General features: G+C 70.5%; 48 protein-coding genes, 1 pseudogene and 1 riboswitch (1 of these 50 cut by a window edge). Of the genes and pseudogenes, 15 read left to right on the top strand and 34 right to left on the bottom strand.

What is annotated here, in order from left to right:
* The 3 genes and pseudogenes from rarD to ACWDRW_RS20840 all read left to right on the top strand — a co-directional run.
* On the top strand, positions 1 to 624 hold the 3' portion of the coding sequence (gene rarD, locus ACWDRW_RS20850; RefSeq protein ID WP_451725281.1) for an EamA family transporter RarD. Its footprint begins 333 nt before the window's first position; 624 of the gene's 957 nt are visible here — the last part of the coding sequence; the start codon falls outside the window, past its left edge; it ends in the stop codon at positions 622 to 624.
* A pseudogene (locus tag ACWDRW_RS20845) lies at positions 543 to 779 on the top strand (winged helix-turn-helix transcriptional regulator); the annotation flags it as partial. The gene rarD and the pseudogene ACWDRW_RS20845, both read left to right, overlap by 82 nt.
* Before the next feature lie 38 nt (positions 780 to 817).
* Entirely contained in the window at positions 818 to 1300 is a 483-nt protein-coding gene (locus tag ACWDRW_RS20840; RefSeq protein WP_451725194.1) for a VOC family protein, read from the top strand.
* Positions 1301 to 1316: 16 nt separating this feature from the next.
* Here ACWDRW_RS20840 and ACWDRW_RS20835 read toward each other — a convergent pair whose 3' ends face one another.
* The gene (locus ACWDRW_RS20835; protein ID WP_451725192.1) at positions 1317 to 2690 is read right to left on the bottom strand and encodes a tetratricopeptide repeat protein; all 1374 of its coding nucleotides are present in this window, start codon (positions 2688 to 2690) and stop codon (positions 1317 to 1319) included.
* Positions 2691 to 2848: 158 nt separating this feature from the next.
* Here ACWDRW_RS20835 and ACWDRW_RS20830 point away from each other — a divergent pair, with 158 nt between their 5' ends.
* Both ACWDRW_RS20830 and ACWDRW_RS20825 read left to right on the top strand, forming a co-directional pair.
* The gene (locus ACWDRW_RS20830; RefSeq protein WP_451725191.1) at positions 2849 to 3349 is read left to right on the top strand and encodes a DUF6668 family protein; all 501 of its coding nucleotides are present in this window, start codon (positions 2849 to 2851) and stop codon (positions 3347 to 3349) included.
* Positions 3350 to 3469: 120 nt separating this feature from the next.
* Positions 3470 to 4075, top strand: coding sequence for a flavodoxin family protein (locus ACWDRW_RS20825; RefSeq protein WP_451725189.1), 606 nt, complete (start codon positions 3470 to 3472; stop codon positions 4073 to 4075).
* 4 nt (positions 4076 to 4079) lie between these two features.
* Here the strand turns inward: ACWDRW_RS20825 and ACWDRW_RS20820 are convergent, their stop codons facing one another.
* From ACWDRW_RS20820 to ACWDRW_RS20800, 5 genes are all read right to left on the bottom strand, one after another.
* Entirely contained in the window at positions 4080 to 4949 is an 870-nt protein-coding gene (locus tag ACWDRW_RS20820; protein ID WP_451725187.1) for an ABC transporter permease, read from the bottom strand.
* Complete coding sequence (locus ACWDRW_RS20815; protein ID WP_451725185.1) at positions 4936 to 5928, bottom strand: ATP-binding cassette domain-containing protein; 993 nt, start codon at positions 5926 to 5928, stop codon at positions 4936 to 4938. The genes ACWDRW_RS20820 and ACWDRW_RS20815 overlap by 14 nt, the downstream gene beginning before the upstream one ends.
* A gap of 10 nt (positions 5929 to 5938) precedes the next feature.
* On the bottom strand, positions 5939 to 7114 hold the full coding sequence (locus ACWDRW_RS20810) for a LolA family protein (RefSeq protein ID WP_451725183.1): 1176 nt from the start codon (positions 7112 to 7114) through the stop codon (positions 5939 to 5941).
* A gap of 266 nt (positions 7115 to 7380) precedes the next feature.
* Complete coding sequence (locus tag ACWDRW_RS20805) at positions 7381 to 8307, bottom strand: CHRD domain-containing protein (RefSeq protein WP_451725181.1); 927 nt, start codon at positions 8305 to 8307, stop codon at positions 7381 to 7383.
* Positions 8308 to 8497: 190 nt separating this feature from the next.
* Positions 8498 to 9508: a polyprenyl synthetase family protein gene (locus ACWDRW_RS20800; protein WP_451725180.1), complete on the bottom strand. Its 1011-nt coding sequence runs from the start codon at positions 9506 to 9508 to the stop codon at positions 8498 to 8500.
* Between the two features lie 272 nt (positions 9509 to 9780).
* Between ACWDRW_RS20800 and ACWDRW_RS20795 the strand changes: the two genes are divergently transcribed.
* Positions 9781 to 11835: a CocE/NonD family hydrolase gene (locus tag ACWDRW_RS20795; protein ID WP_451725178.1), complete on the top strand. Its 2055-nt coding sequence runs from the start codon at positions 9781 to 9783 to the stop codon at positions 11833 to 11835.
* 268 nt (positions 11836 to 12103) lie between these two features.
* A riboswitch (cyclic di-AMP (ydaO/yuaA leader) is annotated at positions 12104 to 12285 on the top strand.
* A gap of 3 nt (positions 12286 to 12288) precedes the next feature.
* Entirely contained in the window at positions 12289 to 12765 is a 477-nt protein-coding gene (locus ACWDRW_RS20790; RefSeq protein WP_451725177.1) for a transglycosylase SLT domain-containing protein, read from the top strand.
* A gap of 11 nt (positions 12766 to 12776) precedes the next feature.
* On the opposite strand, the gene ACWDRW_RS20785 is transcribed toward ACWDRW_RS20790, so the two are convergent.
* A complete protein-coding gene (locus ACWDRW_RS20785; RefSeq protein ID WP_451725175.1) occupies positions 12777 to 13583 on the bottom strand; it encodes an HAD family hydrolase in 807 nt (268 codons plus the stop codon).
* Positions 13584 to 13948: 365 nt separating this feature from the next.
* On the opposite strand from ACWDRW_RS20785, the gene fahA reads away from it, so the two are divergent.
* Positions 13949 to 15163, top strand: coding sequence for a fumarylacetoacetase (gene fahA, locus ACWDRW_RS20780; protein ID WP_451725173.1), 1215 nt, complete (start codon positions 13949 to 13951; stop codon positions 15161 to 15163).
* Positions 15164 to 15401: 238 nt separating this feature from the next.
* The gene (locus ACWDRW_RS20775; RefSeq protein WP_451725171.1) at positions 15402 to 16340 is read left to right on the top strand and encodes a M56 family metallopeptidase; all 939 of its coding nucleotides are present in this window, start codon (positions 15402 to 15404) and stop codon (positions 16338 to 16340) included.
* Positions 16341 to 16427: 87 nt separating this feature from the next.
* Here ACWDRW_RS20775 and recQ read toward each other — a convergent pair whose 3' ends face one another.
* Entirely contained in the window at positions 16428 to 18416 is a 1989-nt protein-coding gene (gene recQ / locus ACWDRW_RS20770) for a DNA helicase RecQ (protein WP_451725279.1), read from the bottom strand.
* Positions 18417 to 18665: 249 nt separating this feature from the next.
* Here recQ and ACWDRW_RS20765 point away from each other — a divergent pair, with 249 nt between their 5' ends.
* A complete protein-coding gene (locus ACWDRW_RS20765; protein ID WP_451725170.1) occupies positions 18666 to 19181 on the top strand; it encodes a hypothetical protein in 516 nt (171 codons plus the stop codon).
* Between the two features lie 61 nt (positions 19182 to 19242).
* Here the strand turns inward: ACWDRW_RS20765 and nuoN are convergent, their stop codons facing one another.
* Genes nuoN through ACWDRW_RS20695 form a run of 14 tightly spaced genes read right to left on the bottom strand, consistent with a single transcriptional unit; the run spans position 19243 to position 35251 of the window.
* Entirely contained in the window at positions 19243 to 20892 is a 1650-nt protein-coding gene (gene nuoN, locus ACWDRW_RS20760; protein WP_451725168.1) for an NADH-quinone oxidoreductase subunit NuoN, read from the bottom strand.
* On the bottom strand, positions 20889 to 22460 hold the full coding sequence (locus ACWDRW_RS20755; protein WP_451725167.1) for an NADH-quinone oxidoreductase subunit M: 1572 nt from the start codon (positions 22458 to 22460) through the stop codon (positions 20889 to 20891). Before ACWDRW_RS20755 ends, nuoN begins: the two co-directional genes overlap by 4 nt.
* Positions 22461 to 22465: 5 nt before the next feature.
* Positions 22466 to 24430, bottom strand: coding sequence for an NADH-quinone oxidoreductase subunit L (gene nuoL / locus ACWDRW_RS20750; RefSeq protein ID WP_451725166.1), 1965 nt, complete (start codon positions 24428 to 24430; stop codon positions 22466 to 22468).
* Positions 24431 to 24444: 14 nt separating this feature from the next.
* A complete protein-coding gene (nuoK, locus tag ACWDRW_RS20745) occupies positions 24445 to 24744 on the bottom strand; it encodes an NADH-quinone oxidoreductase subunit NuoK (RefSeq protein WP_019756142.1) in 300 nt (99 codons plus the stop codon).
* Positions 24741 to 25559 (bottom strand): NADH-quinone oxidoreductase subunit J, encoded by an 819-nt coding sequence (locus ACWDRW_RS20740; protein ID WP_451725164.1) that lies wholly within the window; start codon positions 25557 to 25559, stop codon positions 24741 to 24743. Before ACWDRW_RS20740 ends, nuoK begins: the two co-directional genes overlap by 4 nt.
* Positions 25556 to 26197: an NADH-quinone oxidoreductase subunit NuoI gene (gene nuoI, locus ACWDRW_RS20735; protein ID WP_451725163.1), complete on the bottom strand. Its 642-nt coding sequence runs from the start codon at positions 26195 to 26197 to the stop codon at positions 25556 to 25558. The genes ACWDRW_RS20740 and nuoI overlap by 4 nt, the downstream gene beginning before the upstream one ends.
* Entirely contained in the window at positions 26190 to 27554 is a 1365-nt protein-coding gene (gene nuoH / locus ACWDRW_RS20730) for an NADH-quinone oxidoreductase subunit NuoH (protein ID WP_451725162.1), read from the bottom strand. Before nuoH ends, nuoI begins: the two co-directional genes overlap by 8 nt.
* Positions 27551 to 30055 carry an NADH-quinone oxidoreductase subunit G gene (locus ACWDRW_RS20725; RefSeq protein WP_451725161.1) on the bottom strand — a complete coding sequence of 835 codons (2505 nt, stop codon included), beginning with the start codon at positions 30053 to 30055 and terminating at the stop codon, positions 27551 to 27553. Before ACWDRW_RS20725 ends, nuoH begins: the two co-directional genes overlap by 4 nt.
* Positions 30052 to 31401: an NADH-quinone oxidoreductase subunit NuoF gene (nuoF, locus tag ACWDRW_RS20720; RefSeq protein ID WP_451725160.1), complete on the bottom strand. Its 1350-nt coding sequence runs from the start codon at positions 31399 to 31401 to the stop codon at positions 30052 to 30054. Before nuoF ends, ACWDRW_RS20725 begins: the two co-directional genes overlap by 4 nt.
* The gene (gene nuoE / locus ACWDRW_RS20715; RefSeq protein WP_451725159.1) at positions 31401 to 32273 is read right to left on the bottom strand and encodes an NADH-quinone oxidoreductase subunit NuoE; all 873 of its coding nucleotides are present in this window, start codon (positions 32271 to 32273) and stop codon (positions 31401 to 31403) included. The genes nuoF and nuoE overlap by 1 nt, the downstream gene beginning before the upstream one ends.
* Positions 32270 to 33592 carry an NADH-quinone oxidoreductase subunit D gene (locus ACWDRW_RS20710; protein ID WP_451725157.1) on the bottom strand — a complete coding sequence of 441 codons (1323 nt, stop codon included), beginning with the start codon at positions 33590 to 33592 and terminating at the stop codon, positions 32270 to 32272. The genes nuoE and ACWDRW_RS20710 overlap by 4 nt, the downstream gene beginning before the upstream one ends.
* Entirely contained in the window at positions 33589 to 34326 is a 738-nt protein-coding gene (locus ACWDRW_RS20705; protein ID WP_451725155.1) for an NADH-quinone oxidoreductase subunit C, read from the bottom strand. Before ACWDRW_RS20705 ends, ACWDRW_RS20710 begins: the two co-directional genes overlap by 4 nt.
* On the bottom strand, positions 34323 to 34877 hold the full coding sequence (locus ACWDRW_RS20700) for a NuoB/complex I 20 kDa subunit family protein (protein WP_007383964.1): 555 nt from the start codon (positions 34875 to 34877) through the stop codon (positions 34323 to 34325). The genes ACWDRW_RS20705 and ACWDRW_RS20700 overlap by 4 nt, the downstream gene beginning before the upstream one ends.
* Before the next feature lie 14 nt (positions 34878 to 34891).
* Positions 34892 to 35251: an NADH-quinone oxidoreductase subunit A gene (locus ACWDRW_RS20695; RefSeq protein WP_003974383.1), complete on the bottom strand. Its 360-nt coding sequence runs from the start codon at positions 35249 to 35251 to the stop codon at positions 34892 to 34894.
* 717 nt (positions 35252 to 35968) lie between these two features.
* On the opposite strand from ACWDRW_RS20695, the gene ACWDRW_RS20690 reads away from it, so the two are divergent.
* Complete coding sequence (locus ACWDRW_RS20690) at positions 35969 to 36805, top strand: C40 family peptidase (protein ID WP_451725154.1); 837 nt, start codon at positions 35969 to 35971, stop codon at positions 36803 to 36805.
* Positions 36806 to 37233: 428 nt separating this feature from the next.
* On the top strand, positions 37234 to 37896 hold the full coding sequence (gene def / locus ACWDRW_RS20685) for a peptide deformylase (RefSeq protein ID WP_451725153.1): 663 nt from the start codon (positions 37234 to 37236) through the stop codon (positions 37894 to 37896).
* On the opposite strand, the gene ACWDRW_RS20680 is transcribed toward def, so the two are convergent.
* Complete coding sequence (locus ACWDRW_RS20680) at positions 37862 to 39148, bottom strand: geranylgeranyl reductase family protein (protein WP_451725151.1); 1287 nt, start codon at positions 39146 to 39148, stop codon at positions 37862 to 37864. The two genes, def and ACWDRW_RS20680, sit on opposite strands and share 35 nt — an antisense overlap.
* A 97-nt stretch (positions 39149 to 39245) precedes the next feature.
* On the opposite strand from ACWDRW_RS20680, the gene ACWDRW_RS20675 reads away from it, so the two are divergent.
* Together ACWDRW_RS20675 and ACWDRW_RS20670 are read left to right on the top strand one after the other, a co-directional pair.
* Positions 39246 to 39767, top strand: coding sequence for a GNAT family N-acetyltransferase (locus ACWDRW_RS20675; RefSeq protein ID WP_451725149.1), 522 nt, complete (start codon positions 39246 to 39248; stop codon positions 39765 to 39767).
* 133 nt (positions 39768 to 39900) lie between these two features.
* Complete coding sequence (locus tag ACWDRW_RS20670; protein WP_451725147.1) at positions 39901 to 40224, top strand: PASTA domain-containing protein; 324 nt, start codon at positions 39901 to 39903, stop codon at positions 40222 to 40224.
* A 29-nt stretch (positions 40225 to 40253) separates the two neighbouring features.
* Here the strand turns inward: ACWDRW_RS20670 and ACWDRW_RS20665 are convergent, their stop codons facing one another.
* From ACWDRW_RS20665 to ACWDRW_RS20650, 4 genes are read right to left on the bottom strand one after another with little or no spacing between them, the layout of a single operon-like run.
* Positions 40254 to 40949, bottom strand: a complete 696-nt coding sequence (locus tag ACWDRW_RS20665) for a demethylmenaquinone methyltransferase (RefSeq protein ID WP_451725146.1) — start codon at positions 40947 to 40949, stop codon at positions 40254 to 40256.
* A gap of 23 nt (positions 40950 to 40972) precedes the next feature.
* Complete coding sequence (locus ACWDRW_RS20660) at positions 40973 to 42064, bottom strand: acyltransferase family protein (protein ID WP_451725144.1); 1092 nt, start codon at positions 42062 to 42064, stop codon at positions 40973 to 40975.
* Complete coding sequence (locus tag ACWDRW_RS20655; RefSeq protein WP_451725142.1) at positions 42065 to 44287, bottom strand: bifunctional polysaccharide deacetylase/glycosyltransferase family 2 protein; 2223 nt, start codon at positions 44285 to 44287, stop codon at positions 42065 to 42067. It lies immediately after the preceding gene.
* 21 nt (positions 44288 to 44308) lie between these two features.
* Entirely contained in the window at positions 44309 to 44635 is a 327-nt protein-coding gene (locus ACWDRW_RS20650) for a hypothetical protein (RefSeq protein WP_451725140.1), read from the bottom strand.
* Between the two features lie 236 nt (positions 44636 to 44871).
* Here ACWDRW_RS20650 and ACWDRW_RS20645 point away from each other — a divergent pair, with 236 nt between their 5' ends.
* The gene (locus tag ACWDRW_RS20645; protein WP_451725139.1) at positions 44872 to 45870 is read left to right on the top strand and encodes a chitinase; all 999 of its coding nucleotides are present in this window, start codon (positions 44872 to 44874) and stop codon (positions 45868 to 45870) included.
* A 1-nt stretch (position 45871) separates the two neighbouring features.
* Here the strand turns inward: ACWDRW_RS20645 and ACWDRW_RS20640 are convergent, their stop codons facing one another.
* The 7 genes from ACWDRW_RS20640 to ACWDRW_RS20610 form a co-directional block, all read right to left on the bottom strand.
* On the bottom strand, positions 45872 to 46519 hold the full coding sequence (locus tag ACWDRW_RS20640) for an amidohydrolase family protein (protein WP_451725137.1): 648 nt from the start codon (positions 46517 to 46519) through the stop codon (positions 45872 to 45874).
* Positions 46520 to 47719: a cyclic dehypoxanthinyl futalosine synthase gene (gene mqnC, locus ACWDRW_RS20635; protein WP_451725136.1), complete on the bottom strand. Its 1200-nt coding sequence runs from the start codon at positions 47717 to 47719 to the stop codon at positions 46520 to 46522.
* A 73-nt stretch (positions 47720 to 47792) separates the two neighbouring features.
* Positions 47793 to 48518, bottom strand: a complete 726-nt coding sequence (locus ACWDRW_RS20630; protein WP_451725134.1) for a prepilin peptidase — start codon at positions 48516 to 48518, stop codon at positions 47793 to 47795.
* Entirely contained in the window at positions 48515 to 51481 is a 2967-nt protein-coding gene (locus tag ACWDRW_RS20625; protein WP_451725132.1) for a BTAD domain-containing putative transcriptional regulator, read from the bottom strand. The genes ACWDRW_RS20630 and ACWDRW_RS20625 overlap by 4 nt, the downstream gene beginning before the upstream one ends.
* Positions 51482 to 51749: 268 nt before the next feature.
* Positions 51750 to 52217, bottom strand: coding sequence for a hypothetical protein (locus tag ACWDRW_RS20620; protein WP_451725131.1), 468 nt, complete (start codon positions 52215 to 52217; stop codon positions 51750 to 51752).
* Between the two features lie 13 nt (positions 52218 to 52230).
* Positions 52231 to 52674 (bottom strand): SUKH-3 domain-containing protein, encoded by a 444-nt coding sequence (locus tag ACWDRW_RS20615; protein WP_451725129.1) that lies wholly within the window; start codon positions 52672 to 52674, stop codon positions 52231 to 52233.
* Positions 52675 to 52681: 7 nt separating this feature from the next.
* On the bottom strand, positions 52682 to 57145 hold a 4464-nt coding region (locus ACWDRW_RS20610; protein ID WP_451725127.1), incomplete at its 5' end, for a DUF6531 domain-containing protein.

The raw sequence follows: 57145 nt of genomic DNA, 5'->3' as shown, positions 1-57145 counted from the left end.
TGGGCGGCGGTCGGGGTCGGCTTCGCCGCGGTACTCGTCCTCACCGTCGGCTACGGCCGTCCGCCGTGGATCTCGCTGATCCTCGCCTTCTCCTTCGCCACGTACGGACTGGTGAAGAAGAAGGTGGGCCTCGGCGGTCTGGAGTCGCTGGCCGCGGAGACCGCGATCCAGTTCCTGCCCGCCCTCGCCTTCCTGCTGTGGCTGACGGCCCAGGGCGACTCCACCTTCACCACCGAGGGCCCGGGGCACGCGGCGCTCCTCGCCACCACCGGCCTCGTCACCGCGCTGCCGCTGGTCTGCTTCGGAGCGGCGGCCATCCGCGTGCCGCTGTCCACCCTCGGGCTCCTTCAGTACCTGGCGCCCGTCTTCCAGTTCCTCCTCGGCGTCCTCTACTTCGCGGAGGCCATGCCCGCCGAGCGCTGGGCCGGGTTCGCGCTGGTCTGGCTGGCGCTGACGCTGCTGACGGCCGACGCCTGGCGCTCCGCGCGCCGGAACGCCCGGGCGCTGAGGGCCGACACCATCAGCCCCAGCACCACCATCGCGACCGGCACCACGAGCGCCGTACGGAACGCGGACAGTGTGTCCTCGGCGCCGACATCGACGGGGTCAGCCGGCGCAGGCTGACCGGGACGCTGCGGCCGTTGGAGCGGGGCGGTCTGGTGAAGCGGACCGTGCATCCGGTCGTACCGCCACGGGTGGAGTACGAGCTGACCCCGCTGGGCGGGATCGCGCGGGCGCGGGAGGCGTGCGAACGGGAACAGGCCGCCGTGGTCCATTAGGACAGGTTCTGACCTGGAGGGCCGCTATAAGTGACCCCATGACGCAGACACCTGAATCCGCATCAGCTCCCGCGCCCCTGCACTGGAAGCTCGTCATCGACTGCGCGAGCCCGCAGGCGCAGGCGGACTTCTGGGCCGCCGCGCTGCACTACGAGGTCGAGGACAACGACGCGCTCATCCAGCGGCTGCTGGAACTCGGCGCGCTGCCGCGCGAGGCCACCGTGGAGTTCCACGCGCGGCTCGCCTTCCGGGACCTGGTCGCGGTACGGCATCCCGAGGACCCGTACGACAAGGACAGCGGCACCGGGCTCGGGCGGCGGCTGCTGTTCCAGCGGGTGCCGGAGGAGAAGACCGTCAAGAACCGGCTCCATCTCGACCTGCACGCGGGTGAGGGGCAGCGGGAGGCCGAGGTGGAGCGGTTGCGGGGGCTCGGCGCGCGTGTGCTGCGGGAGGTCGCGGAACCGTCGGGGGCGTGGATCGTGATGGCGGATCCGGAGGGGAACGAGTTCTGCGTGCAGTGAGCGGCCCGGGCCGGTTCTAGGACTGTGCGCTCCGGGCGCGCTCGGTGAGCCGGTTCATGCGTGCGCGGGCCGACTCCAGCCGCTCGGCGTCCTCCGCGGCGGGGCCGCCCTCGGTGACGAGGGTGGCCCACAGGGTGACCAGGTCCTCGCCCAGGCGCAGGCCCGGTTCCGGATCGCGGACGCCGCGCCAGGCGGTCGCCGCGCTCAGGACGTTGCCGTAGGCGGCTTCGGCATCCTGGGCGCGGTGGTGTATCCGGGCCAGGTCGAGGGAGAGGGCGCAGGCCCGTGCCGGGTCGCCGGCCAGGTAGGCGATGTACGCGGCCAGTTCCCGCAGCCGCAGCACCTCGGGGTGTTCGGGGCCCAGGCTCTGGGACGCCTGCGCCACGGTCCGCGCCGCCAGTTCCGCCGCGTCGGGCGTGCGGCCTTCCCGGACGGCCGCGTTGATCCGGGCGACGGGCTCCGCGAGGAGAGCGGTGCCGGTAAGCGGCTCGTCACCGAGCACGGCTTCGGCCACGGCGTCGAAGCCGCGGGGCGGGGTGGGCGGCTTGGGCGCGGCGTCGAGGGCCGGGTCCTCCGGGACGGGGTCCACGTGAGCGGGGACCTTACGGGCGACCAGCGGCCGCGTCCGCGCGTCGAACGGCCTCGGCACCGGCGCGTCCATGACGGGCGGCGGCCCGAACTCCCCCATCGGCGGAGCGACCGTGCCGGGGGCGGGGGCGGGCAGGGGGGCGTCCGGAAGGTGCGCCGAGTCGGATGCGGGGGCCGAGAGGGGTGCGTCCGGGAAGCAGGCCGAGTCGGGCACGGCGTCCCGTACGGGGGCGGGCAGGGGGGCGTCCGGGAAGTGCGCCGAGTCGGGGAAGCGGCCCGGGTCCGGTACGGGGGCGTCCGGGAAGCGGGCCGGGGCGGGCGCGGCGTTCCGTGCGGGGGCGGGCAGGGGGACGTCGGGGAGCGCGGCGGGGGCGGGTACGGCTCGTAGTGGGTGCGTCGGGGCGGAGTCGGGGACGGCCCGGAGCAGGTGGGTCGGCCTGTCCCGGTTAGGCCGGGGTGGCGCTTCCGTCGCGAGGGGCGCGGCGTCCTCGCCGCGCGGAGCCGTGGGGGTCGGGTCTCCCGTCAGTTCGCTCGAACCGTCCGGGTGCACCTGCAGGGGTACGGCGTAGCCGATGCGGTCGTCCTGGATCGTCGCCCGGACCGGGTGACCGGTGGTGAGGGCGATGCCGTGCAGGTGGTTCAGGACGGTCTGCTGGATCTCCTCACCGTCGGCCGCCCTGACCGGGACGCCGCCGACCGAGGCGGTACGCGGGTCGGCGGTCGGGACGTGCACGTCGATCGGGGAGGCCGAAGGCCCGGACTGCTGCTGTTCCCGCCTCTTCGCGCGGCTGAGTCGAGACATCGGTTCCTCACTCGCTGGCTACACCTACCACCGAGTCTCTCCGCAGGTGCCCGGCGCACACGTCACCGCCGCGTCACAGCCTCGTTCCAGGAATCCCGCCCGCTTCGGGCACCCCCACCCACCCAAGATCGTTGGCGTGACGAGGGAGGAACACGGGCATGCGGACTGACGTGCAGCAGGGACCGGAGATCTGGATACGCGGACCGGTGGCCGTACCGCCGGGCGAGGACGCGCGGCCGTCCGCCACACCCCGCCGCTACTCCTGGGTCGCGACCCACGGCGGCGCCGGCGCCACCACGCTGGCCCGCGTCTACGGCGGCCACGACTGCGGACGTGACTGGCCCGGGCCCGCCGATCCGCGGTCCGTCCTCCTGGTCGGCCGTACGCACGCCGCCGGACTGGACGCCGTACTGCGTGCGGTGGAGGCGTTCCGCTACGGGCAGGTGCCCCCCGGCCTCGACCTCGACGGAGTGGTGCTCGTCGCGGACGCGCCCGGACGGCTGCCGCGGCAGCTGGCCCAAGGGGTGAAGGCGATCGAGTCGCTCGTCGACGTGTACCGCGTCCCCTGGGTGCAGGCCTGGCGGCTCGGTGAGACCGACGGGAAGCCGCCCCGGGAGACGGACGCCCTGGCTCACCTCATGGGAGCCGTACGCCGATAGGGACCCTCACGCCGAAGGGAACCGTGCGCCGATAGAACCCCCTCGACAACTACTTGCGTACGCATATACTGCAGATGCAGTTTGTTCGCGCACGCCGACCATTCGCATCCTGGGGGATCCATGACCCGCCGTTTCCTGTTCGTCCTCGGCAGCAGCCGCCCCGACGGCAACACCGAGTTCCTCGCCCGCCGCGCCGCCGAGCAGTTGCCGGAGGCCGTCGAGCAGGAGTGGATCGATCTCGCCGAGTACCCGCTGCCGGACTTCGAGGATCTGCGTCACGACACCGACCACGTCCGCCCGACCGAGGGCCCCGTCGCGCGGCTGCTCGACGCCACGGTCGCCGCGACGGACGTCGTGATCGCCTCCCCGCTGTACTGGTACACCCTGTCCGCCCCGGCAAAGCGCTACCTCGACTACTGGTCCGGCTGGCTGCGCACCCCCGGCCTCGACTTCAAGGCGACCATGGCGGGGCGCACGCTGTGGGGCGTCACCGTGCTCTCCGACCGCGAACCGGTGGTCGCCGACCCGCTGATCGGCGCGCTCAACAACTCGGCCGCCTACATGGGGATGCGCTTCGGCGGGGTGCTGCTCGGCAACGGCAGCAAGCCCGGCGACGTACGCAACGACACCGAGGCGCTGACCCGCGCGAAGTCGTTCTTCCAGAGTTTCCAGGGTGCACGGGACGGGGGCGAGGCACCGCTCGCCCGGTTCCCGTACGAGGACTGACGGCCTACGCCGTGATGTCCTTCGCCGCGAACCTCGCCCACGCCGCCGTGCCGAACACCCCGGCGTACAGGGCCTGCAGGCCGAGGTTCTTCACCAGGTCGTCCCAGTAGACCGGGTCGCGCATCAGGTCTGCGAAGGACAGCCAGTAGTGGGAGAAGAAGTACGGCTGGAACGCGTCGAGCTGGGGGATCTGGTCGAGGATCTGGACGGTGATCAGCAGACCCACCGTCGTCGCCATCGCCGCGATGCCGCTGTTGGTCAGGGTCGAGACGAACAGGCCCAGTGCCGCGACCCCGGTCAGGGACGCGGCGACGACCAGCGCGATCAGCAGGGCCCGGCCGAGCCCTTCGGTGAAGCCGATCCGGGTGCCTGAGATCGTCGTCAGGTCCCCCAGCGGGAAGAGCAGCGCGCCGACCGTCAGCGCCGAGATCGCGACCACGAGCGTGGCCAGCAGACAGAAGGCCATCGTGGTCGCGTACTTGGTGAGCAGCAGCCGGGTGCGGCCCGCCGGGGCGACCAGGAGGTAGCGCAGGGTGCCCGCGTTCGCCTCGCCGGCGATGGCGTCGCCCGCGACGACGCCGATGGCCATCGGCAGGAAGAAGGGGAGCGTCGCGGCGAGGGCGGTGAAGACCAGGAACAGGCCGTTGTTGGTGATCTGCGAGATGAATGCGGGGCCTTCCCCTCCCCCGCCGCCCATGGATCCGCCGTCACCGGTCTCGATCTTCACGGCGACGCCGACGAGGACCGGTACGGCGGCCAGTACGCCCAGCAGGGCGAGCGTGCGCCAGCGTCCGAGCGTCATGCGCAGCTCGTTGCGCAGGAGCCCGAAGGACCACAGCGGGTTCGCCGGGCGCGCGAGTTCAGCCCGCGACATCGAAGCCCTCCCCCGTCAGCGCCACGAACGCGTCCTCCAGGGAGGCCCGCTCGATCGTGAAGCCCCGCACCCGTACCCCCGTCGCGACCAAGGCCTCGTTGATGTCGGCCAGTTCGCCGTCCGGAGGTTCCGCCGTCACCCGGTCGTCGTCGATCACCACGTCGGACAGCCCCTGCTCCTTCAGCACCCGGGCCGCGTCCGCCGCGTCTGGGGTCGTCACGGCCAGGCGACCGCGCGTCCCCGCCGCCAGCTCCGCCACCGCGCCCTGGGTGACCAGCCGGCCCTGCGCCATCACCGCCGCGTGGGTGCACACCTGCTCGATCTCGTCGAGGAGGTGTGAGGAGAGGAAGACGGTCGTGCCGTCGGAGGCCAACTCCCTTATCAGCGCCCGGATCTCGCGCATGCCCTGCGGGTCGAGGCCGTTGGTCGGCTCGTCCAGAACCAGCAGCCGGCGCGGCTGGAGCAGCGCCGCCGCGAGCCCGAGCCGCTGCTTCATGCCGAGCGAGTACGCCTTGGCCTTCTTGCCCGCGGCGGCCGTCAGGCCCACCCGGTCCAGCGCCGCCGCGACGCGGTCGTGCCGGGTGCGCGGGTCGGCGGTCGGGTCCGCGGCGTCGTAGCGCAGGAGGTTGTCGCGGCCGGAGAGGAAGCCGTAGAGCGCCGGGCCCTCGATGAGGGCGCCGACGTGCGGGAGGACCGAGCGGGTCGCCCGGGGCATGGGGCGGCCGAGTACCCGGGCCGTGCCCGAGGTGGGTTCGATGAGCCCCATGAGCATCCGGATGGTGGTGGTCTTGCCGGAGCCGTTGGGGCCGAGGAAGCCGAAGACGCTGCCCGCCGGGACGGTCAGATCGAGGCCGTCCACGGCGAGCTGTCCGCCGCGGTAGCGCTTGGTGAGCGCGCGGGTGACGATCACGCTGTCACCCGCGGGGTGCCGCTCCTGTTCCGCTTCCGATTCCGCTTCCGCGGCGGACGTTTCGGTCATGGGTGCCTTCTTACCCGGCGTTCGCCGCCTTCACCAGGGCATCCTTGGTGACCGCTCCGACGTAGACCTTGCCGTCTTCCGTGATCAAGGCGTTGACCAGGCGGGTCTTGAAGACCGTGCCCTCGCCGAACTCGCCCTTCACCTTGTCGCCGAGGGAGTCCAGGAAGCCGCCGAGGTCACCGCCGACCTCGGAGCCGGAGGGGATGCCCTCGCCGCCACCGTCCAGGACGGCGATGGAGTTCCAGCCCTCGCCGATGACCTCGGGCTCGCCCTCGGGAGCGCCCTCAGGGGCCTTGGAGTGCTCCTCCGGGGCCTGGACCTCGCCCTCCTCGGTGACCTTGGCGCCCTTCGGCGGGGTGAAGTCGAAGGTGGAGGCGTCCGGCTTGGCGAAGCTGACCTGCGTGAAGCCGGCGTCCACCACGGCGGCGCCGCCGCTCGACGGGGTGAGCGTGAACTTCAGCGGCATGCCCGTCTTCGCGTCCACGGCCACGGTGATGGCGCCGACCGTGGTGTCGTCCTGCTTGGGCTTGATCAGCAGCCGGTAGGCGTCCCGGCCCGCGACCTGCGCGGTGCCGTCGACGGTGACGGAGGTGGTGTCGTCGACCGCCTTCAGCGTCTCCTCGGTGAGGTCCTTGGGCGTGGCCGGGGTCTCCTCGTGGATGCTCTCCTCGGTGGTGCCGTGGAAGACCTCGTTGGTGGCGCTGTCGTAGCCCCAGACGTCCTTGCCGTTGTGGATCAGGCTGTACTCGGCGGCGTTCTCCAGCAGGGAGAGCTTCTGCCGGTCGGGCCCGTCGACGGCGACGCGCAGGGTGTGCGTGCCGGACACCAGTTCGGTGAGCTTGGTCGACGGGTCGGCGGACGAGCCGTCCCCGGACTCCATGGCCCCGGAAGCCAGCGAGCTCTCCAGGCCACCGAGGTCGGGCAGCCCCAGATCGGTGCTGATCTTCACGGTTCCGGACAGCCGCTGCACGTCGGACTCGGCGATCTTCTCGATGAGTTGCTGTGCGCTGATCTCCGGCAGGTCGGGGTCGCCCGAGTCGGCGAGGGCGGGGACGAGACCGATGGTCGCCGCCGCCACGCCCACCACCGCGACCGGCACGACGTACCGCGCGGCCTTGCGCCGCCCGGAGCGCAGGTCGTCGGTCTCGTCCCCGGTCGTGCTGTCGTCGGATTCGTACGGTGCCATGTGTGCCTTACCTCCGTCGTCGGCGGCGGCCTGCCAACTCCCGTGCGTCCAGCCCGTAGCCGCCATTCTCACCCGAATCGGTGAGGAGTGGTGTTTTCCGTTGTCACCATCTGACCAAATCGGCGGCCGCCAAGCGTCAGACCGCGGGCTCAACTCCGTGTACACCTGCGGTATGACACGAGAGGGCGGCGTCTCCCCCGACCCGTAGGGGTCGCGGAGGGAGGACGCCGCCCGGGGTGCTCTCGATCAGCGCCGGGTGCTCTCGATCAGCGCTGGATGAACACGTAGTCCGCCTGGTAGGGCACGCCGACGATCGTCCCCGGGGCGCAGGAGCCGGCCGGGGCGACGCCGCCGACGGTGTTGAGCCGGAGGATCTCGGCGGTACGGGCGAGCAGACCCCGGTGCTTGCCGGACTGAGTGGCCTTCAGGTCCAGCTCGGGGATGTTCCCCGACCCGTTCGGGGTCCTGCTGATGACCGATCCGGTGACCGCGCTGCGGTCGGGTGCGATCCACTGCGGCGTACCGGAGTTGGGCGCGACGAAGGAGTGCGCGATGGGCCCGGCCAGTACCGCGCTGACGTCCCGCTGGGCGAAGGCGTGGCCGCCGCCCTCGGCCGGCTTGCACTCGTAGATCTGGCGGCCCTTGATGACGGAGGCCTGGAAGTTGTCGAGCGCGTGGCGGAAGTCGAAGGCGGTGGTGACCTTGTGGAGCTGCCCGCGGACGGCGCCGGCCGGGAACGCGGCGGTGTGCAGGTTGGCGTAGAACGAGCCGGGGTCGGACCGCAGGGAGTCGAGCAGGGCCGCGTCCTGCACCTGGACGCTGCCGGTGAGGGTCTTGCCCTTGCCCTTGCTCTTGCTCTTGCTCTTCGTGAGCAGGCCGGTGAAGTCGACCTTGACCCCGCCGTTGGTGCCCTTGGCTCCCTGGTGGATGTGGAGCGCGGTGGGCCGGTCGACCCCGCGCCACTTGACGGCGACGGACACCTCGTCGCCCTTGACCTCGACGAACTGGAGGGCGGCGCCGTCCGGGTCCCCGACCGACACCTCGTTCGCGCCGCGAAGGCTGGCGGCGAGGACGGTGGCGCCGCTGTCGGCGGTCCCGCCGTCGTGGGCGGTCCGGCCGTCGTGGGCGGTGGCGGATGTGGGGACGAGAGCGGCGGCCACGGCGACGGCGGCGACGATCAGGCTCGTACGCATGAGGTTTTCTCCCCGTATGTCAGCCGACGCCCCCTGCGTCGACTTCTGGGCATGAATACGGGAAGATCCGAGTTTGGACTCAGTCCACCGGTGTGAGGCGGGTCACGAACGCCTGCACGGGGTCGCAGGCCACTAGTGCCGCATCAGGCAACGTTCGCCCCGTCGCGGGCAAACGTTGCCTGACGCGGCACTAGCCCGCCCGGTGCACCACCGCGTCGCACAGCTCCATCAGCGCGGCCTTGGCGTCGCACTCGGGCAGCGGCGCCAGCGAAGCCCGCGCGTCCTGCGCGTACCGCACGGTGTCCCGCCGGGCCTGCTCCAGGGCTGGATGCCCGCGCAGCCCGGCCAGGGCCTCCGCGAGCCGCGTGTCGTCGCTCAGGTCGGAGTCCAGCAGCTCGCACAGCGCGACGTCCTCCGCCAGCCCCAGCCGCTCCGCCCGCTCGCGCAGCCGCAGCACGGGCAGCGTCGGAATGCCCTCGCGCAGATCCGTGCCCGGGGTCTTGCCGGACTCGTGCGAGTCGGAGGCGATGTCCAGCACGTCGTCCGCGAGCTGGAAGGCGACCCCCAGCCGCTCGCCGTACTGGGTGAGCACGTCCACGACCGTCTCGTCGGCCCCCGACATCATCGCGCCGAACCGACACGACACCGCCACCAGCGAGCCCGTCTTGCCGGCCAGCACGTCCAGGTAGTGCTCGATCGGGTCCCGACCGTCCTGCGGCCCCGCGGTCTCCAGGATCTGCCCGGTCACGAGCCGTTCGAACGCCTCGGCCTGCACCCGGACCGCCTCGGGACCGAGGTCGGCGAGGATGTGCGAGGCACGGGCGAACAGGAAGTCACCCGTGAGGACCGCGACCGAGTTGCCCCAGCGGGTGTTCGCGCTGTCCACCCCGCGCCGGACCTCGGCCTCGTCCATCACGTCGTCGTGGTACAGAGTCGCCAGGTGGGTCAGCTCCACCACCACGGCCGACGGCACGATGCCCGGCGCGTACGGGTCCCCGAACTGCGCGGCGAGCATCACGAGCAGCGGCCTGAACCGCTTCCCGCCGGCGCGCACGAGATGCTGGGCCGCCCCCGTGATGAAGGGGACCTCGCTCTTGGTGGCCTCGAGCAATCCCTCCTCGACAGCCGCCAATCCGGCCTGGACATCGGCTTCCAGAGCCTGGTCCCGCACGCTCAGCCCGAACGGCCCGACGACGGTCACGAGGGGTCTCCTGTCTGCTGGTGTCTACTGGCGATTACGCGGTTTGTCGATAGGTCGCTGCCTTCACTCAAGTCAGCGTATCCGGTCACGTTTCGATCACCGTCGCCGCCCACCGGTCCACGACGGGCGGTACCGGATCATGGCGGCTATGTTTTTGATCACCTGATAAGAACGGATATCCATCGACTTACGTGGAAGTAGTGGAGCGTGTCTCGAACCGAAGTCGATGTCTCACCCGGCAGCGGCCCGGCCCCGAGGGCGGGGGCATCGCGATGAGCCCGCACATCCGTACGTCCTTCCCCTACGAGACCACTCACGAGGACCTCCGTATCCCGCTGGCGGACGGAACCCTGCTCTACGCGCGGGTGTGGCGCCCGCTGACCGACGTACCCGTCCCGGCGCTTCTCGAGTACCTCCCGTACCGGCTGACCGACTGGACGGCCCCGCGCGACTTCCAGCGCCACCCCTGGTACGCCGGTCACGGCTACGCCTCCGTCCGGGTGGACGTCCGCGGGCACGGCAACAGCGAGGGGCTGCCGACGGACGAGTACTCGGCGACGGAGCTGGCCGACGGGGTCGAGGTGGTGCACTGGCTGGCGGCCCAGCCCTGGTGCGACGGCAAGGTCGGCATGTTCGGCATCTCCTGGGGCGGCTGCAACGCCCTCCAGATCGCGGCCCTCGCGCCCGAGCCGCTCAAGGCGATCGTCACGGTCTGCTCCTCCGACGATCGTTATGACAACGACGTGCACTACACGGGAGGTTCCGTCCTCGCGGTCGACATGCACGCCTGGGCGGCGACCATGCTCGCCCTCGTCTCCCGCCCACCCGATCCGCGCCACGTCGGCGCGGCCTGGCGGGAGCTGTGGCTCAAGCGCCTGGAGGCCGTCGAACCGCTCCTGCACACCTGGCTGGCCCACCAGACCCGGGACGACTACTGGCGCCACGGCAGCGTCTGCGAGGACTACGGCGCCATCGACGCCGCCGTCCTCGCGGTGGGCGGCTGGCACGACCCGTACCGCGACACCGTGCTCCGGCTCCTCGAGCACCTGCCCGCCGACCGCGTCCGCGGCCTGATCGGGCCCTGGTCCCACCAGTACCCCGACCGAGGACTGCCGCCGGGACCGGCGATCGGGTTCCTCCAGGAGACCCTGCGCTGGTGGGACCACTGGCTGAAAGACCGGGGGCCCCTCCCGGAACCCCTCCTGCGGGCCTACGTCAGCGGCTCCCACCCGCCCGCCACGGTGTACGACACCCTGCCCGGCCGCTGGGTCGGCGAGCCGGCCTGGCCCTCCCCGAACGTCACGGACGTGACGTACGCCTTCCAGGGTGCCCCCGTGCTCGTACGGTCGCCCATGCAGACCGGGGTGGACGCCGGCCGCTTCGTGCCGTTCGGGAACGACGCCGACCTGCCGCCGGACCAGCGGGAGGAGGACGCGCGCTCGGCCTGCTTCGAGTTCGCGGTGGGCGAGGAGACCTGGGTGCTGGGGCGGCCGAGGGTGCGGCTGCGGCTGACCTCTGAGGTGCCGCGCGGGCAGGTCGTCGCCCGGGTCTGCGATGTCGCCCCCGACGGCTCCTCGACGCTCGTCACACGGGGCGTGCTGAACCTCTCCGCGCGGCACGGCCGCGACCGGGCGGTGCCATGGGAGCCGGGCGCCACCCAGGACGTCGCGTTCGAGCTGAACGCCGTCGGACACGCCTTCCCGGCCGGCCATCGCATCCGGCTCGCGGTGTCGTCGGCGTACTGGCCCTGGGTCTGGCCCCAGCCGGAGTCGGCGGCGGGCTTCTCGCTCGATCCGGCGGGGAGCTTCCTGGAACTGCCGGTACGCGCGCGTGCCGTCTCCTCCGACAGCGCCGGCGGGGACGGCTTCGAGACCGACCCCGAGATCACCTCCGTGATCCCCTCCGAGATCACCTTCGACGAACCGGAGCACGCCGAGCCGCTGGGCGTGAGCTGCCCGGTCACCCTGGACGAGCCGCCCCCCGAGCGGCTCGTCGTCCGTGACGTGGCCAAGGGCGAGTGGCGCCTGGAGGTCGAGCCTCGCCACGGCGGCACGCGCGTGTACCCGGACGGTCTGGAGTTCACCGAGGACGCGCTGGAGACGTACACGATCCAGGAGGCGGACCCGCTCTCCGCCCGTGCCGGCTCGGAGTGGTCGATCCGGCTGCACCGCCCGGAACTGGCGTGGGACACCTCCGTACAGACCCGTTCGGAGATCGCCTGCGACGCGGAGGACTTCGTCGCCACGAACGAGGTGATCTGCCGGGAGGGCGGCGAGGTGGTGTTCCACCGGACGTGGGAGAAGCGGATTCCGCGAACGGCCGGTTGATAAGGCCCTATTGGATTGATTGCCCGATTTGGTAGGTCTTGCGCTGGGCGTGAATTGACTCACGCGAGGGTGCGCACAGTCGTCCCACAGACTTCCCCCGACACCCCCTCGTCGCTTGCGAGTTGAACCTTGGCACCCGCAAAGGCTCAACAGCCGCACACCCCTTGGGTAAAGATCAAATCCCTTGATATGTGAATCCGCCACTTGTTTCGGACATGTGCTCTCGCATACGTTCCCGGCCTGTCGGGCGGACGCCTCATCCTGCCGCCGTCCGACTCCACCGAGATCTTCGTACGGCAGGAGCGGGGGACCCAGGTACGTCGCCGGGCCGGACGTCTTCGGACATACCGGTACGGCTCGGGGTGAAGTCGTGCGCTCTTCGTGGTGCGCGGCCGGGCAGCTCCCGCCCGAACCCGACAGCTCACCTCGCAGGCGCCGGAGAGGAACCTCGTCATGTCTGCTGCCGCTCAGCCCCGCCGCCCCCGCCGCGTCGCCCGCAAGCTCGCCGTCCTCGGCACCGGAGCCGCCGTACTCGCGCTCCCCCTCATCGGCGCGACCAACGCCTCGGCGGCCACCTCGACCGTCACCACCGCCACCTCGCTCGGGTACGCCAACAACCTCGACGGCTGGATCCGCGCGTCCCTCCAGGTCATGGCGCAGAACGGGATCCCCGGCAGCTACGACGGCATCTACCGCAACATCATTCGGGAGTCCTCGGGCAACCAGTACGCGATCAACAACTGGGACTCCAACGCCGCCGCCGGCACCCCGTCCAAGGGCCTGCTCCAGGTGATCGACCCGACCTTCCAGGCGTACCACGTGGCGGGCACCTCCTACGACCCCTACGACCCGGTCGCGAACATCACCGCCGCCTGCAACTACGCTGCCCAGCGGTACGGCTCGATCGACAACGTCTTCGGCGCGTACTGAGCCTTCTCCCGCTACCGGAAGAGTCTTTCGAGGACGACGGCGATGCCGTCGTCCTCGTTCGACAGGGTGATCTCGTCGGCAACCGCCTTGAGTTCGGGGTGGGCGTTGGCCATCGCGACGCCGTGCGCCGCCCAGTCGAACATCGGGATGTCGTTGGGCATGTCCCCGAAGGCGATCGTCCGCTCCGGGCCGAGGCCGAGGTGGTCCGCGGCCAGCGCGAGGCCGGTCGCCTTGGTGATGCCGCATGGCTGAAGTTCGACCGTCCCCGGGCCCGACATGGTGACCGTCGCCAGCGAACCGACCACCGAGCGGGCCGTCGCCGCCAACTGGTCGTCGGACAGGTCGGGATGGCGCAGCAGCACCTTGCTGATCGGCTCGCACCACAGGTCGTCGCGCCGCCCGACCCGCACCGCGGGCAGGGTGGGGTGCGGCATCAGATAGCCGGGCTCGATCAGCGTGAGCCCGTCGACGCCGTCCTGGTCGACCGCGGCGTAGACCTGCCCCACCTCGGCCTCGATCTTGCCGAGCGCGGTCTCGGCCAACTCCCGGTCCAGGGTGACCGACCACAGGAGACGGTTCGCGCCGGCGTCGTACACCTGCGCGCCCTGCCCGCACACCGCGAGCCCCTCGCTTCCGAGGAGGTCGAGGAGCGGCCGCACCCTGGGCGCCGGCCGGCCGGTCACCACCAGGTGCCGGGCGCCGGACTCCGCCACCCGCGCGAGCGCGGCGAGCGACCGGTCGGACAGCGTGTCGTCGCCTCGGAGCAGCGTTCCGTCCAGATCGGTGGCGATGAGTGAATATGCGATGGGTGCGGCCATGATCAGAGAATACGGACAGGACGCCCCGGCGACTCAGCGCGAACCGGACGACCCCGGCGTCCACCACGGCCCCGCGCGCCCCCTCCAACTCCCTTGATATCAGCCGCATATGGTGCAATGAGGGCAAGCTGTGACGAACGGGGGCGATTGGTGCGGTCGGCCAGGACCGGGACTCCGTGTGGTAGCCGATGGCGACGTCCGGGCGCCGATCGTCGGCGGGCGGGAGCGGTGCCCGGAGCGGGCGCGGGGCGTCTTCGACGACTGATCATCTCGCTCCTTCGGCACTGCCCAAGAGGGGTGCCCCACACGTAACGTGTCCGGCGACGACACGGACCCGTGGCACGCACGAGAGTGAGGCAGCACCCATGCCCCCCTTCGATCTCCCCGAGGGCGACCCCTTCGGCCCGCACAACCTTCCGTACGGTGTCTTCTCCGTCCCCGGTGAGGACGGAGACCGCCGGGTCGGTGTACGGCTCGGCGACCACGTCCTGGACGCGGGGGCGGCGGCGCGGGTGCTGGGTTCCCCGTACGCCTCCCTGCTCGACCGGCCCACGCTCAACCCGCTGCTGGCCGCCGGCCGCACCGCCTGGTCGGACGTGCGCCGCGCGCTGACGGCCTGGGTCACGGTGCCGTCGCACCGGGAGACCATCGAGCCGCTGTTCCACCCGCTGTCCTCGGTGACCCTGCACCTCCCCTTCGAGGTCGCGGACTACGTCGACTTCTACGCCTCCGAGAACCACGCCCGGAACGTCGGCCAGATGTTCCGCCCCGACGCGGCGGACTCCCTCACCCCGAACTGGAAGCACCTCCCGATCGGCTACCACGGCCGCTCCGGCACGGTCGTCGTCTCCGGCACGGATGTCGTACGGCCCTCCGGCCAGCGCAAGGCCCCGACCGACGCGGCCCCCGTCTTCGGCCCGTCCGTCCGACTGGACATCGAGGCGGAGGTCGGCTTCGTGGTGGGCGTGCCCTCGGCGATGGGCAGCCCGGTCGGCCTCGGTGACTTCCGGGAGCACGTGTTCGGGCTCTGCCTGCTCAACGACTGGTCCGCGCGTGACGTCCAGGCCTGGGAGTACGTCCCGCTCGGCCCGTTCCTCGGCAAGTCCTTCGCCACCTCGGTGTCGGCGTGGATCACCCCGCTGGACGCCCTGGACGCGGCCCGTGTGACGCCGCCGGAGCGCACCCACGAACTGCTGCCCTACCTGGACGACGCGGCCGAGGAGCCCGGTGGCTACGACCTGCGGATCTCGGTGTCCCTCAACGGCCATGTGATCGCCGAGCCCCCTTTCTCCACGATGTACTGGACGGCCGCCCAGCAGCTCGCCCACATGACGGTCAACGGCGCCTCCCTGCGCACCGGCGACCTCTACGGCTCCGGCACGGTCAGCGGCCCGACGGAACGCGAACGCGGCTCCCTGCTGGAGCTGACCTGGAACGGCCGCGACGCCCTCGAACTCCCCGACGGCAAGCGCACCTTCCTGGAGGACGGCGACGTGGTGACCCTGTCGGCATGGGCACCAGGTGCGGACGGCGCCCGGGTGGGGCTGGGCGAGGTGACGGGACGGGTGGTGGCGGGGTGAGGCGTACGCCTTCCCCCGGTTTCAATAGCCCGCGTCCGTAGGGGGGTTGACGCTCCTTCCCGACGGTTGCCCGCCTTTCGTCCCGGCCGGGAGTTCACCGGCCGCAGACGTCTGCCGCGTGCCCTCCGTCGCCGTCATACTGGGCGGCGGACGGTGCGCGCGGCACCCGCTCCGCACCGCCCGCGCACGGACCGCACCGCAGCCGCCCTTGTCCCGACCAGGATCCGGAGCCCGTGGCATGACCGTCTGCCTGCTCCTGCTGAGCGCCGTCGCGCTGACGGCCGCCGTGCCGGTGCCGCGTTCCCTGACCCGGGCCGCCTGGCCCGAGCGGGAGCCGGTGGTCGGGCTGTGGGTGTGGCAGTGCCTGGTCGCCACCGTCCTGCTGTGCTGTCTGACGGCCCTGGTCCTGGGTGCCGCAGCCGTCTTCCACACGGTCCGCGACCATGTCTTCGCGCCCGCGCCGCCGGCCGTGACCGCGGCGTACGACCTCTCCGCGGCGCCGGTCTGGGCGACCGCGCTCACCCTGCTGCTGGCCTGCGGCGCCGCCTGGACCACGGCGATGCTGGCCCGCGAGCTGGTCGAGGCCCGCCGCAGTCGCGGCCAGGCCAGGGCCCACCTGCGCGAACGCGCTCCGGACCTGCCGGCGGGGCTGCCTGCCGCGCGCGGCCCCTTGCTGGTGCTGGAGGACGAGTACCCGGACGCCTGGTGGATGCCGGGCAACCCGCCCCAGCTGATCGTCACGACGGGCGCCCTGCACCGGCTGACCGACCACCAGTTGGACGCGGTCCTCACCCACGAACGCGGCCACGCGCGCGCCCGCCACGACTGGCTGCTGCACCTCTCCACGGCCCTTGCCACCGGCTTCCCCCGCGTCCCGTTGTTCTCCCACTTCTGCGACCAGACGCACCGGCTGGTCGAACTGGCCGCGGACGACACGGCGTCCCGCCGGTGCGGTCACCTCACGACGGCTCTGGCGCTGATCGAGCTGAACCAGCACCGAGGCGTCCTGTCCTGCGCCTCCAGCAACCGCCTCCTGGGCGAGCGAGTGGACCGCCTCCTGGAACCCCGCCCCCGCCTGGGCCGCCGCCACCGAGTCCTCACGGCGGCAACCGCGGCGCTGGTCCCCCTGCTCCCCCTCCTGATCGTCTTCGGCCCGGGCTTGACGGCGCTGGCGTAGACCGGGGCGTCTCCGGGAGAAGCACTCCGCCCGAGAGGGGGAGCGAAACCCGCCCCCACGCCGACTACGGCGCCAGGTGCACCGCCCTCACGCCCAGTCGTCCGGCTCCGGCTCCAGGTCGGGCTCAGCCTCAGGCCACGCGTCGTCCTCCGCCCGCTCGGGCGCCGTCGCGGACACCGCCTCGGCGCCCGTGTCACCCAGCCCGGCCAGCACCCCGATCACGCCCTCGCCGTACGTCGCCAGCTTCTTCTCCCCCACTCCGCCGACGCTCGCCAACTCCCGCACCGACGAGGGCCACGCCGTCACGATCTCCCGCAACGTCGCGTCATGGAAGATCACATACGCCGGAACCCCCTGCTCCCGAGCCTGCTCGGCCCGCCAGGCCCGCAGCGCCTCGAACGCGGGCACCAGATGCGACGGCAACTCCGCCACCGCGGCCTTCGCCTTCCGCTCGCCCCTCCCCGACGCCCCCGACGCCGAGCGCGAGGCCACCGGCTTCTTCGGCTCCTTGCGCAGCGGCACCTCCCGCTCCCGCCGCAGCACACCCCCACTGCCCTCGGTCAGCACCAAGGTCCCGTACTCACCCTCGACGGCGAGCAGCCCCTGCGCCAGCAACTGCCGGATGACACCCCGCCATTCGCCCTCGCTCAGCTCCTCCCCGATGCCGAACACCGAGAGCCGGTCGTGGTCGAACTGGATGACCTTGCCCGTCCGCTTCCCCAGCAGGATGTCGATGATCTGCACGGCCCCGAACTTCTGCCCCCGCTCCCGCTGCAGCCGCACCACCGTCGACAGCACCTTCTGCGCCGCGACGGTGCCGTCCCAGGTCTCCGGCGGGGTCAGGCACGTGTCGCAGTTCCCGCATCCGGACGGATCCGGCTCCTGCCCGAAGTAGGCCAGCAGTTGCCCTCGCCGGCACCGGGCCGTCTCGCACAGCGCCAGCATCGCGTCCAGATGGGCCGCCGCCCGCCGCCGGAAGGCCTCGTCACCCTCGCCGGACTGGATCAGCTTGCGCTGCTGTATGACGTCGTTGAGGCCGTACGCCATCCACGCCGTGGAGGGCAGCCCGTCGCGACCGGCGCGGCCCGTCTCCTGGTAGTAGCCCTCCACCGACTTCGGCAGGTCCAGGTGGGCCACGAACCGCACGTCCGGCTTGTCGATGCCCATGCCGAAGGCGATCGTCGCCACCACGACCAGACCCTCCTCCCGCAGGAACCGGGACTGGTGCGCCGCGCGGGTCCCCGCGTCGAGCCCGGCGTGGTACGGCACCGCCTCGACGCCGTTGCGGCACAGGAACTCCGCCGTCTTCTCCACGGAGTTGCGCGAGAGGCAGTAGACGATGCCCGCGTCCCCGGCGTGCTCCTCGCGCAGGAAGCCCAGCAGCTGCTTCTTCGGGTCGGCCTTCGGCACGATCCGGTACTGGATGTTGGGCCGGTCGAAGCTCGCCACGAAGTGCCGGGCCGTCGGCATGTTCAGCCGCTGGGTGATCTCCTGGTGCGTCGCGCGGGTGGCGGTCGCCGTGAGCGCGATCCGCGGCACGTCCGGCCAGCGCTCGCCGAGCAGGGACAGTGTCAGATAGTCGGGGCGGAAGTCATGGCCCCACTGGGACACACAGTGCGCCTCGTCGATCGCGAACACGGAGATCTTGCCGCGCGAGAGCAGCTCCAGCGTGGATTCCAGGCGCAGCCGCTCCGGGGCCAGATACAGCAGGTCCAGCTCCCCCGCCAGGAACTCGGCCTCCACCACCCGGCGCTCGTCGAAGTCCTGCGTGGAGTTGACGAACCCGGCCCGTACGCCGAGCGCCCGCAGCGCGTCCACCTGGTCCTGCATCAGCGCGATCAGGGGCGAGACGACGATGCCCGTACCGGGTCTGACCAGGGACGGAATCTGGTAGCACAGCGACTTGCCGCCGCCGGTCGGCATGAGGACCACGGCGTCGCCACCGGCCACCACATGCTCGATGACCGCTTCCTGCTCGCCCCGGAAGGCCTCGTACCCGAAGACCCTGTGGAGCGTGGCCAGCGCCTCGCTCGCGGTTGCCGCCGTCATCGCACCGATCCCGCCCGTCCCGCCCATCGTCGTGCCCCCCGTACGTCGCTCCTCGACCACTGCGTCCACGATAGGCGTCCGCACCGACAGTGCCGGAGTTATCCACAGGCTGCTCACGTGACGTTCGGTAGTCAGTCAAATGGCCCCTGTCACCTGGCAGGGCCCGACCTGCCGGAACATGCTCGTCGGGCGGGACGGGGGAGGCCCGCCCACCTTCTCGACCTCGGCGGACGGTGTGCCGTAAGGGCGCGCCCGAGCCTCTCAAGGAGTCGCACCATGTCCCCTCGGCCCCTCACAGCCGCCGTCGGCCTGGCGATGGCCGGAGCCTTCGCCCTGGCCGCCGCTCCCGCGCACGCCGCCCCGGCCCCGGACCCCCTCATCTGGGGCGAACTGGCCGGCACCTACAGGGCGACGGGCGCCTACCACTACGAGCCCCTCGCCGTCGCCGACGGGTTCAAGTCCACCCCGTGCGCCGAACAGCCCCCGGACGGCGGTATGGGCTACCACTACTTCAACACGGACAACGTCGACAAACTGACGCCCGAGACGCCGGCGGCCCTCCTCTACGAGGACACGCCCGAGGGCGGACGCAGACTCGTCGGCGTGGAGTGGATCGCGAACGCCGCCACGCACAAGAGCGCACCGACGATGTTCGGTCAGACCTTCAAGGGCCCGCGCGCCTACACCGAGCCGCTCAACGGCAACTTCTACACACTGCACGCGTGGATCTACAAGGAGAACCCGAACGGCCTGTTCGGCCTGTGGAACCCCAAGGTCAAGTGCCACCACTGAGCGCGCGAAAGGCCCCGGTTCCCCTCTCGGGATCCGGGGCCCTCCGTGTGGAAGCAGCAGGTCAGCGCACGAACACCCCGGCATCGCTCGCGAGGTCCAGGAAGTACTGCGGCGCCACGCCGAGCACCAGCGTGACCGCCACGCCGACCCCGATCGCCGTCATCGTCAGCGGCGACGGCACGGCGACCGTCGGGCCCTCCGGCCGCGGCTCGCTGAAGAACATCAGCACGATGACCCGGATGTAGAAGAAGGCCGCGATGGCCGACGAGATCACACCGACCACGACCAGCGGTGCCGCCCCGCCCTCCGCCGCGGCCTTGAAGACCGCGAACTTGCCCGCGAACCCGGAGGTCAGCGGGATGCCCGCGAAGGCCAGCAGGAACACCGCGAACACGGCCGCCACCAGCGGCGAACGCCGGCCGAGCCCAGCCCACTTGGACAGGTGCGTCGCCTCGCCGCCCGCGTCCCGCACCAGCGTGACGACCGCGAAGGCGCCGATCGTCACGAACGAGTACGCGGCCAGATAGAAGAGGACCGACGACACACCGTCCGGCGAGGTCGCGATGACACCGGCGAGGATGAAGCCGGCGTGCGCGATCGACGAGTACGCCAGCAGCCGCTTGATGTCGGTCTGCGTGATCGCGACGATGGCGCCGCCCAGCATGGTGATGATCGCGACGGCCCACATCACCGGCCGCCAGTCCCAGCGCAGACCGGGCAGCACGACGTACAGGACCCGCAGCAGCGCGCCGAAGGCCGCCACCTTGGTCGCCGCCGCCATGAAGCCGGTCACCGGGGTCGGCGCGCCCTGGTACACGTCCGGCGTCCACATGTGGAAGGGGACGGCGCCGACCTTGAACAGCAGGCCCATGACGAGCATCGCCATGCCGATGAGCAGCAGGGCGTCATTGCCCATGGTGTCCGCGAGGGCCGGGTCGACGGTGGTGAGGGTGCCGTCGACGACCTGCGCGATCGTCGCGTACGACACCGAGCCCGCGTAGCCGTACAGCAGCGCGATGCCGAACAGGGTGAACGCGGAGGCGAAGGCGCCGAGCAGGAAGTACTTCACCGCCGCTTCCTGCGACATCAGCCGCTTGCGGCGGGCGAGGGCGCACATCAGGTACAGCGGGAGGGAGAAGACCTCCAGCGCGATGAACAGCGTCAGCAGGTCGTTGGCCGCCGGGAAGACCAGCATGCCCGCGACGGCGAAGAGCAGCAGCGGGAACACCTCGGTGGTGGTGAACCCGGCCTTCACCGCGGCCTTCTCGCTGTCACTGCCCGGCACGGACGCGGCCTGCGCGGCGAAGGAGTCGACGCGGTTGCCGTGCGCCGCCGGATCGAGCCGCCGTTCCGCGAAGGTGAACAGGCCGACCAGGCCGGCCAGCAGGATCGTGCCCTGGAGGAAGAGGGCGGGGCCGTCGACGGCGATGGCGCCCATCGCCGCGATGCCCGCCTTCGTGGTGCCGTAGCCGTCGGCCGCGAGCGCGACCACCGCGGCGAAAGCGGCGGTGAGCGCGACGGCGGAGACGAACACCTGGGCGTAGTAGCGGGACTTGCGCGGAACGGCCGCCTCGATCAGCACGCCCACGATCGCCGCGCCGACGACGATCAGCGTGGGCGACAATTGTCCGTATTCGATCTTCGGCGCGTCGATCTTCGAGATCGGATCGGCCGCGGTTGTCCACAGGCTGTGGACGGCTGATGCGCTCACTTGGCCGCCTCCACCTCGGGCTGGGGGTCCTTCTTCTGTACGTCGGACATGGTCTGCTCGACCGCCGGGTTGACGATGTCCGTGACGGGCTTCGGGTAGACGCCCAGGAAGATCAGCAGTACGACGAGCGGGGCGACGACGGCCAGTTCCCGCACCCTCAGATCGGGCATCGTGGAGACCTCGGGCTTCACCGGGCCCGTCATCGTCCGCTGGTACAGCACGAGGGTGTAGAGCGCGGCGAGCACGATGCCGAAGGTCGCGATGATGCCGACCACCGGATACCTCGCGTACGTGCCGACCAGGACCAGGAACTCACTGACGAACGGGGCGAGTCCGGGCAGCGACAGTGTCGCGAGGCCGCCGATCAGGAAGGTGCCGGCGAGCACCGGGGCGACCTTCTGCACTCCGCCGTAGTCCGCGATGAGCCGCGAGCCGCGCCGCGAGATCAGGAAGCCGGCCACCAGCATCAACGCGGCCGTGGACAGGCCATGGTTGACCATGTACAGCGTCGCGCCGGACTGGCCCTGGCTGGTCATCGCGAAGATGCCCATGATGATGAAGCCGAAGTGCGAGATCGACGCGTAGGCCACCAGGCGCTTGATGTCCCGCTGGCCGACGGCGAGCAGGGCGCCGTAGACGATGCTGATCAGCGCGAGGACCAGGATCGCGGGCGTCGCCCACTTCGAGGCCTCCGGGAAGAGCCCGAGGCAGAAGCGGAGCATCGCGAAGGTGCCGACCTTGTCGACCACGGCGGTGATCAGGACGGCGACCGGGGCGGTGGCCTCACCCATGGCGTTGGGCAGCCAGGTGTGCAGCGGCCACAGGGGCGCCTTCACCGCGAACGCGAAGAAGAAGCCGAGGAACAGCCAGCGTTCGGTATTGGTCGCCATGTCCAGCGAGCCGTTGGCGCGGGCCTCGGCGATCTCGGGGAGCGAGAAGTTCCCGGCGACCACGTACAGGCCGATCACCGCGGCCAGCATGATCAGACCGCCGACCAGGTTGTAGAGGAGGAACTTCACCGCGGCGTACGAGCGTTGTGTCGACGCCACCTCCTCGCCGTGCTCGTGGGCACGGTCCCCGAAGCCGCCGATGAGGAAGTACATCGGGATGAGCATGGCCTCGAAGAAGATGTAGAAGAGGAAGACGTCGGTGGCCTCGAAGGAGAGGATCACCATCGCCTCGACGGCCAGGATCAGGGCGAAGAAGCCCTGCGTCGGCCGCCACCGCTTGCTGCCGGTCTCCAGCGGGTCGGCGTCGTGCCAGCCCGCGAGGACGATGAACGGGATCAGCAGGGCGGTCAGCGCGATCAGGGCCACCGCGATGCCGTCCACGCCCAGGTCGTACCGGACCCCGAACTCCTTGATCCAGGAGTGGGACTCGGTGAGCTGGTAGCGGTCGCCGTCCGGGTCGAAGCGGACCAGGATCGCGACGGCGAGCGCGAGCGTGCCGAGCGAGAAGAGCAGCGCCAGCCACTTGGCGGCGGTGCGCCGCGCGGCCGGTACGGCCGCCGTGGCGATCGCCCCGATCGCGGGGAGCGCCGCCGTCGCTGTCAGCAGGGGAAAGGACATCGGTATCAGACCGCCCTCATCAGCAGGGTCGCGGCGACGAGGAGTGCCGCACCGCCGAACATCGAGACCGCGTACGACCGCGCGAAGCCGTTCTGGAGCCGGCGCAGCCGTCCGGAGAGGCCGCCGACCGAGGCCGCCGTGCCGTTGACGACGCCGTCGACCAGGGTGTGGTCGACGTACACCAGGGAGCGCGTGAGGTGCTCGCCGCCGCGGACGAGGACGACGTGGTTGAAGTCGTCCTGGAGCAGATCGCGCCGGGCGGCCCGGGTGAGCAGGGACCCGCGCGGGGCGACGACCGGCACCGGGCGCCGGCCGTACTGCAGGTAGGCGACGGTGACGCCGATGACCATCACGGCGACCGTGGACGTCGTGACCGTGGCCGCGCTGAGCGGGGAGTCGCCGTGGTCGTGACCGGTGATGGGCTCCAGCCAGTGCACGAAGCGGTCGCCGATGCTGAACAGGCCACCCGCGAAGACCGATCCGAAGGCCAGCACGATCATGGGGATCGTCATGGAGCTCGGCGACTCGTGCGGGTGCGGTTCGGCGTGCTCGCCGCGGTGCTCGGCGGCCGGTTCCGCGCTGGGCTGGGCCGGGGAGGCCGTCGGGGCGTGGCGCCAGCGCTCCTCGCCGAAGAACGTCATCAGCATCACGCGTGTCATGTAGTACGCCGTGATCGCCGCGCCGAGCAGGGCGCAGGCCCCGAGGATCCAGCCCTCGGTGCCACCCTTGGCGAACGCCGCCTCGATGATCTTGTCCTTGGAGAAGAACCCGGACAGACCCGGGAAGCCGATGATGGCGAGGTAGCCGAGGCCGAAGGTGACGAAGGTGACCGGCATGTACTTCCGCAGGCCGCCGTACCTGCGCATGTCGACCTCGTCGTTCATGCCGTGCATGACCGAACCCGCGCCGAGGAAGAGCCCGGCCTTGAAGAAGCCGTGGGTCACCAGGTGCATGATCGCGAACACGTAGCCGATCGGGCCGAGGCCCGCGGCGAGGACCATGTAGCCGATCTGCGACATGGTCGAACCGGCCAGCGCCTTCTTGATGTCGTCCTTCGCGCAACCGACGATCGCACCGAACAGGAGCGTGACGGCGCCGACGATGGTGACGAGCAGTTGGGCGTCGGGGGCGGCGTTGAAGATCGCGCCGGAGCGGACGATCAGGTAGACGCCCGCGGTCACCATGGTCGCGGCGTGGATCAGGGCCGAGACCGGGGTCGGGCCCTCCATCGCGTCCCCGAGCCAGGACTGCAGCGGCACCTGGGCGGACTTGCCGCAGGCCGCGAGCAGCAGCATCAGACCGATGGCGGTGAGCGTGCCCTCGGAGGCCTCGCCGACCAGACCGGGCTCCTCGCTGCTGCCGAGCAGCGGACCGAAGGCGAAGGTCCCGAAGGTGGTGAACATGATCATGATGGCGATCGACAGACCCATGTCGCCGACGCGGTTGACCAGGAACGCCTTCTTCGCGGCCGTGGCGGCGCTGGGCTTGTGCTGCCAGAAACCGATCAGCAGGTAGGAGGCGAGACCGACGCCCTCCCAGCCGACGTAGAGCAGTAGGTAGTTGTCGGCGAGGACCAGCAGGAGCATCGCCGCGAGGAACAGGTTCAGATAGCCGAAGAAGCGGCGGCGGCGCTCGTCGTGCTCCATGTACCCGATCGAGTACAGGTGGATCAGCGAGCCGACGCCGGTGATCAGCAGGACGAACGTCATCGACAGCTGGTCGAGGCGGAAGGCGACGTCTGCCTGGAAGCCCTCCACCGGGATCCAGCTGAACAGGTGCTGGGTCAGCGTCCGGTGTTCGGCGTCCTTGCCGAGCAGGTCGAAGAAGAGGATCGCGCCGAACACGAAGGAGACGGACGCGAGCAGCGTGCCGATCCAGTGCCCGACGGCGTCCAGGCGCCGGCCGCCGCACAGCAGGACCGCCGCTCCGAGCAGGGGCGCCGCGATGAGCAGCGCAATCAGGTTCTCCACGATTCAGCGACCCCTTACAGCTTCATCAGGCTGGCGTCGTCGACCGAGGCCGAGTGGCGGGAACGGAACAGCGACACGATGATCGCGAGCCCGACCACGACCTCCGCGGCGGCGACGACCATCGTGAAGAAGGCGATGATCTGGCCGTCGAGATTGCCGTGCATGCGAGAGAAGGCGACGAGCGCGAGGTTGCAGGCATTGAGCATGAGCTCGATGCACATGAACACGACGATCGCGTTGCGCCGGATCAGCACGCCGGTGGCGCCGATCGTGAACAACAGGGCCGCGAGATAGAGGTAGTTGACCGGGTTCACTTGGCCGCCTCCCCACTGTTCGTGCGCTCCAGGCGCTCCTCGGCACGCTGCTCCAGCGCCTTGAGGTCGTTGAGGGCCTCCGTGGACACGTCCCGGATCTGGCCCCGCTCGCGCAGCGTCTTGCTGACGGTGAGCTCCGACGGGGTGCCGTCGGGCAGCAGGCCGGCGATGTCCACCGCGTTGTGCCGCGCGTACACACCGGGTGCGGGCAGCGGCGGGAGGTGCTTGCCCTCGCGCACCCGCTCCTCGGCCAGCTCGCGTTGGGTCTTGGCACGCTCGGTGCGCTCCCGGTGGGTGAGCACCATGGCGCCGACGGCCGCCGTGATGAGCAGGGCCCCGGTGATCTCGAAGGCGAAGACGTACTTGGTGAACAGGAGGGCGGCCAGGCCCTCCACATTGCCGTTCGCGTTCGCCTGCGCGATGCCGTTGAACTCCGTCAGGGAGGCGTTGCCGATCCCGGCGAAGAGCAGGATGCCGAAGCCGAGGCCACACAGAAGGGCCAGCCAGCGCTGGCCCTTGATGGTCTCCTTCAGGGAGTCCGCCGCGGTCACGCCGACCAGCATCACCACGAACAGGAACAGCATCATGATCGCGCCGGTGTAGACGACGATCTGCACGACGCCGAGGAAGTAGGCGCCGTTGGCAAGGTAGAACACCGCCAGGATGATCATGGTCCCGGCCAGGCAGAGCGCGCTGTGCACGGCCTTCTTCATGAAGACGGTGCACAGGGCGCCGATCACCGCGATCGTGCCGAGGACCCAGAACTGGAAGGCCTCTCCGGTGGAGGTGGAGTAGGCGGCGAGCTGCGCGGTCATCGGCCGATCACCTTCTCGGACGCCGGCTCGGTCCCGCCGAAGGTCGAGTCGGCCTCCTGCACGACCTCGCCCTTGGAGTGCGCGACCTGCCGCTCGGTGCCGGGCGCGGCCTCCGTCACCAGGCCCCGGTAGTAGTCCTGTTCGTCCGTGCCGGGGTAGATCGCGTGGGGCGTGTCCACCATGCCGTCCTCGAGACCGGCGAGCAGCTGCTCCTTGGTGTAGATGAGGTTGGCGCGGCTGGAGTCGGCCAGCTCGAACTCGTTCGTCATCGTCAGCGCGCGCGTGGGGCACGCCTCGATGCACAGCCCGCACAGGATGCAGCGGGCGTAGTTGATCTGGTACACCCGGCCGTACCGCTCGCCCGGCGAGTAGCGCTCCTCCTCGGTGTTGTCCGCGCCCTCGACGTAGATCGCGTCGGCGGGGCAGGCCCAGGCGCACAGCTCGCAGCCGACGCACTTCTCCAGGCCGTCCGGATGGCGGTTGAGCTGGTGCCGTCCGTGGAAGCGCGGAGCGGTGGTCTTCTGCTGTTCCGGGTACTGCTCGGTCAGCCGCTTCTTGAACATGGCCTTGAAGGTCACGCCGAAGCCTGCCACCGGGTTCTGGAAACCGGGCTTGGTCTCCTTGGGCTCCTCAGCCATCGGACGCCTCCTTTCCATCCAGAGATCCGTCGTCACTCTGAGTATTCATCCCGCCACTGACAATCAGCTCCCGCTCCCGGCGCGAGCGGCGTCGCGGCACCGGCGGCAGCTCCTGTCCGGGCAGCGGCGGCACGGGGAATCCGCCCGCCGTCGCGTCGAACGCGGGGGGCGGACCCGCCTCCTGCTCCTCCTTCGGCTTGCCGCGGAACATGTCCGCGACGAAGGAGAGCAGCAGGAGGGCCAGGACGCCGCCGCCGACGTAGAGGGCGATGTCGGCGAAGTCGTAGTTCTCGTTGCGCAGGGTCCGTACGGTCGCGACGAGCATCAGCCAGACCACGGAGACCGGGATGAGGACCTTCCAGCCGAGCTTCATCAGCTGGTCGTAGCGGACCCGTGGGAGCGTGCCGCGCAGCCAGATGAAGAAGAAGAGCAGCAACTGCACCTTGACGGTGAACCAGAGCAGCGGCCACCAGCCGTGGTTCGCGCCCTCCCAGAAGGTGGAGACCGGCCAGGGGGCCCGCCAGCCGCCGAGGAAGAGCGTCACCGAGACCGCCGAGACCGTCACCATGTTCACGTACTCGGCGAGCATGAACATCGCGAACTTGATCGAGGAGTACTCGGTGTTGAAGCCGCCGACCAGGTCGCCCTCGGACTCCGGCATGTCGAAGGGGGCGCGGTTGGTCTCGCCGACCATCGTGACGATGTAGATGATGAACGAGACCGGCAGCAGGACGATGTACCAGCGGTCCTGCTGGGCTTCCACGATGGTCGAGGTCGACATCGACCCCGAGTAGAGGAAGACGGAGGCGAAGGCCGCGCCCATGGCGATCTCGTAGGAGATCATCTGCGCGCAGGAGCGCAGGCCGCCGAGGAGCGGATAGGTGGATCCGGAGCTCCAGCCCGCGAGCACGATGCCGTAGATGCCGACCGAGGCGACCGCGAGGACGTAGAGCATCGCGATCGGCAGGTCGGTGAGCTGCATCGTGGTGCGCTCACCGAAGATCGAGATCTCGTTGCCGGCCGGGCCGAAGGGGATCACCGCGATCGCCATGAAGGCCGGGATGGCCGCGACGATCGGCGCGAGGACGTAGACGACCTTGTCCGCGCGTTTGACGATGACGTCTTCCTTCAGCATCAGCTTGATGCCGTCGGCGAGCGACTGGAGCATGCCCCAGGGGCCGTGCCGGTTGGGGCCGATGCGCAGCTGCATCCAGGCGACGACCTTGCGTTCCCAGACGATCGAGAACAGCACGGTCAGCATCAGGAAGGCGAAGCAGAAGACGGCCTTGATGACGACGAGCCACCAGGGGTCGCGGCCGAACATCGAGAGGTCTTCAGCGGCGAGGTACGGGCTCATGCCTCCACCTCCTTGGGGGCCTCGGTGGCGAGCGTCGCCGGGCCGATGCGGACGAGGGAGCCGGGCCGCGCCCCGGCGTCGGAGGCGACGCCGCCGCCGGTGGAGTTCAGCGGGAGCCAGACCACCCGGTCGGGCATCGCGGTGATCCTGAGCGGGAGTTCGACCGTCCCGGCGGCACCGGTCACCGCCAGGATGTCGCCGTCCTTCACGCCCGCCTCGGCGGCCGTGGCGGCCGACACGCGCGCGTGGGCGGCGTGCCGCGTCCCGGCGAGCGCCTCGTCGCCGTCCTGCAGCCTGCCCTGGTCGAGCAGCAGCCGGTGCCCGGCCAGTACGGCCTCTCCGGCGGCCGGGCGCGGCAACTGGGCCGCGGACTCCAGGGGTTCGGTGGCCCGGGGACCGTCCCAGGCGCCCAGCCGGTCCAGCTCCGCGCGGGCGGTGCGCAGATCCGGCAGACCCAGGTGTACGTCCATGGCGTCGGCCAGCATCTGCAGGACGCGGGCGTCGGTCGGGGGAAGCGGGCGGGTCATCTGGTCGGGCTTGAGCGCGGCCTCGAACAGGCGCGCCCTGCCCTCCCAGTTGAGGAAGGTGCCCGCCTTCTCGGCGACGGCCGCGACGGGCAGGACCACGTCGGCGAGCTCGGTGACCTCACTGGGCCGCAGCTCCAGCGAGACCAGGAAGCCCACCTCGGCGAGCGCCCCACGCGCGCGTGCCGGGTCCGGCAGGTCGGCGATCTCGACTCCGGAGACCACGAGGGCCTGGAGTTCGCCGGTGGCGGCGGCCTCCAGGATCTGGCTGGTGTCCCGCCCGTAGCGGTGCGGGAGTTCGGCCATTCCCCAGGCCGCGGCGACCTCCTCCCGCGCGCGGGGGTCGGTGGCCGGACGCCCGCCCGGCAGCAGCGACGGCAGCGCGCCGGCCTCGACGGCGCCCCGCTCCCCGGCCCGGCGCGGGATCCACACCAGGTGGGCGCCGGTCGCGGACGCGGCCCGTACGGCGGCGGTGAGCCCGCCCGCCACCCCGGCCAGCCGCTCGCCGACGACGATGACCGCGCCCTCGGCACGCAGCGCCTCGGCCGCCTTCGCGCCGGCCTCCTCCAGACCGACCCCGCTCGCGAGCGCGTCCAGCCACTCCGTCTCGGTGCCGGGGGCGGCCGGCAGCAGGGTGCCGCCCGCCTTCTCCAGGCCGCGGGTGCCGTGCGTGGCGAGCGAGAAGACCTTCTGGCCGTGCTTGCGCCAGGCCTTGCGCAGCCTGAGGAAGACGCCGGGCGCCTCCTCCTCGGCCTCGAACCCGGCGAGCAGGACCGCGGGCGCCTTCTCCAGGACGGTGTACGTGACGCCCGTACCGTCGAGGTCGCGGCCGCGTCCGGCGACCCGGGCAGCCAGGAAGTCGGCCTCCTCGCCGCTGTGCACGCGCGCGCGGAAGTCGATGTCATTGGTGTCTAGCGCGACGCGCGCGAACTTGCTGTACGCGTAGGCGTCCTCGACGGTGAGCCGGCCGCCGGTCAGGACACCGGCCCGCCCGCGTGAGGCGAGCAGCCCCTGGGCCGCGATCTGCAGGGCCTCCGGCCAGGACGCAGGGACCAGCTCGCCCTCGGGGTTGCGCACCAGCGGCGTCTGCAGCCGGTCCCGCTGCTGCGCGTACCGGAAGGCGAAGCGCCCCTTGTCGCAGATCCACTCCTCGTTGACCTCGGGGTCGTCGGCCGCGAGCCTGCGCATGACCTTGCCGCGCCGGTGGTCGGTGCGCGTGGCGCAGCCGCCGGAGCAGTGCTCGCAGACGGTCGGGGAGGACACCAGGTCGAAGGGGCGGGAGCGGAAGCGGTACGCCGCCGAGGTGAGTGCCCCGACCGGGCAGATCTGGATGGTGTTGCCGGAGAAGTACGACTCGAAGGGGTCGCCCTCGCCGGTGCCGACCTGCTGGAGCGCGCCCCGCTCGACCAGCTCGATCATCGGGTCGCCGGCGATCTGGTTGGAGAAGCGGGTGCAGCGGGCGCACAGCACGCACCGCTCGCGGTCGAGCAGCACCTGCGTGGAGATCGGGACGGGCTTCTCGTAGGTCCGCTTGCGGCCCTCGAAGCGGGACTCGGCCTGGCCGTGCGACATGGCCTGGTTCTGCAGCGGGCACTCGCCGCCCTTGTCGCAGACCGGGCAGTCCAGCGGGTGGTTGATGAGCAGCAGCTCCATCACACCGTGCTGCGCCTTCTCGGCGACCGGCGAGGTCAGGTGGGTCTTCACCACCATGCCGTCGGTGCAGGTGATGGTGCAGGACGCCATCGGCTTGCGCTGGCCCTCGACCTCGACGATGCACTGCCGGCAGGCGCCGGCCGGGTCGAGGAGCGGATGGTCGCAGAAGCGGGGGATCTCGATGCCGAGCTGTTCGGCGGCCCGGATGACCAGGGTGCCCTTGGGCACGCTGATCTCCACGCCGTCGACGGTCAGCGAGACGAGGTCTTCCGGCGGGACCGCCGCCTCTCCCCCTCCGGAGGGAGCGCTGGTGGTCACTGTCATGCGTTCACCTCCGAGTGCTTGTCGGCCCAGGCCGTGGACTTGGCCGGGTCGAAGGGGCAGCCGCGGCCCGTGATGTGCTGCTCGTACTCCTCGCGGAAGTACTTCAGCGAGGAGAAGATCGGCGAGGCGGCGCCGTCGCCGAGGGCGCAGAAGGACTTGCCGTTGATGTTGTCGGCGATGTCGTTCAGCTTGTCGAGGTCGGACATGACGCCCTTGCCGGCCTCGATGTCGCGCAGCAACTGCACGAGCCAGTACGTGCCTTCGCGGCAGGGCGTGCACTTGCCGCAGGACTCGTGGGCGTAGAACTCGGTCCAGCGGGTGACGGCGCGCACGACGCAGGTCGTCTCGTCGAAGCACTGGAGCGCCTTGGTGCCGAGCATGGAACCGGCGGCGCCCACTCCCTCGTAGTCGAGGGGGACGTCGAGGTGCTCGTCGGTGAACATCGGCGTGGAGGAGCCGCCCGGGGTCCAGAACTTCAGCCGGTGGCCCGGCCGCATCCCGCCGCTCATCTCCAGCAGCTGGCGCAGGGTGATGCCGAGCGGGGCCTCGTACTGGCCGGGGCTCGCGACATGGCCGCTGAGCGAGTAGAGCGTGAAGCCCGGGGACTTCTCGCTGCCCATCGAGCGGAACCATTCCTTGCCCCGCTGGAGGATCGCGGGAACCGACGCGATCGACTCGACGTTGTTCACCACAGTCGGGCAGGCGTAGAGGCCCGCGACAGCGGGGAAAGGGGGACGGAGCCGCGGTTGACCACGGCGGCCTTCGAGCGAGTCGAGCAGTGCGGTCTCCTCACCGCAGATGTACGCCCCGGCGCCGGCGTGCACGGTGATGTCGAGATCGAGGCCGCTGCCCAGGATGTTCTGTCCGAGGTAGCCGGCCGCGTAGGCCTCGCTCACGGCCGAGTGCAACCGCCGCAGCACGGGGACGACTTCACCCCGCAGATAGATGAAGGCATGCGACGACCTGATGGCGTAACACGCGATGATCATGCCCTCGATGAGGCTGTGCGGGTTCGCGAAGAGGAGCGGGATGTCCTTGCACGTCCCGGGCTCCGACTCGTCGGCGTTGACAACCAGATAGTGCGGCTTTCCGTCTCCCTGGGGAATGAACTGCCATTTCATTCCGGTGGGGAATCCCGCGCCGCCGCGGCCGCGCAGACCGGAGTCCTTGACGTACGCGATCAGGTCGTCCGGTGACATCGCGAGCGCCTTGCGCAGGCCCTCGTATCCCTCGTGCCTCTTGTAGACGTCGAGCGTCCAGGACCTGTCCTCGTCCCAGAAGGCCGACAGCACGGGTGCGAGCAGCTTCTCGGGGCTGGTGTCTTTCAGCTCGGGTGCCAAGGTCATCACTCCCCCTCCTCGGCGGTGGGCCCGGCCGGGTGGGTCGGGTCGGAGGCCGATGTGTCCTGCGGCGCGTCGTGTGAGCTCAGGTGCTCCGTCGGTGACGGCTCGTGCACTGCCCTGTCCTGCGGCTCCTCATGAGGTCCGCCGTCGCGTGGGTGAACCACCCGCGCGGGAGCGGCCTCCCCCTTGGCCAGCTTGAGGCCGACCAGTGAAGCGGGGCCCGCGCTTCCGCCGGCCTCGACCGCCCCGTCCCGCTCGTCGGGGAAGCCCGCCAGGATCCGGGCGGTCTCCTTGAAGGTGCACAGCGGCGCCCCGCGCGTGGGGGAAACCGGTGCTCCCGCGCGCAGGTCGTCCACCAGGCGCTTGGCGCTCTGCACGGTCTGGTTGTCGAAGAACTCCCAGTTGACCATCACGACCGGCGCGAAGTCGCAGGCCGCGTTGCACTCGATGTGCTCCAGGGTGACCTTGCCGTCGTCGGTGGTCTCGCCGTTGCCGACGGCCAGGTGCTCCTGGAGCGCCTCGAAGATCGCGTCGCCGCCCATCACCGCGCACAGCGTGTTGGTGCACACCCCGACCTGGTAGTCGCCGCTCGGGCGGCGCCGGTACATGGTGTAGAAGGTGGCGACGGCGGTGACCTCGGCGGTGGTCAGGTCGAGCATGTCCGCGCAGAACCGCATCCCGGTGCGGGTGACATGGCCCTCCTCCGACTGCACGAGGTGCAGCAGCGGCAGGAGCGCGGACCGGGAGTCGGGGTAGCGGGCGATGACCTCGCGCGCGTCCCGCTCGAGCCGGGCTCGAACGTCGTCCGGGTAGCCGGGCGCGGGCAGTTCGGGCATGCCCAGGCTGACGCCCTGCTCCGAAGAACTGGTGGTCACCGGTCGACGCCTCCCATCACGGGGTCGATGGATGCGACGGCGACGATGACGTCGGCGACCTGGCCGCCCTCGCACATCGCCGCCATGGCCTGAAGGTTGGTGAAGGACGGGTCGCGGAAGTGGACCCGGTAGGGGCGGGTGCCGCCGTCGGAGACGGCGTGCACTCCAAGTTCGCCCTTGGGCGACTCGACGGCCGCGTACGCCTGTCCCGGCGGGACGCGGAAACCCTCGGTGACCAGCTTGAAGTGGTGGATCAGGGCCTCCATGGAGGTGCCCATGATCTTCTTGATGTGGTCGAGGGAGTTGCCGAGGCCGTCGGGGCCGAGCGCGAGCTGGGCGGGCCAGGCGATCTTCTTGTCGGCGACCATGACCGGTCCGGGCTGGAGCCGGTCCAGGCACTGCTCGACGATCCTGAGGGACTGGCGCATCTCCTCCAGCCGGATCAGGAAGCGGCCGTAGGAGTCGCAGGTGTCGGCGGTCGGGACGTCGAAGTCGAAGGTCTCGTAGCCGCAGTAGGGCTGGGCCTTGCGCAGGTCGTGCGGGAGGCCGGTGGAGCGCAGGATCGGGCCGGTGGCGCCGAGGGCCATGCAGCCGGCCAGGTCGAGGTAGCCGACGTCCTGCATACGGGCCTTGAAGATGGGGTTCCCGGTGGCGAGCTTGTCGTACTCCGGGAGGTTCTTCTTCATCTTCTTCACGAACTCGCGGATCTGGTCCACCGCGCCGGGCGGCAGGTCCTGGGCGAGTCCGCCGGGGCGGATGTACGCGTGGTTCATCCGCAGGCCCGTGATGAGCTCGTAGATGTCGAGAATCATTTCACGATCACGGAATCCGTAGATCATGATCGTGGTGGCGCCGAGCTCCATGCCGCCGGTGGCGATGCACACCAGGTGCGAGGAGAGGCGGTTGAGCTCCATCAGGAGCACCCGGATGAGGGTGGCGCGGTCGGGGATCTGGTCCTCGACGCCGAGCAGCTTCTCGACGGCGAGGCAGTAGCCGGTCTCGTTGAAAAAGGACGTCAGGTAGTCCATGCGCGTCACGAACGTGGTGCCCTGCGTCCACGTGCGGAACTCGAGGTTCTTCTCGATGCCGGTGTGCAGATAGCCGATGCCGCAGCGGGCCTCGGTCACCGTCTCGCCCTCGATCTCCAGGATCAGGCGCAGCACCCCGTGGGTGGAGGGGTGCTGCGGACCCATGTTGACGACGATGCGCTCGTCGTCGGCGCGGGCCGCGGACTGGACGACCTCGTCCCAGTCGCCACCGGTGACCGTGTACACGGTGCCCTCGGTGGTTTCGCGGGCGGATGCTGACTGCGTGCTCACGAGTACGACCTCCGCTGGTCCGGAGCCGGGATCTGGGCGCCCTTGTACTCGACGGGGATGCCGCCGAGGGGGTAGTCCTTGCGCTGCGGATGGCCCTGCCAGTCGTCCGGCATCATGATCCGCGTCAGGGCCGGGTGGCCTTCGAAGACGATCCCGAAGAAGTCGTAGGTCTCGCGCTCGTGCCAGTCGTTGGTCGGATAGACCGAGACCAGCGACGGGACCCGGCGGTCGCTGTCGGGGGCGCTGACCTCCAGCCGGATCAGCCGGTTGTGGGTGATCGAGCGCAGGTGGTAGACGGCGTGCAGCTCGCGGCCCTTGTCGTTCGGGTAGTGCACCCCGCTCACGCCGGTGCACAGCTCGAAGCGCAGGGCCGGGTCGTCGCGCAGGGTGCGGGCGACGCGGAGCAGGTGCTCGCGTTCGATGTGGAAGGTGAGCTCGTCGCGGTCGACGACCGTCTTCTCGATGGCGTTCTCGGGCAGGAGGCCCTGTTCCTCGAGCGCGCCTTCCAGTTCGTCGGCGACCTCGTCGAACCAGCCGCCGTAGGGGCGGGTGGCCGGTCCCGGGAGGCGGACCGAGCGGACGAGGCCGCCGTAGCCGGAGGTGTCGCCGCCGTTGTTGGCGCCGAACATGCCGCGCTGGACGCGGATCTCCTCGCCGCCCTCGCCCCGCTGGCCGGGGAGGTTGGAGGCGCCGAGGTCCTTCTCGGGGTTGACGCCGTTACCGGTGTCGCTCATCGCAGCAGCCCCTTCATCTCGATCGTGGGGAGCGCCTTGAGCGCGGCTTCCTCGGCCTCGCGGGCCGCCTCCTCGGCGTTCACGCCGAGCTTGGAGCTCTGGATCTTCTGGTGGAGCTTGAGGATCGCGTCCATCAGCATCTCGGGGCGGGGCGGGCAGCCCGGGAGGTAGATGTCGACCGGGACGATGTGGTCGACGCCCTGGACGATGGCGTAGTTGTTGAACATGCCGCCGGAGGAGGCGCAGACCCCCATGGAGATCACCCACTTGGGGTTCGGCATCTGGTCGTAGACCTGCCTCAGCACCGGCGCCATCTTCTGGCTGACCCGCCCGGCGACGATCATGAGGTCCGCCTGCCGCGGTGAGCCGCGGAAGACCTCCATGCCGAAGCGCGCCAGGTCGTAACGGCCGGCGCCGGTGGTCATCATCTCGATGGCACAGCAGGCGAGGCCGAAGGTGGCGGGGAAGACGGACGCCTTGCGCACCCAGCCCGCGGCCTGCTCGACGGTGGTCAGCAGGAAGCCGCTCGGCAGCTTTTCTTCGAGTCCCATGAGTTAAGAGCCCCTCAGTCCCATTCCAGGCCGCCGCGCCGCCATACGTACGCGTACGCGACGAAGACGGTGAGCACGAAGAGCAGCATCTCCACGAGCCCGAAGATCCCCAGGGCGTCGAAGGTGACGGCCCAGGGGTAGAGGAAGACGATCTCGATATCGAAGATGATGAAGAGCATCGCCGTCAGGTAGTACTTGATCGGGAAGCGCCCGCCGCCGGCCGGCGTGGGGGTCGGTTCGATACCGCACTCGTAGGCCTCGAGCTTGGCCCGGTTGTACCGCTTCGGACCGATCAGCGTGGCCATGACCACGGAGAAGATCGCAAAGCCTGCCCCGAGGGCTCCCAGTACGAGGATGGGCGCATACGCGTTCACCGCTCCTCGCTCCTCTCAGTCGGCACTGACTGCTGGCGGTTGCGTCAGGCTCACCACGTGCGCCTCATGCGTCCCTCGAATCCCGCTCGTCCCGGCGAAGATCGAGAACATGTGAAGCAGGTCACAAGCCCAACTGCCTCGCATCTTATGCCTGCCGCTCTGTGATCTGCGACACGGGGTATTACACAAGCTTTGTGATCTCCACCACCTGACGAAGGATCATGAAGTCGGATGAGTGGTGATCTTCGTACGCGAGGCATCCAAGTGATCACCTGAGGTGACATTTCCGCTCGTCGGCGCAGCTCGGAAGGGTCGTCTCAATATCAAGAGACTTCCTCTGCATGCAAATTGGCGATGGACGCGGCGCCTTGGTAGAGGACCGCGTTCACACATCAGAGGGAGGCGCGGGGTGGGGTGTGGACGCGTGCGCGCGTTCACGAGCGACAGGGGGTGGGGCATGCGCGCGGGACGCGGCCGTCGCCGTAATCGTTGCGTGACCTCCACCACATCCATGAGAGCGCCATGAGAACCGGGCTTGGCCACCTGCCTCAACAAGTGGTAGGCGAGGGGCAATTCGGGCGAACCGACGAAAGGCCGTGATCACGGGTGGGTTACGGCCCGTCCGCAATGTCCGTTACGGCGTCAATAAAGAGCGACACGCCCGGGATTCACGATGCCGATTGAACAACTGTGGCGCAGCACACGTTTCTTGAAGGTATGGAGGAGCCCCTGATACCCGTTGTCCTCATGTCCCACACCGCTCACATACGCAGCCACCGGAAACCCCGCCGCACCGGGTCGACGACCCTCGCGATGCGCGCCGGAGTTGCCGGTGGCGTCCTCAGCATGGCAGCGGCGGGTGCGTCGGCCTCGGCGAGCGCCGCCGAGCCGGTCACGCAGACCCTCGAACTGCCCACCCTGACGGCCGACCTGGCCGCCCAGGTAGCCGAGTCCGCGGACGCCACGCAGCTGGCCGCGGCCAGCTACGAGCTCCAGGCGGAGCGGGACGCGGCCGCCGCCGCGGCCGCCAAGGAGGCCAAGGCGGACCTCGCCGTGGCCAAGAAGAAGGCGGAGGCCAAGAAGAAGGCCGCCGAAGCCGCTCGCAAGGCCGCCGCCGAGCGCGCCGCCCGCGACGCGGAGCGCACCACGCTCGCCGCCACCTCCACCGCCACGACCGCCACCGCCTCCGCTCCGGCGAGCGGCAGCGTCGCGACGGTCATCTCCTTCCTCAAGGCCCAGCTCGGCGACGCCTACGTCATGGGCGCCACCGGCCCCAACGCGTGGGACTGCTCCTCGCTGGTGCAGGCCGCCTTCAAGCAGGTCGGCGTGGACCTCCCGCGGGTCTCGCAGGACCAGTCGATGGCGGGCACGGACGTCTCCCTGTCCAACCTCCAGGTCGGCGACATCCTGTACTGGGGCGGCAAGGGCTCGGCGTACCACGTGGGCGTGTACATCGGGGACGGTCAGTACCTGGACGCCGCCAACCCGTCCAAGGGCGTGGTCATTCAGGACCTTTCGGGCTACCCCGCGTCGGGCGCGGTGCGCGTACTCTGACGCACAGCCCGCGAGGCATACCGCCCCGAAAGGGGCACAGCAGTACGGATGGGGCCGCAGCCGCTCGGGGGCAGCGGCCCCATCCGGCGTATCCGCGAGGCCGGTAGCGGAGTTCGTCGACCCGCTACAGCGGCTCCAGCTCGGGCGGACGGTACAGCCCGACGATCGCCAGGGCTCGGCGTCCGAATCGTCCGCATCCGGCAGGGCGTTCACGGCGGCGCGGGCTGGGTCCGGCGGCGGAGGCGGGGCTGAAGGCCCCTAGAGGCGCCGGTGCCGGGTGCGGCAGCGTCGCGACGCTCCCGCGAGACCTGGGTGTGTTCTGTTGTCATGAGTACCGGAGGAAAGGGAGGGGCGCCGCAGGCCGGCGGCCCGATTCCCGGCCGACCACGGCATCCTCACAAGACACGACAACAGAAGGGGCGTTCACGATGCCCAGCGTCTTCCTGCAAGGCAGGCCCGTCGACTCGTATCCGCCGCTCGCGCCCGAGGCCCGGCGCGGTGCCGTGCGGCGCGTCACCGAGGTCGGCGAGCAGGTGCTGCACAAGCCGTGCCGGGACGTGACCGAGTTCGGGCCGGACCTCGCGGCGCTCATCGACGACATGTTCCTGACGATGTACATCGCCGACGGCTGCGGGCTCGCGGCGAATCAGGTCGGCGTCGATCTGCGGCTCTTCGTCTACGACTGCCCGGACGACGACGGGAACCGGCACGTCGGGCACATCGTCAACCCGGTGCTGGAACAGACCGGCCCCGCCGGGCGCAGGCTGCTGGACGAGGGCGAGGGGTGCCTGTCGGTACCCGGCGCCGTCATGGACGTACCGAGGCCCGACCGGGCCGTGGTGCGAGGGCTGGACAAGGACGGCGAGCCGGTCGTGATCGAGGGCAACGGGTACTTCGCCCGCTGCCTCGCGCACGAGACCGACCACTGCGACGGGCGGGTCTACCTGGACCGGCTCACCCAGCGGGAGCGCAAGGACGCGCTGCGGCAGGTGGCGGACCGGCGGGAGGAGGTCCTCGCCCGCCGGGCCGCCAATGTGGAGGCGCTGAACAGCCAGGTCACGCCTTCGGGGCCACCTTGCTCAGACCGTTGATGATGCGGTCCATCGCGTCGCCGCCGGTCGGGTCCGTGAGGTTCGCGAGCAGCTTCAGCGTGAACTTCATCAGCAAGGGGTGGGTCAGGCCGCGCTGGGTCGCGATCTTCATCACCTTCGGGTTGCCGATGAGCTTCACGAAGGCGCGGCCCATCGTGTAGTAGCCGCCGTAGGTGTCCTTGAGCACGCGCGGGTAGCGCTGCAGGGCCATCTCACGCCCGGCGGGAGTAGACCGCGCGTGCGCCTGGACGATGATGTCGGCGGCGATCTGGCCGGACTCCATGGCGTAGGCGATGCCCTCGCCGTTGAAGGGGTTCACCAGGCCGCCGGCGTCGCCGACCAGCAGCAGGCCCTTGGTGTAGTGGGGCTGGCGGTTGAAGGCCATCGGGAGGGCGGCGCCGCGGATCGGGCCGGTCATGTTGTCCGGCGTGTAGCCCCACTCCTCCGGCATCGAGGCGCACCAGGCCTTCAGCACCTCACGCCAGTCCAGCTCCTTGAAGGAGTCGGAGGTGTTGAGCACGCCGAGACCGACGTTCGAGGTGCCGTCGCCCATGCCGAAGACCCAGCCGTAGCCGGGCAGCAGGCGGTCCTCGGGGCCCCGGCGGTCCCACAGCTCCAGCCAGGACTCCAGGTAGTCGTCATCGTGGCGCGGGGACTCGAAGTACGTGCGGACGGCCACGCCCATCGGGCGGTCCTCGCGGCGGTGCAGGCCCATCGCCAGCGACAGCCTGGTCGAGTTGCCGTCGGCGGCCACCACCAGCGGGGCGTGGAAGGTCACTTCACGCTTCTCGTCACCGAGCTTGGCGTGCACGCCGGTGATGCGTCCGGTGCGGTCGTCGACGACCGGGGCGCCCACGTTGCAGCGCTCGTACAGGCGCGCCCCCGCCTTCTGGGCCTGCCGGGCGAGCTGCTCGTCGAAGTCGTCGCGCTTGCGGACCAGGCCGTAGTCGGGGAAGGAGGCGAGGTCGGGCCAGTCGAGCTGGAGCCGGACGCCGCCGCCGATGATCCGCAGGCCCTTGTTGCGCAGCCAGCCGGCCTCCTCGGAGATGTCGATGCCCATCGCCACGAGCTGCTTGACCGCGCGCGGTGTGAGGCCGTCACCGCAGACCTTCTCCCGCGGGAACTCGGTCTTCTCCAGCAGGAGCACGTCGAGCCCGGCCTTGGCCAGGTGGTACGCGGTCGTGGAGCCGGCTGGACCCGCGCCCACGACGATCACATCGGCGGTGTTGTCGGAGAGGAGGGGCTCGGTCACGGCGGGATCTCCCCAAGTTCGAAATCTGCGTGCCGACCGGCACAGGACATGGGCAGTCTATTCAGCACCAGTGATCACCCGGCTGAAGGGCTGCCCCGTGAACCGAGCTCTCCCCGAAGTACGGCTGCGCGTCCCCACCGACGAGGACGCCGTCGCCTGGCACCGGCTCTTCGACGACCCGGACGTCATGGAGTTCCACGGCGGCAAGTCCGCGGGCCTGTCCGTCTACGAGGAGCTCACGGCCCGGCAGCGGCGGCACGACGCCGAGCGCGGGTTCTGCCTGTGGACCGTGCTGGACGAGTCCGGACAGGTCATCGGGTTCACCGGCGCCCAGCCGTGGGAGCGGGAGTGGGGTCCCACGGGCGAGATCGAGATCGGGTGGCGGCTCGCGCGGGCGCACTGGGGCCGGGGTTACGTCACCGCGGCCGCGCGGTTGACGCTGGAGCGGGTGCGGACCGCGGGTGTGCCGGGCGTGGTGGCCATGGTCGACGCCCGCAACACGCGCTCCATCGCGGTGACCCGGCGGCTGGGCATGCGGCTGGCCGAGGTGTTCACGACGCCGACGAGCGGCCGTCAGGGGCACTGCTACCGACTGGACCTGACAAGCGGAGCGGCATGAACCATTTCAAACACCCTGAGTAACCGACTGTCACAGAAAGCCACTTAACGCTTCCGGGCGGTACCGGGTGGGGGTTACTCTGCCGGTACCGCTGGGGGTGACGTCTGTGTACAAACCGCCCAAGACACCTGAAGTGCGCGTACCCCGCCTCGTCGGCCTGATGGCCGTGGACGCGCGCAGATCGGCCGAGGCGCGCGGGGTCCTGCTCGCCTGCCCCGACCAGCCCGACCTTCGACTCACCGTCGTGGACTACGTCGTACGGCAGTACCCGGCGCCCGGCGTCGAGATCCCGCGCGGGGCCGTGGTCACCGTGTGGTTCGACTTCGGCGAGGGCGAGGGCGGCGGAGGCTCCGGGGTCCGCGAGCCACGCCCGCCGCAGCCGCCGGGCGGCGGGATGCGACGGGAACTGGACGAGCCGATGGGGCACTCCTACGCCCCGGCGGCGGGGTTCGCATGAGCGGGTTCGCACAGGCCCTCGCGCGGGCCTCAGCTCTCCTTGAAGCCCCGGTGCAGCGCGACGACCCCGCCCGTCAGGTTCCGCCAGGCCACCTTCGACCAGCCGGCCTTCTGCAGCCGCTCGGCCAGCGCGGGCTGGTCGGGCCAGGCGCGGATGGACTCGGCGAGGTAGACGTAGGCGTCGGGGTTGGAGGAGACCGCGCGGGCGACCGGCGGCAGGGCGCGCATCAGGTACTCGGTGTAGACGGTCCGGAAGGGCGCCCACGTCGGTTGCGAGAACTCGCAGATCACCACCCGGCCGCCGGGCTTGGTCACCCGGTGCATCTCGCGCAGGGCGGCGTCGAAGTCCTGGACGTTGCGCAGGCCGAAGGAGATGGTGACGGCGTCGAAGGTGTCGTCCTTGAACGGCAGCCTCGTCGCGTCGCCCGCCGTCAGCGGCAGCCAGGGGTGCTTCTTCTTGCCGACCTGGAGCATGCCGAGGGAGAAGTCGCAGGGGACGACGTAGGCGCCGGTGCGGGCGAAGGGGAGGGAGGAGGTCGCCGTACCGGCGGCCAGGTCCAGGACCTTCTGTGCGGGACGGGCGTCGACCGCCTTGGCGACCTCCTTGCGCCACACCCGGTCCTGGCCGAGCGACAGCACGTCGTTCGTCAGGTCGTACCGTTCCGCGACGTCGTCGAACATCGAGGCGACTTCGTGCGGCTGCTTGTTCAGGGAAGCGCGGGTCACGCGCCCATTCTTGCAGCACCCCTTCACGGAAGAAGCCTCGGCTTCTTCCTCGCCGCCACGTCCTCCACCCATCCGCACGCCAGGACGAACCCGGCGATCAGCACCCAGCCGACGCCGAACATGAACCACTGGCTCTCCAGCGGCAGGTACGCCTCGAAGGCGGGCACGTTCCAGAACCGGTCGATCAGCGGGACGGCGAGGATCAGCGCGATCTCGTGCCAGAGGTAGATCGTGACGGCACGCGCGTTGAAGACCGTCACCAGCCGGTCCAGGCGGCGCATCCGCGTCAGCCCCGCGAAGTCGATCCGGAAGCGCGCCTTGGCCCACATCAGCAGCATCACGAACCCGGCGGACCAGAAGGCCTGCGCGAGCGGGATCTCGTCCAGGTCGTAGGTGCCGTACTCCCCCTGGTGCGTGAGGGCGTACCAGCCGCCGTAGCCGAGCGCGGCGAGCGAGAGCAGGACCACGGCCACCGGACGCATCCGCTGGAGCACCCCGTCGCGGTGGGCGAAGCCGAGGATCCAGCAGAAGAGGTACGTCGCCAGGTCCCACAGGGCGCTGCCGAGGCGGCTGTCCGGCCCCGCCCAGACGAACTGAAGCCCCAGGATCGGTGCGAGGGAGGCGAGCAGGACGGGGACCGGGGCCAGGCGGAACAGCTTCAGCAGGAGGGGGGACAGGAGCACGAACCAGAGGTACGCCCGCAGGTACCAGAGGATCTCGTACGCCTGTACGCCCCACGCGTTGCCCGGCGGGTCGCCGAGCGGGACGACCCAGTAGACGATCTGCCGGCCCGGCATCCAGCCGTGGATCAGCATCGCGACGACCACGAAGAAGCCCCAGAACCAGAAGGGCGGCAGAAGGCGCCGGAACCGGCTCCGGACCACCTTCAGTGCCGGCCGTTCCAGGGACTTGGCCATCAGGGTGCCGGCCAGGCCGAACATGATGCCCATGGAGGGGAAGACCAGGCCGGCCCAGGCCCAGCCGAAGGTGTGGTACGTCACCACCCTGACCAGGGCGACCGCGCGCAGGGTGTCGAAGTAGCGGTCACGGTCGGGCGCGGCGGCGGCCGGACGGGCCGCCAGGACGGCGGCTCCGCCCCGCCGGTGCGAGCCCACTCAGCCCACCCCCGCCGGCGTCCCGACCTCGCCCGTGCGCTTCAGCTTCTGCCAGCGCAGCCGGCCGCCGGTCAGGGCCGTGACGCAGGAGTGGATGAGGACGAGGTACATCATCTGCCGGTACGCCAGCTGCTGGAGCGGCATCATCAGCAGGTAGCGGTACCGCTCCCGGTCGAGGCGGAAGGCGTAGGCCGCGCAGACGAGTTGGACCGCCAGCACCGCGAGCCAGGCCAGCAGGGCCGCCCGGAAGTCGACGAAGATCATCGAGTAGACGGTGAAGACGTCGATCAGCGGAGCGAAGACCGGCGTGACGATCTGGAAGACGACCACGAGCGGCATGCCGACCCGCCCGAAGCGGCCCGAAGGACCCTTGTCGGTCAGGGACTTGCGGTGCTTCCACAGCGCCTGCATGGTGCCGTACGACCACCGGTAGCGCTGCGACCACAGCTGCTTGAGCGAGCCCGGCGCCTCGGTCCAGGCGCGCGCGTGCTCCTGGTACACGACCCGCCAACCCGCGCGGTGCATGGCGATGGTGATGTCGGTGTCCTCGGCGAGGGTGTCCTCGCTCATCCCGCCGACCTCCAGCACCGCCTCCCGGCGGAACGCGCCGATCGCACCCGGGATGGTGGGCATGCAGCGCAGCAGGTCGTACATGCGCCGGTCGAGGTTGAAGCCCATCACGTACTCGATGTGCTGCCAGGCGCCGATGATCGTGTCGCGGTTGCCGACCTTGGCGTTGCCCGCGACCGCACCCACCTGGGGGTCGGCGAAGGGCTGTACTAGCTGCCGTACGGTGTCCGGCTCGAAGACCGTGTCGCCGTCCATCATCACGACGATGTCGTGACTGGCGCTGCGCACACCGTTGTTCAGGGCGGCCGGTTTGCCGGCGTTCTCCTGCCGGATGACGCGGACGTTGGTCATGCCCAGTTCGTGGGCGGCGCCGCGGGCGATCTCCGAGGTGCCGTCGGTCGAGCCGTCGTCGACCACGATGATCTCGATCGGGTGGGTGCTCTTCGCCAGGGACTCCAGGGTGTTGGCGATGCACTCCTTCTCGTTGTACGCCGGGACGATCACGCTCACCGGCGCGGTGACCGTCGGGCCCCAGCTGAACCGGCGTCTGTTGCGCTGCCGGTGGTGCCGGCGGGCGAGGACCAGCATCATCCCGAACCGGCCCAGCACGGCCACGCCCACCACCATCAGGCCGACCGACAGCGCCGGCACGGTCCACTCGGCGACGGCGACGGCGGCGATGAGGGCCTTGCCCTCGTAGAGGGTCGCGCCGGTGGCCTCGCGGTGGGCGGGCTGAAGGGACCGGGTCCCGCCGGGGGCCCCGGCAGCCGGCCCCTGCTCCCGCATCACCCCGCTGATCGTCGTGAAGGTGTAGCCCTTCGCCCGCATCTTCTCGATGTACTTCGGCAGTGCCTCGATCGTCTGCGACCGCTCGCCACCGGCGTCGTGGAAGAGCACCGACGCGCCCTCGCCGTCGCTCGGTGTCGCCCACTTGACGATCTTCGAAACGCCCGGCCGCTTCCAGTCGTCGCTGTCGGTGTCGATGAAGACGCTGGTGTAGCCGTCCTCGCCGAGCTTCTGGTAGACGGGCCAGCTGTAGTTGTCGATGGCGTCCGTCTCCGAGGAGTACGGGGCCCGGAACAGGGTCGTCGTGATGCCCGCCGCGCCCGCGAGGGCGAGCTGGGTCTGGGTGATCTCGCGCGTGACACGGGCGTCGCTCTGGTACGACAGATCGACGTGCGTGAAGGTGTGGATGCCCACCTCGTTGCCCTGTTCGACCAGGTCCTCCACGATCGAGGGGTAGCGGGAGACCATCGAGCCGACCACGAAGAAGGTGCCCGGGACGTCGTACTTCTGCAGGATCTCCAGGACTTGGGGCGTCCACGTGGGGTTCGGGCCGTCGTCGAAGGTGAGGGCGATGGTCTTGTCCGGCACCGAGAGCGTGGTGGCCCGGCCGCCCCGGAAGGTGAGGATCGGGCCGCCGTCGAGGACGTCGTCCGGTACGTCACTGGCGCTGGCACCGGAGCGGACCCGCTGGTCGCCGCCGACCTCGGCGCGCAAATAGCCGTCGAGCAGCATGATGCTGGTCAGCGCGAGCAGAAGCAGCAGGGCGAGGATGACCCGGGGCTTCTGCAGCGCCGAGGCCCTGCCCGCCATCCGTTCCATGCGGGTGGGGGCGCGCCGACGGCCGCGTGAGGGAGTCGTCGTAGTCATGGAAGTCGCTGCGGTCCCGGGTCAGTCGGTGGTGTCCGCGACGGCGGACACGGAGGCGGTGGGCGCCGAGACGGTGGGCGCGGGCGTGCCGGAGGGCGGGGCCGACGGGGCGCCACTGGGCCGGACCTGGCCGCCCACGCCGCCCTGCGGCTGCTCGCCGGGGGCACCGCCCGGCGCGCCCCCCTGGGCGCTGTTGCCGAAGGGCAGCAGCTGGTTCGGGTCCAGCGAGGTGCCGAGGCCCATGAAGGCCATCCCCAGCACGGTCGCGTACCCCAGGCAGCCGACACCGACGACGATGCCGATACGGCGCAGCACCTTCGAACGGCGTCCGGAGTTGTCAACGAACACGGGCCCTTCGGTGGACCCGTTGCCGCGTTTGCGGCGGCGACCGCGTGTCGCGGCGCGGCTTTCGGTGGCAGGCTCGGAATGCATTCCCTGGACAGTAGGGCGGCTTTATGTGGAGTGGTCGCCGGAGCCATGTGAAGCGCCCATGAGAACCGCCTGAACCTGTTCTTTCACTGAGAGGTTCGGCTTTCACAGCGACTTCTCAGGAGGGGCCGGGTTCGGTGTGGGACATTCACGCAATGCGGAGTTCTCTGAAGGCGACCGGGATCGTCATGATGTTTGCCCTGGCAATGAGCGGATGTACGGCGGAGCCCGGGAGCGCCGAGCGGGCCGAGCGGGCCGACACCTCCACCGGCAGCCCGACGTCCTACGCCCCCTACGTCAGCGCCCTCACCGCCTCCGCCCAGGACACGGCCGGCTCCCCGGCCACGTACAACCTCGCCTTCGTCGTCGCGGACGGCGAGGAGTGCGCACCGAGTTGGAGCGGGGTGTACGGCGTCGACGACGACAAGGTGGTGTCCCGGATCGCGGAGCTGAAGGAGTCCGGCGCCACCCTACGCGTCTCCTTCGGCGGGGCCTCCGGCGACGAACTCGCGCGGCACTGCGACAGCGCCGAGTCGCTGGCGGAGGCGTACGGCGAGGCGCTGGACGTGACCGGCTCCTCCCAGGCCGACTTCGACATCGAGGGCGACGAGCTGACCGACTCCGCCTCGGTGGACCTGCGTTCGGAGGCGATAGCCCTGCTCCAGCGGGAGCGCACGGACCTGACGGTCTCCTTCACCCTTCCGGTGATGCCGTCCGGACTCGACGACGACAGCGTCGCGCTGCTCCACTCCGCCAACGACCAGGCCGTGCAGGTCTCCACCGTCAACCTCATGACGATGAACTACGGCGCGTCCTACGACGGCGACATGGGCGACTACGCGATCACGGCGGCGAGGGCCGCGCATGCCCAACTCCGGGACGTGTTCGGGACGTCGGCGGCGACCGCGTGGCGGGGCATGGCGCTCACCTCGATGATCGGGGCGAACGACGTGGACGGGGAGACGTTCACGCTTCAGGACGCCGCGCAGGTACGGAAGTTCGCGGAGGAGAAGGAGATCGGCTGGGTGTCGATGTGGTCGACGCTCCGGGACCGGCAGTGCGCGGAGGGGGACGCCGACGAGGACGACGCGCAGACCGACTGCAGTGGGGTGGAGCAGAGTTCCGGGGCGTTCGGGGAGGCGTTCGCCGGCTGAGTCAGCGTCGGCGGTACACCAGTCGGCCGCCCAGCACCGTGGCCACGCAGGTCCCGGCGCCCTTGGCGATGAGCGTGGCCTCGTCCGGGACGTCGAAGGCGGCGAGGTCCGCCGGGGCTCCGACCGTCAGCGGGCCGTGGGCGGTGCCGTGGAGGTCGTAGCCCTCGACGAAGGGGTCCAGGGCGGGGCCGTCCCCTACCGGCGGTGCCTGGCGCCAGGGCTCGGGAACCTCCCGCAGGCCCGACCGCGCCACGGACTGTCGTACCGCGTCCGGGAACGGGCCGCCGACATGGGTCGTTCCGTGCGCGAGCATCCGCTGCAGGCCCCGCCGAACGCTGCCCGCCATCCGCGCCGCGTCCGGGGCCAGTTCGGCGAGCGCCGCGCCCGTGATCGGCTCGGTGCCGAGTTCGTCCGCCTCGCGCGGGTCGGGGTGGTAGCACCGCAACAGCAGCCATCGCCCGTGCGACTGCCGCAGCCCCGGGGTCAGCACGCCCGGCCAGCGGCGCGTGCGCGCATCCGCCCAGGAGGCCGCGACCTCGGCGTAGGGACCGATCGCCGCGACGCGGTCGCCGTCGACGACGACCGCCCCGTCCGGCACCGGCTCCGCGCCGACCGGCAGCACCAGCGGTGCCGTGTGCATCGTGAGCATCTAGTTGGAGGCGAGGATCTTCAGTTCGGGGTGGGCCGTGCCGCCCTCGATCGCCGTGGAGGAGATGTGGGACATCACGCGCGCGTCGACCGGGTCGTTCGCCGGGTCGTCATGGACGACGAGGTGCTCGTACGTCGTGGACCGCTGGGCCGGGACCCGCCCCGCCGTACGGATCATGTCGATCATTTCCTGGAGGTTGGAGCGGTGCTTGGCACCCGCCGCCGAGACGACGTTCTCCTCCAGCATGACCGAGCCGAGGTCGTCCGCGCCGTAGTGCAGGGTCAGCTGGCCCGCGTCCTGGCCGGTGGTCAGCCAGGAGCCCTGGATGTGGGCGATGTTGTCCATGAAGAGCCGGGCGATCGCGATCATCCGCAGGTACTCGAAGATCGTGGCCTGGGTGCGGCCCTTCAGGTGGTTGTTCATCGGCTGGTAGAGGTACGGGATGAACGCCCGGAAGCCGCCCGTGCGGTCCTGCACGTCACGGATCATCCGCAGGTGCTCGATGCGCTCGGCGTTGGTCTCGCCGGTGCCCATCAGCATGGTGGAGGTGGACTCCACGCCCAGCCGGTGAGCGGTCTCCATGATCTCCAGCCAGCGCTCGCCGGACTCCTTGAGCGGGGCGATCGCCTTGCGGGGGCGCTCGGGGAGCAGTTCCGCGCCGGCGCCCGCGAAGGAGTCGAGACCGGCGGCGTTGATGCGCTGGATCGCCTCCTCCACGCTCACCTTCGAGATCCGCGCCATGTGCTCGACCTCGGACGCGCCCAGCGAGTGGATGACGAGCTGCGGGAACTCCTTCTTGATGGCCGCGAAGTGCTTCTCGTAGTACTCGACGCCGTAGTCCGGGTGGTGACCGCCCTGGAACATGATCTGGGTGCCGCCCAGTTCGACGGTCTCCGCGCACCGGCGCAGGATGTCGTCCAGGTCGCGGGTCCAGCCCTTGTCCTTGGCGGTGGGCGGCGCGTAGAAGGCGCAGAACTTGCACGCCGTCACGCAGACGTTCGTGTAGTTGATGTTGCGCTCGATGATGTACGTCGCGATGTGCTCGGTGCCCGCGTACCGGCGGCGGCGCACGGTGTCGGCGGCGGCGCCGAGCGCGTGCAGCGGGGCGTCGCGGTAGAGGTCGAGCGCCTCATCTGGCGTGATGCGCCCGCCCGCGGCTGCACGGTCGAGGACGGACTGGAGGTCGGCCTTCTCGGTCACCGGCGGCGTCCCTTTCGTCAAGGGTTGTGGACGGACTGATCCAGCGTACGCCAGGCCTTTCCGCGGGCCGACGTCAGGCCGCGTACGCCCCGATCAGCAGCCCCAGGAACGCCCCGCCGATCAGGAACGGGCCGAACGGGATCGCCGTCTTGCGGCCCGCCCGCCGTACGACGACGAGGGCACCGCCGTACAGCGCCCCGAGCAGGAAGCCCGCGAAGGTGCCGAGCATCAGGGTGGACCAGCCGTACCAGCCGAGGACCGCGCCCATGCCGAGGGCGAGCTTCACGTCGCCGAAGCCCATGCCGGAGGGGTTGATCAGGAAGAGCACGAGGTAGCCGCCGCCGAGGGCGAGAGCGCCGTAGAGGGCGGTGAGCCACTCCCCCGTGTGCTCGGGGACGAGGGCGACGACGCCGAGCAGGGCCAGGGCCAGGGCCGCGAACGGGAGGGTCAGCGGGTCCGGCAGCCGCTGCACCCGGAAGTCGACCACCGCGAGCAGCACGCCCAGCGGGGCGAGCAGCAGCCATACGCCCAGTTCGGGGCGGGTTCCGGTGGCCGCGGCGAGGGCGGCGCAGACGAGGGCGGTGGCGAGTGCGAGAAGGGCGACGCCGGGCCCGTACGACCCCTCGCACCTCGCGCACCACGCCCGCCCGAGCCATCCGCGCACCGGATGCCCCTCCGGGCAGCCGTCCCGCCAGGGTTCACCGGCCGGGGCGGAGAAGCGGTACGCGGCGCGCGGCAGGAACGCGCCCGCCGCCGCACCCCACAGCGCGGCGGCGAGCACGAGCAGCAGATCGGTCATCCGGCGGCGGTGGCGCCGGAGCGCCAGGTCGGCAGCAGCTCGTCGAGCAGCGCCTCCGTACGCGGCGGCAGACCGCGCGCACCGCTGCGCCGGATCAGGTCGGCGGCCAGCGCCTGGAGCCGGGTGGGATCGCCGGTGGCATGCGTGGCCCGCAGCAGCTCGTGCCACAGCCGCTCGTCGGCGGGCGCCGAGTTCAGGGCCGCGGTGAGCGCCTCGATGGCCTTCTCCGCGCGGTTCTTCTCCAGGTGGAACGCGGACAGCGCGAGCCCGATGTCCGCGACCAGGAGCGGGAGCTGGGCGTCGACGATCTCGTGGGTGAGCCAGCGGTAGCGGCCCTCGGGCCGGTCGGCCAGCAGCTGTCCGCGCACCAGCACCAGCGCGTCGGTGAGCAGCCGCCCGCGCACGGCCCGGCTGTCCACGCCCCGGCCCTGAGTGGCCTCGTGGTAGAGCGACCGCAGCACGTCCAGATCGGAGACGACGGACTTGGCGAGCGTGAGCCGCCCGGTGGAGTCGGTCCGCAGCCGGGGGCTGCCGTCCGGGTCGGTGCCGAGCCAGGCGTTCAGCCGCTCCAGCAGCGCGTCCCGGACGTCCTCGGTGACCCCGCGCGGCCACAGCGCGGAGGACAGCACCCGCGGGTGCACGCCCTCGCGGTGCAGGAGCAGCAGGGCGAGGGCCTCGTGCAGCAGCGCGCTGCGCTCCCCGTCCGGGGTGTCGAGGCCGATGATCTCGTACGGGCCGACGAGCCGGGCATAGACCGCGGGCCGCCCCTGCTCGCTGATGTCGACGAGGAACGGCGGGGTGTTGGCGGGACCGTCGGGGTCCTGGTCGGGGTCGGCCTGGACGAACAGCTCGACGACGGCCTGCCGTTGGGCGGTCGGCAGCAGCTGGGCCTCCAACTCGAGCCCGAGCAGCGGGGCGAGCAGCTTGCCCTCGCCGGTGATCTCCATCTCCCAGGCGGCGCCGGGCAGATCGCCGGTCTCGGTGCCGACGAGGTAGCCGATGCCGAGGCGGCTTGCGTCGGAGGCGAGTTCGGCGAGCTTGACGGCGTCCTCGGCGGAGGGCTCGGCGGCGAGCAGGACGAGGTGCGGGGCCCAACGGGTGTGCTGGGCCGGGCCGGTGCGCCCGGTGAGCACGGAGTCCTGACCGGCCGCCCCGAGCGCACCGCGGCGCTGCCGGGTCTCGGCCTCCATGGTCTCGATCAGGTCGTCGATGCCGTCGAGGTGGCGGAGCCGGTTGGGGGCGAGCGGGGTGAGGTCCTGCCCGAACCCGACGAGGGTGATGGTCATGCGGTCGGACCAGCCGTTGGTGGCCAACTCCGCGGCGACGGAGGCGAAGACGGCCGCCCGGTCGGCCTCGCGGCCGCTCAGGGACACGATGCCGGGCACGGACTCCAGGTTCAGCAGCAGCCGGGAGTCGTCCATGGTGCCGAGGCTGACGAGACCGGGGAACGGGGCGGCGGTGTCGACGTCCTCGTACCGCTCGGCGTCGGCGCGGGCCAGCATCCAGAAGGTCTGGTCCTGACCGAGCTGCCAGGGCGCGGGCGGCTTTCCGGCGGGCTGGGCGAGCTGGAGGTGCAGATCGCCGTTGCTGAGCCAGGCGGCGTAGACGGTGGGCAGCGGCCGGGACTCGGCCGCGAGCGCCGCGGCGAGTCCTCGCAGGGAACGGTCCAGCAGTCGTACGCCTTCGGGGTCGGCGCCGACCAAAAGCGCGTCCTGGGCGTCCGCCGCGTCGCCGGTCGGGGTGGGCGGCTCCATACCGCGCCGCCCCCCGACGGAACCGAGCGCCGACTGCCACAGGGCCTGCCGGCGACGACGGCCGAGGGCGCCGAGGAGGCCGGCGGCGAGAAGGGGCGCGGCGAGGAGGGCCTCGGGGAGGCCGAAGGAGCTGTCGGACGACTCGGCGGCGGGGGTGGCGGCGGGCGTCTGCTGCCGGTGCCCGGCCTGGCGGTCCGCTCCGCCCTCCTCCTGCCGGTCGGGGGCGGGGCGCTGCGCGGGAAGGGAACCGCCGTCCGTTCCCTCGTTCCCGCCCTGGGCGTGGTCGCCGGTCTTGGCGTAGTCGTTGATCTGCTGCTCGACCTCGGGCGAGACGTTCGGCGTCTCGTCGGGCATCTCGACGAGGTCGCCGCCGCGGGCGTCGCCCGGCATCTCCATGATCCAGCCGGGCCGGATGAGGCTGGCCTCGGACAGCTTGCTGCCATCGGGCTGCACGCGGTCCTTGTTGAGCTGGTAGATCTCCTTGTAACGGCGCCCGTCACCGAGGTGGCGCTCGGCGATCTCCCAGAGGGAGTCGTGGTGGCGGCCCTCGGGCGGCTGGATCCGGTAGTACTTCGTGTCCCCGTCCTTGGCGGTGGCGCCGGGGGCGGCCTCCGCGTGGGACGCCTGATCGGCGAGGGCGGCCGCGGCGGAGGCGGCCTGCTCCTGCTGCTGCGCGAACAGTCCGCCGCCGGGCGTCTGCTGAGCGGCGGCGACGGTTCCGCGCTGGTTCCCCTCCAGGCTCTGGCCGAGCTGCGAGAGCCCCGGAGTGAGGCTGGCCGCGGTGGCGCCGACGAGCAGCAGCGCGGCGACGAGCTGCCGGGCGAGCAGCTGACTGGGCCCGGCACCGGGAACCCGCCCCGGCACCCCGACCCCGGACACGGCCGCCCTCAACTCGACGATCACACAGGCGGTGAACTGTGCCCAGGCGAGCCAGACGAAGAAGGTGAGGATGGCGAGGAAGGTGTCGACGCTGAGCTCGTTCTGGAGCCAGTCCATCGGCTTCCACTCGCTCGGGAACGGCCATCCGAGCTGGGTGGCCAGCGCCGCGGGGACCCCGACGACCAGCACGAGCAGCGCGACGAACGCGAGGAACGCCTTGACGAAGTCCCCGAACGTACGCCGCCGCACCCGCACGGGCTGCGGGGTCCGGTTCCGCGGGGTGGTCGGGCTTCCCGTCGAGCTTCTCGTCGAGCTTGAGCGTCGCGGCATGGGCGGAGTCCTGGGGTTGGGGTGTGAGGGGTGTACTGAGACTACAGAGATCTTATGGACCGCCCTCGGGCCCGTCGAAGGGCGAGGACGAACCACGCACACGCTCGTGACGTCACGGGCCCACCAGCGGCCCGAAAAGCCCGAGTTGCCCTAGGCGGGGTGCGAAATCCTCACACCTCGCACACAAACCGGGACTCCCGCGGGATGCAGTCGGTGAAATCTCCCCGTGCCTTCGGAACGAGGACCACCCACCCGCACCCGTCCCCGTTCACGAGCGACGCCTGCGTACGGCCTTCCAGGCGTCCTCGGCCGCGAACACCGCGGTCAGCCGCCAGGAATCCAACTTGGCCAGCACGGTCGACCTCACCAGCTGCCACTTGAACCACGGCGGCAGATCGCGGAACGGCACGAACGTCAGCGTGTCGTCGATGGCATGGTCGGCGAATCCACCGCGGCCCTCCGTGCGCAGGGCGGCGTACAGCTCCGGTGTGAGCCGGCCGTTGAGCCGGGCCACATGGGCCGCCGCGGTGAACGGAAAGTCCCGCCGGGAACGGTCGAGTACGGCGATGGCCCGGATGATCCGCGGCGACGCCACCTCCGGGGGGCAGTTGAGGGCCAGCCCGATCACCGCCGCCCCGAGGTGGCACTCGCCGCGCTCGCACGCAGCGTCCACCTCGGCGGCGTCGTCCATGCCCAGCAAGCCCTCGCCGCTGTCCCAGTCCCACCCCGACCCCATGGCCTGGCAGCTCCTATCGAATGCCCTCAACCAGCTTCTGCAGTGCCTCGTCAGCCTTTTCCGCCAGCAGCGTGACGCTGTCCATGCCGACGTAGACCGCTCCGTTCGGAGCCATGCCCAGGTACAGGTTGCGGCGGTCGGCCTCCCCGATCGGGTACAGATGAGTTCCGGCCTCTTCGCTCAGTACGTCGAAGATCTCGTCCTCCCATTCGGCGACGGTCGGATCAAGGGTGAATCCCATCCGGGCCATCGTCTTTCCAGGTCCCCGCTCGGCGCTCGCCAGACCACCGAACTCTGCGAGGAAACACCGGGCCGCCTCGTGGATCTCGAAGCCGCCACGCTCCTGGAGGGTGTTCTCCCAGTCCGCTGTGGGCACCGTGCGGCCCGGGTGCCAACCTGCCTCACGCAGGACCCGGTCCGTCTCCGCGGACCATCGCTGCTCGTGCTGTTCCGTCATCGTTGAGTCACACCGCCCTGATTCCGAACTGATCAAGCACATGCTGGCATGAGGAGCATGGCGCCTTCGGCGTCCCGTGCCTGGGATTGCCCGGCGCGCGCACCTCCACAGCGGCACTGACGCCGCCCCGTGGATCGACGCCCGCGTTCATGGCCCTCGACAGCGCTTCCGGTTCCGCACAACGCCCGTGCTGGTTGCCCGCCGGCCGGAGTTCCATCGGAACCCGGTCATAGGCGGCCTGCACATCGGGGTGCAGATTGTGGTTGCCCCCGCCCTTGATGCTCGCACCAGTGAACACCCCGTGTCCTGGCACGGACAGTCCACTGGCGACCGTCGGTCTGGTCTGTTTGCTCGCTCCGGGTCGCGACTGCTCCAGGTCCGCACGCCAGTTCGCGGCATCGCTGGCTTCCTGGTCACAGGCCGGGGCGAGGCCGAACGGATCGACCGCGGTGAACGGATTCGAGACGTATGCGCGAGGGTTCGGCCCGGGTGTGAGACCGAGGGGGTCCAGGGACGCGTACTGACCCGTTTCCGGGTCGTAGTGGCGCTGATAGTTGTAATGGAGAGACGTCTCGGGATCGTGGTACTGGCCCGGGAAACGCAGCGGGCAACGCGCGTCGGCCGGTCCTGACTCATCGAGTGCCGCGCCCCACACGCTGCTGCGAGCTCTCCAGGCGAGCTCTCCGTCCTCGGCGACCATCTCGGTGGGGGTTCCGACCAAGTCGGTGACTATGGAGTAGAACTTCTCGTCGACCCACTCCTGGGGGCGGTCCCGGACGGGCACCCGCTCGATCTGGGTGACGGGGCTGAAGCGGTCCTGCTCCCAGTCCCACACCGTGCACGTGGGTTCCGCGTCTCCCGACCGCGTCATCTGCTCGGCCAGCACGAAGCCGTCCCAGACGAACGTCACCTCCTCCGCCACGGTCACGCCGTCCGGTGCCAACCTGCGCTTGGCGATACGGCGGCCGAAGGGGTCGTACTGATAAACCCATCGAGTGCCGTCGGGCGTGATGACGCCGACGAGTCGGTCCTGGCTGTCCCAGCTGTAGCGCCACACATCGGGCTTGCGGGACAGGCGCTTCTTACGCCTGACCACCACGCGGCCCTGGGCATCGTGTTCGTAAGTGATGTGGCCGACGACGCCGACCGAACCGACCGTCGCCGAAGCCGCCTGAGGATGAACGGCCGTGTCGCTGTGCCACTCGCCTTCTGTGAGGTTGCCGGCAGCGTCGTAGGCATAGCGCTCGGTCCAGGACGCAGCCCGTACGCCCGTTACCCGTCCCATGTCGTCACTGTCGAAGGCGCGGTCACCGTTGAGCAGGTCGCTGATCGCGGCGACAGTGCCGTCCTGCTGGTAACGGTAAGAACGGTGCTGAATTCGCCTCACGAGCTCCGTGCCCACATCGGCGCCCGCGGAGCCCACGGCCACAGTCTGCGCTTGGAGCCTGCCGCCCGCGTCCCAGGCCTGGTTCAGGACCACCGCACCGATCCGGCGCTCGGTCTCCCGCCCGGAGCCGTCGTACGCGAAGGTGACGGTCCGCCCCGCCGTGCGCAACAGCACAGGCCTGTCGCGGCCGTCGTACTCCCAGGCACTCTCGGCGTTCGAGGGGGTGATACGACGCGTACGCCTGCCGAGCAAGTCGTAAGCGGAGCGTACGGTGAGTCCGTTGCAGGTTTCCGCGAGGATCCGGCCACGGGCGTCCCGCTCGTAGGTCAACTCGGCCCCGCCACCGCTCACACGGCGCAGGTGGCCGACGGCGTCGTAGACGTACGTCGTCACCGCCTCCGGCGTGCGGTGCTCCGTGACATTGCCCAGGTCGTCGCGCACGTACGCGATGCACTCGCCCGCGCCGTTGGCCTGGCCGACGAGACGCCCTGCGGCGTCGAACTGATAACTCTGTACCCGGCCCCCGTAGTCCTGCTCGCGCACGAGGCGTCCAGCGGCGTCGTAGGCGTACGTCCAGGTCGCGCCATGCTGGTTGGTGACCGACGTGAGGCGGAGCTGGCCGTCGTACGCGAACTCCACCCGCGACCCGTCGGGATCGTGTCGGGCCACGAGCAGGTCGAAAGCGCCGTACTCGAAGCGCACCGTCCGCCCGTGCCCGTCGCTGTGCTCGACGAGGTTTCCTTCCCCGTCGTAAACGCGCCGTTGCGTGGTCCCGTCCGGCAGGGTGCGCCAGCTCGGACGGCCTTCCGCCGTCCAGCCGAGCCGGGTCACGGCCCCGTCCGGGCCGGCCTGCGCGGTGACCCTGCCGAACGCGTCGCGCTCGTACCGGGTCGTCCAGCCCTCCGCGTCGGTGGCCGCCACTGGCAGTCCCGCGCCGTCGGGCTCCAGCCGCGCGGTGCGCCCGGCGGCGTCTGTCACCGCGGTGAGGGCGCCGATCTCGTTGTAGGAGTAGGTGACACTGCCACCCACGGGGTCCGTCTCCGTGACCAGGTTCCCACGGGCGTCGTACTCCATATGCCAGACGTGGCCGTCGGCTTGCGTCACCGACAGCGGTTGACCGTGAGCGTTGTTCCGCGCCTCCTCTCGGCTGCCGTCGGGCCGGATGACAGCAGTGGGCGCCCCCTGCTCGTCGTACTCGTAACGTGTGGTCCGCCCCAGCGCGTCCGTGCGGGCGAGCAGACGGTTGTAGCGGTCCCACTCGGAGAAGGTCGTGTGGCCGAGGGGGTCGCTCTGGGCCACGAGTTGGAGCAGGGCGTTGTAGCGGTACGTCGTCGTGTTCCCGAGTGCGTCGGTGTAGCGCGTCTCCTGGTTCTCGCTGTCGTACTCGACCGTGCAGGAGAGGCTGCCGTCGTCGCCCTCGCCGGCGATGCAGCGGTCCAGGGCGTCGTAGGTGAAGCGGTAGGAGTAGCCGTTGCGGTCGGTCCACGAGGTGATGCGGGCGCGGGCGTCGTACGTCAGTTTCCGGGGCAGACCACTGGAGTCGTGGATGTCGCTGAGGTTGCCCTCGGCGTCGTAGCCGAAGCGCCTGAGGACCGTCCCGTCGGGGCCGTCCTGCGGGTTGCGGAGGCGCAGTGCGGTGACGCGACCGTCGGCGGTGTCGACGTACAGGTGGCGTCCCGCCGCATCCCGTACGGCGACCGGCGTGCCGTCGTCGTCGCGGTCGAAGTCGATACGCAGGCCGTTGCGGTCCGTGATCGCGGCGAGGGGGAGGGTGAACGCCTCGTCGGTTGCCGCCGGCTTCCTGCGCGGGGCGAAGTGGCGTGTGATGCCGCTGAGCGGGTCGGTGATCCGGACGGGGGCCCCGGGGGCGCCGTCCCAGTCGAGCGTCAGGCGTGGGCCTTCCAGGGGCAGGACCGAGGTGCCCGGGGTCGGCACCGGGTAGAAGAGCAGCATGCCGTCCTCCGTGGCGAAGACGGCTCCCTCGTCGTCCAGTTCCAGGCGTTCGTCCAGAGTGGAGGCCCAGGACGGGCCGAAGAAACGGCCGTACGGGTACGAGGAGAGGTGCGTACGGCGCAGGACCAGCGGGAGCAGGCCCGGCAGGTCGACGTCCCGCTCCTCCATCAGCATGTCGCCGGAGATCATGTCGATGGGGTCGCCGTTCTTGCAGCGACCCTTGGGGGGCTTGCTGTGCCCGACGGCGTCGTCGGCCTCCCGGCGCAGACCCTTGCCCAAGCCCTTGGCCAGGCCCTTGAGACCCAGCTTGCCGAGTTCCTTGGCGCCCTTGGCGAGCCTGCCGAGCGTGGTGATGCCCTTCACACCGGGTATGCACTCGAGCGCCGCGAAGGCCACATCCCATAGGGAAGCCCGGCCCTGGGAATATTTGTAGAGCGTGTCCGCGAGCAGGACCAACGCCGCGACCAGCACGATCGCCGCGAGGATCGGACCACCGATGATCATCGCGATGATCCCCACCACCGCGACCACCACCTTGGCCACCGCGACGATGGTGTCCCAGTTGTCCACGAACCAGTCGCCGATGTCCTCCCACCACGACCGGTTCTGGATCCCCGCGTCGGAGGCTTCGTCGATCTTCGACTTCGCCGTCCGGGCGGCCTCCTCGCGCATCTTCCGCGCGTCCTCGGCCATCTTCTTCGCCGCGTCCAGCGCACCCTGCGCGTCCGCGACATCGCCCCGGGCGTTCGACTGCGCCGACTCCGCGTTCCGCACATCCCGCGTCGCCGCCCGGACCTTCGCCTCATCCGGCTTCTCAGCCGACTTGCTCCCCGTCGGGTCGTCCTTGTACTTGTCGGCTTCCTTGCCGGCTCGCGTCACCCACGAATCAGCACTGGAGAGACGCGACTTGGCCGAGGAAAGATCCGACTGCGCCTCACGCCCCCGCGCCAGCGCCCGGTCCGCCAACGCCTGCGCCCGCTCCAGCTTCGGCCAGTAATCGGCCAGAGCGTCACCGCACAACTCGTACGACTTCTTGAGCTTCCTGAGGTTCTTCGGGACATCGGCGAAGTCCTCCTTGAACACCTCCGCCGACTTGCCCGCCCACTCCGCGAGGGTCGACTCCCCCGCCAT

Source organism: Streptomyces sp. NPDC003635, assembly GCF_053587635.1.
The sequence above is the reverse complement of the archived record's forward strand: the minus strand, read 5'-3'. Positions and strand labels throughout refer to the sequence as shown.

What these genes read in the sequence shown, in the direction of transcription:
- ACWDRW_RS20840 (WP_451725194.1), top strand. Translation starts at nt 818, where the DNA reads ATGACGCAGACACCTGAATCCGCATCAGCTCCCGCGCCCCTGCACTGG.
- ACWDRW_RS20835 (WP_451725192.1), bottom strand. Translation starts at nt 2,690, where the DNA reads ATGTCTCGACTCAGCCGCGCGAAGAGGCGGGAACAGCAGCAGTCCGGG.
- ACWDRW_RS20830 (WP_451725191.1), top strand. Translation starts at nt 2,849, where the DNA reads ATGCGGACTGACGTGCAGCAGGGACCGGAGATCTGGATACGCGGACCG.
- ACWDRW_RS20825 (WP_451725189.1), top strand. Translation starts at nt 3,470, where the DNA reads ATGACCCGCCGTTTCCTGTTCGTCCTCGGCAGCAGCCGCCCCGACGGC.
- ACWDRW_RS20820 (WP_451725187.1), bottom strand. Translation starts at nt 4,949, where the DNA reads ATGTCGCGGGCTGAACTCGCGCGCCCGGCGAACCCGCTGTGGTCCTTC.
- ACWDRW_RS20815 (WP_451725185.1), bottom strand. Translation starts at nt 5,928, where the DNA reads ATGACCGAAACGTCCGCCGCGGAAGCGGAATCGGAAGCGGAACAGGAG.
- ACWDRW_RS20810 (WP_451725183.1), bottom strand. Translation starts at nt 7,114, where the DNA reads ATGGCACCGTACGAATCCGACGACAGCACGACCGGGGACGAGACCGAC.
- ACWDRW_RS20805 (WP_451725181.1), bottom strand. Translation starts at nt 8,307, where the DNA reads ATGCGTACGAGCCTGATCGTCGCCGCCGTCGCCGTGGCCGCCGCTCTC.
- ACWDRW_RS20795 (WP_451725178.1), top strand. Translation starts at nt 9,781, where the DNA reads ATGAGCCCGCACATCCGTACGTCCTTCCCCTACGAGACCACTCACGAG.
- ACWDRW_RS20790 (WP_451725177.1), top strand. Translation starts at nt 12,289, where the DNA reads ATGTCTGCTGCCGCTCAGCCCCGCCGCCCCCGCCGCGTCGCCCGCAAG.
- ACWDRW_RS20785 (WP_451725175.1), bottom strand. Translation starts at nt 13,583, where the DNA reads ATGGCCGCACCCATCGCATATTCACTCATCGCCACCGATCTGGACGGA.
- fahA (WP_451725173.1), top strand. Translation starts at nt 13,949, where the DNA reads ATGCCCCCCTTCGATCTCCCCGAGGGCGACCCCTTCGGCCCGCACAAC.
- ACWDRW_RS20775 (WP_451725171.1), top strand. Translation starts at nt 15,402, where the DNA reads ATGACCGTCTGCCTGCTCCTGCTGAGCGCCGTCGCGCTGACGGCCGCC.
- recQ (WP_451725279.1), bottom strand. Translation starts at nt 18,416, where the DNA reads ATGGGCGGGACGGGCGGGATCGGTGCGATGACGGCGGCAACCGCGAGC.
- ACWDRW_RS20765 (WP_451725170.1), top strand. Translation starts at nt 18,666, where the DNA reads ATGTCCCCTCGGCCCCTCACAGCCGCCGTCGGCCTGGCGATGGCCGGA.
- ACWDRW_RS20755 (WP_451725167.1), bottom strand. Translation starts at nt 22,460, where the DNA reads ATGTCCTTTCCCCTGCTGACAGCGACGGCGGCGCTCCCCGCGATCGGG.
- ACWDRW_RS20740 (WP_451725164.1), bottom strand. Translation starts at nt 25,559, where the DNA reads ATGACCGCGCAGCTCGCCGCCTACTCCACCTCCACCGGAGAGGCCTTC.
- nuoI (WP_451725163.1), bottom strand. Translation starts at nt 26,197, where the DNA reads ATGGCTGAGGAGCCCAAGGAGACCAAGCCCGGTTTCCAGAACCCGGTG.
- nuoH (WP_451725162.1), bottom strand. Translation starts at nt 27,554, where the DNA reads ATGAGCCCGTACCTCGCCGCTGAAGACCTCTCGATGTTCGGCCGCGAC.
- ACWDRW_RS20725 (WP_451725161.1), bottom strand. Translation starts at nt 30,055, where the DNA reads ATGACAGTGACCACCAGCGCTCCCTCCGGAGGGGGAGAGGCGGCGGTC.
- nuoF (WP_451725160.1), bottom strand. Translation starts at nt 31,401, where the DNA reads ATGACCTTGGCACCCGAGCTGAAAGACACCAGCCCCGAGAAGCTGCTC.
- ACWDRW_RS20705 (WP_451725155.1), bottom strand. Translation starts at nt 34,326, where the DNA reads ATGAGCGACACCGGTAACGGCGTCAACCCCGAGAAGGACCTCGGCGCC.
- ACWDRW_RS20700 (WP_007383964.1), bottom strand. Translation starts at nt 34,877, where the DNA reads ATGGGACTCGAAGAAAAGCTGCCGAGCGGCTTCCTGCTGACCACCGTC.
- ACWDRW_RS20690 (WP_451725154.1), top strand. Translation starts at nt 35,969, where the DNA reads ATGGAGGAGCCCCTGATACCCGTTGTCCTCATGTCCCACACCGCTCAC.
- def (WP_451725153.1), top strand. Translation starts at nt 37,234, where the DNA reads ATGCCCAGCGTCTTCCTGCAAGGCAGGCCCGTCGACTCGTATCCGCCG.
- ACWDRW_RS20655 (WP_451725142.1), bottom strand. Translation starts at nt 44,287, where the DNA reads ATGACTACGACGACTCCCTCACGCGGCCGTCGGCGCGCCCCCACCCGC.
- ACWDRW_RS20645 (WP_451725139.1), top strand. Translation starts at nt 44,872, where the DNA reads ATGCGGAGTTCTCTGAAGGCGACCGGGATCGTCATGATGTTTGCCCTG.
- ACWDRW_RS20640 (WP_451725137.1), bottom strand. Translation starts at nt 46,519, where the DNA reads ATGCTCACGATGCACACGGCACCGCTGGTGCTGCCGGTCGGCGCGGAG.
- ACWDRW_RS20630 (WP_451725134.1), bottom strand. Translation starts at nt 48,518, where the DNA reads ATGACCGATCTGCTGCTCGTGCTCGCCGCCGCGCTGTGGGGTGCGGCG.
- ACWDRW_RS20625 (WP_451725132.1), bottom strand. Translation starts at nt 51,481, where the DNA reads ATGCCGCGACGCTCAAGCTCGACGAGAAGCTCGACGGGAAGCCCGACC.
- ACWDRW_RS20620 (WP_451725131.1), bottom strand. Translation starts at nt 52,217, where the DNA reads ATGGGGTCGGGGTGGGACTGGGACAGCGGCGAGGGCTTGCTGGGCATG.
- ACWDRW_RS20615 (WP_451725129.1), bottom strand. Translation starts at nt 52,674, where the DNA reads ATGACGGAACAGCACGAGCAGCGATGGTCCGCGGAGACGGACCGGGTC.